Source organism: Paenibacillus sp. MDMC362 (assembly GCF_003269305.1).
GTDB lineage: Bacteria > Bacillota > Bacilli > Paenibacillales > Paenibacillaceae > Paenibacillus_AQ.
Genome location: NZ_QLYT01000037.1, coordinates 1 through 57,671, shown reverse-complemented (window position 1 = coordinate 57,671; position 57,671 = coordinate 1). Strand labels below are relative to the sequence as shown.

Genomic DNA, 57,671 nt, shown 5'->3' with positions numbered 1-57,671 from the left:
TTTTAATAGTTTGTTACAACCACCTTCATAAAAATATTTGATATATTTTGATGTGTTAAAGGTAATTAGTTCATAATTTGATAACCGATCGAAAGATGGGATAGATGAGGGGAGAAGTTGATGGAACTAATTCTGCAAGACCTGAGGAAAAGTTATGGTAAAAAGCAAGTGTTGGCCGGCGGGAGCTTTCGTTTTGAGCAGGGAAAGATATATGGGCTGCTTGGGCGAAACGGGGCCGGAAAGACGACATTGTTCAATTGTTTAAGTAGGGAGATACAGGCAGATAGCGGCAGTATAAAGTTAATGGATCGTACGTCGGAGCGCGATTTGAAAGAGGACGATGTTGGGTATGTGTACTCGCTGCCAATCTTGCCAGAGTTTTTAACAGGGTATGAGTTTATTCGCTTCTTTATCGATGTTAATGAGAATGTAATTACAAGACGGGGCGAAGATGTGGATGGGCTGTTCGATATGATGCTCATTGCGAAGGATGACCGGCATAAGCTGCTCAAGCATTATTCGCACGGCATGAAAAATAAGATCCAGATGCTGCTTTTTCTGTTGATGAAACCTCCGGTGATTTTGCTGGATGAACCGCTGACATCGTTCGATGTCATTATTGCTCTGGAAATGAAGCAATTACTTCGAGAGATGAAATCGGATCATATACTGATTTTCTCTACACATATTTTACAACTTGCGGCAGACTTGTGTGATGAATTGGTAGTCCTACATGATGGCAAGTTGTCACGGGTTTCAGCCGATCTCCTGGGTCGCCCGGATTTCGAGCAGCAGGTGATTGAACTGTTGCAGAGCGATGCCGAAGGCGAAGCTGGTGCTGCTGGAAACGGATTGGGGCAATGCCAAGATGGAACTCAGAAGGAGAAATCCGATGCTGGGCGTGTTTAATACGATTACCCGCATGTGGCAATTACAGATTGCAACGTTGGCGAACCGCATCATATTTTATACCCAGCGTTTGCCATGGCTTAAGGGTTTAATCAGTGAGCAGGCGTATGCCGCTGTACGGGCGAAGCGAACAGCCGGCGCAGTGGCGGTTGTGTTGAGGATTATTGCCGGTTTGCTGGAAAGCTTATTATACTTCGGGGTAATGATTGCGCTGCCCGTGGTCTTGTGGGCGGACGAAAGGGAGGCTGGAGAACGGCTCCAACTGTTTATGCATATGTATTTTTGCATCAGTGTATTGATGGCAGGGATAACGAGTGCGAAAATAATGGAAACAAACGAAGTGAAGTATACTGCAGTCCGACTCATGCGTATCGCGCCGACACGATTCATGCGGGCCGTGCTCGTTTACCGATACACGACTTTCTTTTTATATCAATGGATTGCACTAACAGTGATCGCGGGCATTTTTGGTATTTCGGCACTACAGGCGCTGATGCTGGTCGTTACTGTGACGATGTGGCGTGTGGGATCCGAATGGTTGCATTTGATCATGTTCCGACAGAGTAATATAGTGCTGGTGAAGAAGACGGGAATTATTGTGCTGGTGATGCTGCTAACACTGGCTGCAGCCTACTTGCCGTTGACGACAGTAGATGGAGTTCCGTTGTTCGGTGCTATGGCGTTTGGCCAGCCGTTGCTCATAGCGCTGTTGTTGTTTTTTGGCGTTTTCTCCGGCTATGTCCTGCTGAAGCAAACAGATTTTACGGCTGAGGTTCGCACGGTAACAAATCACGATGATCCGCTATTGAATATGGAACAAATGATGGCTGATGTCCAGCGAAAAGCGGTACAGGTAAATGAGAGGGACTACAGGGAGAACTCTTCGCCACCATACAGTTCAAAGGAAGGAGCAGGTCGCAAAAAAGGCTATGCTTACATGCATGAGCTTTTTATTGCACGACATAACAGTCTAATTCGCGCCCCGCTTCGAAAGCGTTTGGCAGCCATAATGGTGATTGGCGTTATGCTGGTATCTTCGGCGCTGTTATTTGCTGCTGATCATTTGGATGTCAATTCGCTCGAACGATTTCTTCCTTTATTAATTTTAGCGATGTTTCATTTGACGACGGGAATGCATTTGTGCAAGGTGTTGTTTTACCATTGCGATATAACACTGATGCGTTATCACTTCTATCGCAAGAATGCGGTGCAACATTTTCGTTTGCGGCTTGGATGGATGTTGGGGATGAATGTACGAATTGGCGCGGCTTTAGCGACTGTGCTAAGTGTGTTCGTAATGATTTTGTCTGAGGGAGAAGTTCATAGTATAATGCTACCGATCTGGCTGTTGACGCTAACTTTGGCCGTTTTCTTTACGGTGCATCATTTGCTGCTGTACTATCTGCTTCAGCCATATTCAACGGAACTGAATACGAAGAACCCTTTGTTCACTTTGCTGAACAGTCTGATTTCGGTATGCTTTATTGTGGCGATGCTGTTACGCTTAACACCCTGGACGCTGGCTAGTGTCGTTACTACATTGTCTCTTGCGTATTTGTTTAGTGCACTGCCGCTTGTCTCGAAGTTTGCTGAAAGCAGGTTTAGTGTGAAATAAGCTGAAGTCTGACATCAGATTATGCATTGGCATGGCGACAAGGATATGTAAATTGACTTACAGTACTGGTAGGCAAATCATTAGAAAAATTCTATCGTCAAACGGATCGCTCCATGCTGTGATCTGGAAGCAGGTTCTAAAAATCACTATAAAAAATAAGCTGACTTAAAACGTTAATTATAATAAGTTAGCTATTCCGGTGAAGAAGAGAGGCATTGAAATGAGATTGGATGGCATTCCAGTAAAAAAAGTCATGGACCAACTGAACATACGAAATAAGACACAAGTAAGACCTGGATGAAATGGTTATCGCAGTGGCCAGTGGAACCGGTTGGATCAGGCTGTCGGTAAACAATATAGCTACGGTAAAGGGCCTGAATATACATCAGAAGCAACAATTAAAACTGCTAAAAAAGTTCGCGGAAATGGAAAGGAGGTGTCGCCAAAGACTGTAGTGGAGTGGATGGAGTCCGTTCGAGGGGAAGTCAGTGTACTCAAGCGTGTGCATAGATCGGGATTTCTCGCTCCACTTACTATCGCTGGAAAGCCACCTACGGAAGCCCATATAAAGATCACATGGTAGAGAAGATTCGTGAGCTCTGTAGTCAGCATAAATTTCGTTACGGATGTCGGAAGATCACGGCACTGCTTCGGATGGAACGCAAGATTTGAAATGATAAAAGAGAGAGCAAAATAAATTCACATGGTTTGTGACACAAATGTCGAGGGACAAGAACATGGTCACATTGAAAGTCGCTATTAAAGCGGCTTTTTTGTTTTATAGATACAAGTTCTTGTCCCGAGTCGAGGACAAGAACTTGTAAAGTTTACCGAAAAGGACAAGAACATGAGCCGATTACCGATTAGATAAGTATCTAACTATGTTTCCATGCAATTCATTAAGCTAACTGGCAGGTTAGTAGAGCGGTTTAACAATTGTAAAAATATGTGATATAACCTTATAGGAGTGTAAAAACACAGATCGGTTAGTAGTCCGGTCGCACAGGGTTAGCCCTCGTGTCAGTGACCTTTCCCCCTCGGGATGTCCATCACACCAGTATAAAACAGAGGGGGAGTAAGTGTGTAGCTTACCGTATTGTTTGATAAAATTGTAAATACTGGATCGGTGTGATTGGGTAGGAGGAGCAGGGACGTCTAAAAGCTTGTCGTTATATTTTTGGTAACGAACCGAAGGATTCGGAGGTATTAGAGTTCGTTAACGAGAAAATGATGGAATTAATGAGCCTCACGAAGGTAGGGACGAATGCTAAACGAAGTAAAATCACACGAGTAAATCCGAAAAAACTAGCTCGCCAGGCGTCTAAGGAGATTGCCCAGAGAGGTTTAAATAACCATGCTCAGGAGGCAATAAAGCTGAACCTCGAGTCTAGGAAACTCCAACGAAAAGTGCATGATCGACAACAAATTCTTGAAGAGAATGAAAGAAAATATCAACTTAGGGTTCAAAAAGCTAAGAAGAAGCACAGGGGCAAATAGTCAAGAAACTAACGAGCGTCTCAGAGGAAGCACGTCTTTATAGACTTGCTTCTTTTTTATTGCGCGGCTTTAAGCTCCGACTTTAAATCAACTTTTCTTCTTTTCATTGGGATGTGATCACCTCCTTCCCTAGGTATCGAACGATCATGAAAATTGAAAAAATCTGAATTCGCTATATCCCAATAAATCGTAAGTTGTATTACAAAAATAATATCCGTGTTCCGTGGACTGCTAGAATATTCTTATTCCATGGCTATTCTGTTTACTTCGTTTTTTAAACTCTTTTCTTAATGTTCCACAGCTTAAACTGTACAGAAGTGAATCAGACGGTTAGTGCTACATGCCATAAATCACCAGTATAGATCTGAACTGAGTTCTCGAAAAGATTTGTCCATATAATGCTATTATAAGACCGGAAAATCGAGGTATTCTTGTCGGTCTTGAACTACAATAAAAGATGAATAATTTAAGCAGAAGTTACACTTTATGAAATCGAAGGGGTATTCACTTCCCATCAACGAAGGATTTCCGAGGAGCGTGAGAAAATGACAATCGAAAAGAACTGCCTTTATCAAGACTTCAATGCGCCTCTCGAGGACCGCGTAAACGACTTGATTGCCCAACTGACACTGGACGAGAAAATTGGGCTTATACCGCAATACCAGATCGCAATAGAGCGTCTGGGCATACAGGCATACAAGCATGGCACAGAGGCGGCACATGGCATGGCATGGCTCGGGGAAGCGACCAGCTATCCTCAGCCGATCGGTCTTGCTTGTACATGGGATATCGAGCTGCTTAAGAGAATCGGCGGCGCGATTGGTGACGAAGCTCGCGGCTTTTACAAGCGGGATCCGAATTTTAACGGCTTGACGCTGTGGGCGCCGACGGTCGACTTGGAGCGGGACCCACGGTGGGGCCGGACGGAAGAAGCGTATGGCGAGGATCCGGTTTTGGCCGGCAAACTAGCCGCTGCGCTCACGCAAGGCATTCAGGGGGACCATCCTTTTTACTTAAAGGCCGTTGCCACGCTAAAGCATTTTATCGGCAACAACAATGAAGCGGGAAGAGGCGATACATCGGTCAGCCTTGATCCACGAAACCTGCGCGAATATTACTTGAAGGCATTCGAGATCCCATTCAAAGAAGGCGGGGCCCAGTCGATGATGACGGCATACAATGCGATCAACGGAGTGCCGGCGAATCTCAGTGAGCTCGTGATCGATATCGTTAAACGCGAATGGGGAATGAACGGCTTTGTCGTTAGCGATGCTTTCGACGTAACGGGCACGATGCGGGATCATCATTACGTAGAGACGCTGAAGGAAGCGGTGGCCCGGTCGATCCGGGAAGGTGGAATCGACAGTATTACGGACGAAGCGGCAGTTGTGACGGAGGCGATCCGCGAAGCGTTGAAGGACGGGCTGTTGACAGAAAATGATCTGGATACCGCTCTTCGGAACACGTTCCGCGTTCGTTTCCGGCTTGGGGAGTTCGACCCGTCGGAACGGAATCCGTATGCCGCGATCGACGATTCGGCGATCCTCCATCCAAAGCACGCGGAGCTCGCGAGGGAGGCTGCGCAAAAAGCTGTCGTGCTGCTCAAGAACGACGGGCAGACGCTGCCGCTGCAAGCTGACAAGCTGAGCAAGGTTGCCGTCATAGGCCCGCTTGCCGATGTCGTTTATCGCGATTGGTACAGCGGCTCATTGCCTTACGCGGTTACCCCGCTGCAGGGAATTCGCGAGAGATTGGCGGCGGAGGGAACAGGCGCCGAAACGTCGTACTCCGCCGGTACGGATCGCGTGCGCATGAAGACTGTACGCAGCGGACGGTATGTTCGGCTCAGCGACGATTCAAAGGCTCCTCTCGCCGCGCGTGCGGAGAGGCCCGAAGAAGGCGACATTTTCGAGGTATCGGACTGGGGCTGGGGCAGCCATACATTAATTGCGTTGCGCAATAGCCTCTATGTGACAACGGATGATAAGAATTTGCAAGCGTCGGCTCATCGGATTTGGGAGTGGTTTACAAAGGAAGTTTTCCAGATACGACCTGTAGACCAGGACAGTTCGCTAGTTACCGTCTCGACTTGGAACGGAACGCCTGTAACGGTTGATGACAGGACAGGCGTACTGCTCGTCGGTGACGGTCGAGCGGCAGAGACCACGAACGAAATTAACGTCGGAGGCGCTGCGGAGGCGGGGAGCCCGGTTGCTGGAACGCATGCGGACACGTTCGAGTTTGAATGCGTGTCGAGCGGCGTGGACGCGGCTGTCGAATCGGCTCGCGGCGCAGATGTGGCGATCGTGTTTGTCGGCAATCATCCGCTGATCAACGGCAAAGAGACGATGGATCGGCCCGACATCACGCTGGCGGAATCGCAGGAAAAGCTGGCGCTTGCGGTTATGGAGGAGAACCCGAACACGATTGTTGTGGTCGTCGGCAGTTACCCGTTCGCCTTGAACACTTTGCAGGAGAAGGCGAAGGCGATTATCTACACGTCCCATGCGGGCCAGGAGCTCGGACGTGCTTTGGCGGACGTGCTGTTCGGCCATGTCAATCCCGCAGGCCGATTGAACATGACGTGGTACAAGTCCGTCGATCAGCTACCGCCATTCATGGATTACGACATCATTCGTGGCAGCCGAACGTATCAATATTTCGAAGGCAAACCGCTGTATCCATTCGGGCACGGACTTTCGTACAGCGACTTCCGTTACGAAGCCCTGCAGCTGTCGCCGAACTGCGCCGAGGCCGGGACAGACATGGCAGTCCAGGTTGCTTGCCGTGTGACGAACATAAGCGACTGTGAGGGTGAAGAGGTCGTACAGCTTTATGTTCGTGCAGACAAATCCCGCGTCAAGCGTCCACGCCTTCAGCTGGCGGACTTCAAACGAATCGCCTTGGCTCCGGGAGAGTCTGCAGAGGTGACGTTCCAACTGCAGCTCGAATCGCTGGCCATCTGGGATGTAACGCGTGACCGATTCTGCCTAGAAAGCGGAACGTATACAATCATGCTTGGCGCTTCATCCGCCGATTTACGGCTTGAAGGCCGCCTTACAGTTGCCGGGGAAACGATTCCGCCGCGCGATCTTAAGAGAGTGACGCGGGCCGCAAACTACGATGCGTATCAAGGCATTCATCTCGGTGAATGCATCGAAGGCGGAAGCGCCACAGCCGTAAACGGCGATAAGGGCTGGCTTGCATTCCATGATGCAGAGCTCGGTGCAGGAATCTCCGCGGTCGAGCTGCGGGCAGCCGCCACTATGGATGCTGTGGTTGAAGTTCGGTTGGATGGACCGGACGGTCCAATCGCAGGTAAATGCAAGATTCCGGCTTGCGGAGAAAAGGACTGGCAGAGCCTCACTTGCGGGCTGACAGGCGCCTCCGGCAGGCGCGACGTATACTTCATCTTGGATGGTCCCGTGTCTCTCTCAAGGTTTAGGATGATGGCCGAAAAAACATAAATAAACTCCGTATTCTTTAGCAACACATTTTAAGGAGTATGGGCGATGAATAGTGGTCAGCTTCAAAAAAACTTGCCTTATGGAACATACATTTAAACTAAATATTCCAATTGTGCCTAAAAAGGAGCCTCCGTATATGTTTTATTGACATGTAGCGTGGCTCCTTTTGTAATTTGTAACACAAAGCTAATATAAAAAAATCACTGACTTAGTCTAAAAGCTTTGGGTGAAACTCCATAGGTTTTGGAAAACTTACGAGTGAAATAATTGCTGTCGTTAAAGCCGCATTCGTATGAAATTTTTGTGATGGGGAGTCCGCTTTGCCTTAACAACATACGCGCTCGCTCCAAACGAAGTCGTTGCAGGTAAGAAATAGGAGTCGTTTGGTAATAAGATTGAAAAATCCGATTCAGATGCCGAACCGAGATATTGGATCTGGCCGCGATTTCCTCCAGAGTCAGAGGCTCAAGATAATGATCTTCAATATAGGAGATAGCAATCGCCAAATGCATCAGATTGTTGTCTGTGCCATTCTCCTGATTGTCATACTGTCTGGACAAATAGACGGCGAGTTCCATAAATCGGGAATTGAGCATTGTCTGATAGCCCTGCTTCTTGTCGTTATATTCGTTGATCATATCGCCGATTATCGATGAGACGTGTTCCATGCTTGGAATCGACAAACTAAGCCCGCTTTGAAAAGAATGAATATTGCGATAAAACGGCTCCAAAACAAAAAGTGCCTGAAAGCCGTTGGAGGTGCTTAAATCCGGACCGGCGCTTCGAAGTAATTCGGGCCGGAACATAATATTGCAAATTTTAAATTCATGTGGATTTTGGTATGCGTGGGAGGTAGCACCGTTAATGACGAATACGTTCCCCTTCTTAATAAAATAGGTTTCAGAATTAACGATATGCGTAGCGTTGCCGTTCAATACAATCACGAGTTCGGTGAAGTCATCATGTTTATGAAGTGGCGTATCCGCTTTGTGCCCGCCATATTGAATAAAAAACGGGAATTGCTCATCATTGGTAAACCAGTTCAAATAAGCGCTATCCACCATTTCGCCTTTCATTGAAGTCAACTTATTCATGGAGTTCGATATCATAGCATTTCCTCGCACGTTTGACATACAACAATACCCCTTTTCTGTAATATTTGTATGCGGTTTCATTTATATTTTAGCTGTGTGAAATGGCTGATCATACAACCAAAAATGTACTAAAAAACATGTTAAAAATCGTTATTTAAGACTTCTGGTTCCGCTTTGTATTTACAGATATGGCAATTTGATATCACGATTCAGGAAAAATGGATCATGACTAAATCATGCTATACCCATGTCTATAAATTGAAGGTTTGTATAAATTTTTTACAATATGATTTTAAAAGAGCAAAGAGGGACCACGAAGTGGATTTCGTCCCAAACGCGATGCGAATTGAATTTGACACCGCTTTCAAATGTATTCGGTGAAGTTGGAACGGCCAGGAGGGTGATAGGTGTTGAATGGATAGCTGCATTGCACATGCGGAATAGCGTAGGGGGTTCGACTTTACATCGTATCAATAACATTGCATCAAAGTGACAGCGATTACATTTCAATTATAGGGGGATGGAAATGAACAAAAAACTGGTGATGTTGCTTGTTAGTCTGATGTTGATATTTTCTTTAGCGGCTTGCAGCAGCGGAAGCAATGGCGGTAACGATCCCGAAAGCACAAATGCAACTACCGAAGAGGCATCAAACAGTCCGGCGGCGACGAAAGCTAATGAGGAGAACACTGAAGCTGGAGAAGGCGAGGGAGATTCCAAAGAAACGCCCGAGAAGGATTTCGATATGGGCGGCAGGGTTATTAAAATTGTGAATTTCTGGAGTTTGGAAATCGGGGAAGATAACCCGGATAATATCCAAAGGAAAAAGAATCTGGAGGCTTTGAAGAAAAAACATAACTTCGAGGTCGAATATGTCGTCATCGATGGCGCCGAGTACCAGAAGAAGGTGACGGCTTCGCTGCTTTCTGGCGAGCCGGTAGGCGATATCATCTCTGTAAGCAGATCGTACACCATTCCTGCACTTGCAAGTCAAGATCTGTTGTGGCCAGTTGACGAGTATACAAAAAATGACAAGGTATTCGACCCGGATGTAACAAACAGGATCATGCACTATAACGGGAAAGGTTATGGTTTTGGCGGGTATCCAGGGGGAGCGACTGGATTCTTCTACAATCGTACGTTGATGAACAATCTCGGCATGAAGCCGCTTCAAGAATATGTTGATGAAGATAACTGGAACTGGGAAACGTTCATACAAGTGGTAAAAGAGGCTAATAAAGATACGAATAACGATGGAAAGCTTGATACATGGGGATTGGCAGGTGCCGGAGTTCTGGATGCGGCGCTTGCTTCCAACGAAGCGAGCTTGACGATAGAGGATAAGCAGAATCTGGATGATCCCAAAACCGTCGAGGCTTTGAACTTCATGTCCAGACTGGCAACCGAAAGAATTGTAAGACCTTCCGAGGGCGGCGATTGGACGGAACCAAGCCAATTTTTCCGTCAAGGCAACACATTGTTGTATCATGGCGGGGTTTATGAGGCTAGTGGCTTAAAGAACGACATGAAAAACTTCGATATTGGCTTTATTCCATTCCCTAAAGGTCCGAATGGCTCTGTCTTCTATACAGCTGATACCAATCCAGGGGCTTTAGTTATTCCGAAAGCGGTTCCGAATCCTGAGCAGCTTATATATATCTGGGAGAAAATCGAAGATTACGAAACGATTTACGATTTCCCTCTCCAAGGCTGGTACGAGTCGATGTTTACCAACGAAGATGATATCAATAATGTTCGATTAGGAACGAACAGATTTTATCTTGACAATATGAATACCTTCCCGAGTTTGCCTTATTATGAGTTCGCTGACGAGATTAATAAAGGCCAATCCGTATCCACGATCATCGAGACTTTTAAAACGCCTTTCCAGGCGGCAATCGATGAAGTCTATAAGAAATAACGATTGAAAAGTGATCATACAGTCCGCATCTCTTTAACAATGTGGACTGTTTGAATTTCACTTTTACGCGGGAGGGGAGCAGAATTGAGCGTCAGACGCCAGAAATTAGTGAAATGGATATTTATTATTTTTGTTTTAGGTTTGTCCGTATGGGCTATCTACTCATCAAAGGAGAAAGGCAACGGCGATGTTCAGGCTATTGGCGATTTTGTAGCGGTAACGGATTCTGATGCAAATGACGGATATGGTGCCTATATGAAACGCTACTCGAACGCAGATCGACCGGCCGCTGAAATTCGAATCGAAGGCGAGCAATATGCTTCACTCGAAGGGGACGGCTTTGATCTTGTGGATGGATTTCAAGGCCTGGAGGGTCAAGCTGTGTTGACGCCCGAGTCGGGTACGATTAGTTGGAAGGTCCAGGTCGATCAACCGGGTCTATACAATGTTCGAATTCATTATTTTCCTATTGAGGGAAAAAGCTCGGCTATCGAGAGGGAGTTCGCGATCAATCAGGAAGTGCCTTTTAAAGACGCCGAAATCTTACTATTCGATCGATATTGGGGCAATCGCGAAAACGAAATCAAGCGGGACAATCGCGGCAACGACTTGCGCCCGAGGCAGATAGAGAAGCCGATTTGGCAAATCGCGTCCTTGGAGGACAACGAAGGTTACTATGATGAGCCCTATTTGTTTTATTTCGGCGAAGGGATTCAGACCGTTTCTATGACTTCCTTGAGGGAACCGATGGCTATCGACTATATCGAGTTATACCAGGAGCCGAAGACAAAAACCTATGAAGAACGGAAAGCCGGATATGAAGCCGAAGGAGCTGAAGCCGCCGAGGGTCAATTCATAGTGATTCAGGCTGAGGATGCGACCCTAAAATCTTCTCCAACGCTTTATCCGCTTTCCGATCGGTCAAGCCCTGCGGTCACGCCGTACAGCACTTCAAAAGTCCGGGTCAACACGATTGGGGGCCTTAACTGGAAGCTGCCGGGACAGTGGATTGAATGGGAATTCGAAGTGGAAGAGGATGGGTTGTACCAGTTTGCGCTAAAGCGTAAACAGGATCAGCTGCGGGGCGTCTATGCGACGCGCAGCATCATGATCGATGGCAAATATCCATTCCAGGAAATGAAGCGGACGCGATTCAGCTTCAACATGGAATGGCAGACAGATGTGCTGGGAGGGGACGAACCTTACCTATTCCATCTGACGAAAGGGAAACATACCATTCGGATGGCGGTTTCGCTCGGCGAGCTCGCTCCACTTATAGAGACGATCGAGTCGAGCGTGCTGGAGCTTAATGAATTGTATCGAAAAATTTTGTTAATAACCTCGAATACACCGGACCCTAACCGCGATTATCAATTGGAGAAGAGGATTCCCGGCCTAATCGATGCTTTCCGGGAACAAGCTGGCAATATCCAGGCCGTGGCGGACTATCTCGAGCAATCGACAGGGGAGAGGAGCGATAAAGTCGCTGTTCTTCATACGATGGTAAGGCAGTTGAACGAAATGGCGGAGAAGCCGGAAACAATCGCGAACCGATTGAAAACCTTCAAGGTGAATGTCGGCGGTCTTGGCACGTGGATACTGACCGTGCGCGAACAGCCGCTTACGTTGGATTATCTGATCGTCGCGTCTCCGGACAGCAAGCTCCCGAGAGCGAAAGCGACTATGCTTGAGAAGATCAAGCACGAGCTAGGCGCTTACGTCGCCTCTTATACCGAAGATTACGATAGCATCGGAAGCACGGAAGACGGCGGGCGTTCCGTCACAGTTTGGGTAACTACGGGAAGGGACCAGGCGCAAGTGATGAAAGGGCTGATTGACGACACGTTTACGCCCGACACGAACATATCGGTAAATTTAAGGCTGGTTCCGGGCGGCATCCTGCTTCCAGCTGTCTTGGCTGGCGAAGGACCTGATGTTGCCTTGCAGGCCGGCGAGGATCTCCCTGTCAATTATGCGATGAGGAACGCCGCAGCCGATTTGACTGTCTTCCCTGATTTCGAGGAAGTCGCCGCAAGGTTTCGCGGTAGCGCAATAACTCCTTACACCTATGACGGAGGGGTATATGCGCTGCCGGAGCAGCAGACCTTCCCGATGCTGTTCTACCGCAAGGATATTCTCAAAGAGGTGGGCTTGGAGCCTCCAAAGACATGGCAGGATGTGTATAACATGATCTCGGTGCTGCAGAAGCACAACATGGAGTTTTATTTGCCGATCGAATCGGCTACGAACAATGCGACTCTGGTTCCGAATGCGGCGTTCGCCATGCTGCTCTACCAGAACGGCGGCCAGTTCTACCGGGACAATGACATGAAGAGCGCACTCGACTCCGAGATTTCAATGCAGGTTTTCAAGCGCTGGACGCAATTTTATACAAACTACAAGTTTCCGCTGCAAGCGGATTTCGCTAATCGGTTCCGGACTGGAGAGATGCCTATCGGCATTGCCGATTATACAACGTACAATATGCTGACGGTTATGGCGCCGGAGATCAAAGGGTTATGGGACTTTACCATCGTACCCGGCACCGAGCGCGAAGACGGATCTTTAAGTCATGAGGTCGCCAGCCATACGACCGCGGTCATGATGCTAGATAATGCCGACGACAAGGACGCGGCATGGTCATTCATGAAGTGGTGGACAGAAAAGGATACCCAAATCGATTACGGACGAGAGCTGGAAGGGTTGCTCGGCGAGGCTGCTCGCTATCCGACAGCCAACATCGAAGCGTTGGAGCAGCTGCCATGGCCAATCAAGGATTTCAATAATCTGGAACGCCAATGGCAATGGGTGAGGGGCATACCTCAAGTGCCAGGCGGGTATTTCACCGGCAGACATCTGGATAACGCCTTCCGGAGCGTCGTGAACCAGAGTGAGAATCCGCGCGAAGCCCTCTCGGATTATATTTTGTACATGAATGATGAAATCGCACTCAAGCGGAAGGAATTCAATCTGCAGAATTAGTTAGGGGGTGGAAGCCGATGCAATCAGAAGTAAACCGTCATGCCGCGTCGAGCCTCATCCAGGCAAAGAAGCCGTCACGACTCGCCAATGTTGCCCGAGAGCTTCGAAAAAACAAGCACTACTACTTGCTGATGAGTCCGTACATGCTGATCTTCTTCACTTTTACGGTCATTCCAGTCGTCATCTCGCTGGCACTCAGTTTCTTTTATTTTAACATGCTGGAGTTTCCGAGATTCGTAGGTTGGCAGAATTACTCCCGGTTGTTCTTAGGCGACGATGTGTTCATGATCGCCCTGAAGAATACGTTCATGTTCGCAGTCGTGACCGGTCCGGTCAGTTATATTGCGTGTTTTCTCTTCGCCTGGATTATCAATGAACTGTCGCCCAAGGTCAGAGCGTTTATGACACTTGTGTTCTATGCCCCGTCCATTTCGGGCAACGTTTTCTTTATTTGGCTGATCGTATTCTCTGGAGACAGCTACGGTTATTTGAACGGGTTCCTCATGAGATTCGGTTTTATTCTCGAACCGATTCAATGGCTTTCGAACGAGCAATATATACTGCCTATTATTATCATCGTCCAGTTGTGGCTTAGCCTGGGCACCAGCTTCCTGGCTTTCATCGCAGGTCTTCAGACGATCGATCGATTGCTGATCGAAGCGGGAGCCGTAGATGGCATCAAGAACCGCTGGCAGGAGCTTTGGTTCATCACGCTGCCGTCCATGCGGCCGCAGCTGATGTTCGGAGCTGTTATGCAGATTACAGGCTCGCTTGCGGTCGCCGATATATCGATCGCGCTAGCCGGATTTCCAAGCGTTAACTATGCGGGGCATACCATCGTAACGCACTTGATGGACTTCGGCACGATCCGCTTCGAGATGGGTTACGCATCTGCTATCGCGACATTGCTCTTCTGCATTATGATCGGCGCCAATAAGTTGACGCAAAAACTGTTGCGAAAGGTAGGTGAATAAAATTGGTCATGAGGATGCTAGGTTTATTCCGGACCCCCAGGCGGCTTAACCGATCCTTTACCGTCAGTTTTTTACTGTTAGCGCTTCTTACCGTTTTTGGCGCGTTTATGGCGCTCCCGCTCATCTATGCTGTCAACAACGCATTCAAGCCGCTTGACGAACTGTTTGTTTTCCCGCCGCGGTTTCTGGTCAACAATCCGACGCTGGACAATTTCTTCGACCTGTTCGCCCTGATGGGGAACTCATGGGTACCGCTTTCCCGCTATATTGCCAATACCCTGTTTATTACGATCGTCGGGACGATTGGCCATATTCTGCTGGCGTCTGCGGCGGCCTATCCTTTGGCGAAATACCGCTTCTGGGGATCGGGGACTTTGTTCTCTATCGTCATATTGTCCCTGATGTTCTCGGGCCATGTTACCGCGATACCGAACTATATAGTCATGTCCTGGCTCGGCTGGATCAACACGCACGCCTCGGTTATCGTGCCGTCTCTCGCCTTCCCTCTCGGACTGTTCCTTATGAAGCAATTCATGGAACAGATTCCGGATGCGCTGCTGGAAGCCGCCAAAATTGATGGAGCGAACGAGTACAGGATTTATTGGAGCATCGTCATGCCGAACGTGAAGCCCGCATGGCTGACGCTTATGATTTTGCAGTTCCCCGCATTATGGGGGACAGATGGAGGCAACTTCATATATAGCGAGAACCTGAAGACGCTCCATTACACGCTTGGCCAAATCTCGGCAGGCGGTATCGCTCGCGCAGGCGTCGGAGCGGCGGTCGCCCTTCTCTTGATGATCGTTCCGATTACGCTCTTTATCATTTCTCAGAGCAGTGTCATGCAGACGATGGCTACTTCCGGGATGAAAGAGTAGAAAGGATGAGACGAGATGTTGAGCAGCATTTATAAAACAAGGACACTTGTCCTCACAACGCTCATCTGTTTGCTAAGCATTGGAATGGGAAGCGCAATCGTGCATGCCGAAGAAGCTCCAGCTTCCTATAATTATTCCTACTGGGGAGACACTGTCGCCTCGCCTGCAGCCTATCGGGCAACGGCTATCCTGAATGGCGACAGTCTGGGCGTCGGACCATTTAAGGAACCGAACGATATACACGTTACGGCAGACAAGCAAATTTATGTGCTAGACTCCGGCAATAATCGCATCGTGGTGTTGGATGCGAGTTTCAAGCTGGTTCGAATCATCGATTCCTTCGACGGGGACGGGGGGCCTGATCAGTTTATGAACCCCCAGGGCCTGTTCGTAACCGAAGACAAGCATATATACGTCGCGGATACGGGCAATAAAAGGATGGTCCACCTCAATTCGAACGGCAAGCTTGCGAAGGTGATCGAGAATCCCGAGTCCGAGCTCTTTCAGGAGAAGTTTCAGTTCCAGCCTGCTCGTGTCGTTGTCGACAAAGCCCAGCGGATTTATGTCATGGCCGTCGGCGTATTTGACGGGTTTATGGAGTTCAACGCTAGCGGCGAGTTTTCAACGTTCATCGGCGCGAACCGCGTAAGGGTCGATCCGGCTGAGCTGTTATGGAAACGGCTTTCGACACGTACCCAGCGGAGCCGGATGGTCATGTTTACGCCTACGGAATTTACGAACCTGGATATTGACGATGAAGGATTTATTTATGCGACAAACGGCGACAGGTTCGGAGATACGATTAAGAAATTAAACGCCCAGGGGAACGATATTTTGAGGCGAACGGGGTATTTCAACCCGCGCGGCGACATCGCTGCCACGTCTCAGATGGACGTTTCGAGACTGATCGACATCGATGTCGCGGACAACGAAATCTATTCGGTGCTTGATTCCAGGCGCGGACGGATATTCACATACAACGGAGATGGACATTTCATGTATGTATTCGGCGGTCTGGGCAACCGGCTGGGCGAATTCAACACGCCGTCAGCCATCGAACGTGTAGGCGATCAGTTTCTCGTTCTGGACAAGGGGCTTGGGGAAATCACTTTATTCGAAACAACGGAATACGGCCGGACTCTTAACGAAGCCGTCCGAAGCTACTACAGGGGCGATGAAGAGGCTGCATTCTCCTTATTTCAGAAGTCGATCCATATGAACGCTAACCTGGAATTCGCTTATGCCGGTATCGGCAAAGCGCTGCTTCGGCAAGGGAAATACGCAGAGGCGATGAAATATTTCAAACAAAGCAAGGATCAGCTGAACTTTTCGAAGGCATTCCTGCTTTATCGCAAAGAAGTGCTGCGCGAATACTTCCCTGCAATCATGACCGGCATTGTCTTGATCGTTCTCGGTACAATCACGTTCAGGAAACTTCGGCGATGGAAAGGAGGAAGGAAACGTGCCGCAATTGAACAGTGAACTGCTTAAACACCCATTTTATCTGATTCTCCATCCGTTTAACGGTTATTGGGATTTGAAGTATGAATGGAACAAAAAAACGAACCTGATCGTTTCTTTCTCGATCTTGTTCCTTTTGGCCGTTACCAATATCATGAGCAGCCAGTATAGCGGATTCCTCGTCAATATATACAATCCTGCGAACATGAACAGCTTGATGGAGGTACTGTATGTCCTGCTTCCGGTGTTGTTCTGGTGTGTGGCCAATTGGTCGCTCACGACCTTGATGGACGGAGAAGGGAGGTTTGTCGAAATTTTTACGTCGACCTGCTTTGCCTTCCTTCCAATGGTTATCATCCCATTCCCCTGGATTTGGTTAAGCAACGTGATCTCGATCCAGGAAACGGGCTTCTATTATTTTTCGCACAGCATCGCCCTTATCTGGTCATTGTACCTGTTGTTCGTCGGGAATATGACGGTTCATCAATTTACGCCGTCAAAAACCATAGGTACCTTACTGTTATCGGTTGTCGCCATGGGGTTTCTGGCATTCCTGTGCTTGCTTTTCTTCAGTTTGATTCAGCAGATTTTATCATTTGTATCAACGATTTATCAGGAAATTGACCTGAGAAGCTAAGGAAGGAGGCATGCGCAGTCATGAATTTAAAAAAATATGCCTTGCTGACTTCGTTGTTCCTGCTCGGAATAATGACTGCTGGGTGTGAGGGCTCCGTCTCTGATAAACAAACGGAAGCAACCCGTTCCGTTGCAGCGGAATTTGTTAAGGGAAAGGCTCTGCCCGTTTCCTTCACGGATCCTCGAGTCGCGGATATGAAAGGCGTTGCGGCGAACAATCGCCTGCAATTATTCGCGGACGATCAGTCGGGAGTTATTGCCGTCCTCGATAAAAGCAGCGGAGAAGTATGGTACAGCAACCCACCGGAGCGGGAAGCCGATAAACTGGCGACAGGAATTAACAAAGATTTATTATCCGCCCAATTGAAACTCGATTTCCATAACGCTTTCGGCCAGCTCAGCTCGGTCAACTCCTATACGGATAGTGTCATTCATAAGCAATTCAGATTCGAAAGCATTCCTAACGGCATCAGAGTGACTTATCAATTCGGAACGGACGAGAAAACGGCTGACGATATTCCAAGCAAGCTGACGAAAGAACGCCTGGAGGAGCTTAAGGGGAAAGTGGATAAAACGGGACAGCGCGCGCTGATGATTGCCTACAAAGAGGACACCGACCCTTCTGTATATGTGCGAAATCAATCATTAGCCGGGATTCAACTGACTAGGACTCTCCAGGCATTCGAAGATGCCGGTTATACGAATGAAGATTTCCAGAAAGATCTCAAGGCGTTTCAACTGGAGCAAACCAAACCCGAGCCTCGTATATTCCTTGCCTCGATTGAGTATACCTTGGATGGCGATAGTCTCGTAGTTAGGGTGCCGGCTTCCGGAATACATTACTCAGATGAATATCCGATCCACACGATATCGGTCCTTGGTTTCTTCGGCGCGGAAGGAGAGGATTCGGAGGGTTCCTTATTTGTACCTGACGGATCCGGAGCGCTCATTCATTTCAACAATGGCAAAACGAATTATTCGTCATTCGAACAAAGGATCTATGGACCCGATCTAACGATGGATAGTGCCGATGATAGCGTCTGGGAAGAAAAAGCCAGATTGCCGGTATTCGGAATGATTCGCAAGGATGAAGCCTTTCTTGGCATTATTGAAGAAGGCGATTCAGTCGCAAGCATTCATGCCGATGTAAGCGGCAGACTGAATAGCTATAATTACATTTATCCAAGCTTTTATGTGGTCAATAAGGATCAGGTCTCCCTGGACGCGAACGGTCAGGAACGTTCCTTGCCTAGGTATCAAGAGAATCCGACAAAATCGGACTTTACGATCCGTTACGCTTTCCTAAGCGGGGATGAAGCTACTTATTCCGGAATGGCGCAATACTATCAACAGTATTTGATCAAAACGCATGGACTTCCCGAACCGAAGTCCGCAAGCGATTCCATTTCCGAAGTGGATGTGCCGTTTTATTTGCAGCTGATCGGAAGCATCGCCAAAAATAAGCATGCGGCGGGAATTCCCTATAAGGCGCTCGAACCTCTGACAACTTTTGCACAAGCAGAGGATATCGTAGATCAGATGCAGAACCGCAATATTCGCCATATTAAGCTTCAGTATTCGGGTTGGTTCAACAATGGTCTTGATCATCAGGTTCCGGATCGTGTTTCGGTCGATAGAGCAGTAGGAGGGAGCAAAGCGCTTCGGGAATTTATCTCTTTCGCTCGGGACAAGGACCTTTCCTTTTTCCCAGACGTCTACATCGCAGAGGCGCGTACGAGCGATGGTTTCGATGTAAGAAAGGAAGCTTCCAGAACATTAAGGGGAGAGCCTGCCGAGATCTACCCGATTGAACCGGTCTTGAATCAGCGCGACCGCAGCAAAGCTCCGTCCTATGTTGTATCACCGCGTAATATTTTGGAGGTTGTGGATTCCATGCTGAACGAGCTCGACGACTATCGTTTCGAAGGGATATCACTGCAGGATCTGGGTAGCCGGTTGAATACCGACTATCGGACAAACCGTCAGGTTGACCGAACGGAGTCCGAAACGATATCGAAAGAGGCGCTGACCAAGATTCGCGAGCAAAATCTCGAGATTATGGCGAATGGCGGAAACGCATATGCGTTTCCATACGTTACGGATATTACGAATGCGCCGATGACGAATAGCGGCTTCAAGATTGAAGACGAAGAAATTCCATTCTATCAAATAGTCGTTCGTGGATATATCGACTATACGGGCAAGCCTTATAATTTGTCGACCTACACCGACATGAACCAGTATATATTGAAGTGTCTTGAATATGGATCCGGCGTTTACTTTAAATGGATTCACGAACCGAATGATAAAGTAAAGGATACAGATTACGATGACTTGTACGCCGTTAATTACGAGCAATGGCTGGACCAGGCTGCACAGATCTATGGGAATGTGAATGAAGTTCTGGGCAAAGTGCAGAACCAGAAAATCATTTCGCACGAGAAATTAAGCGACGGCGTCTTAAAAACCGTTTATGAGAACGGTATCTATGTCATTGTGAACTACAATCGATCAATGGTACAGGCGGATGGCCTAAACGTCGAAGCTGGAGGTTATGTAATGGGTGGTGTAAAAAAATGAAATCCATACTAAAACTTCGCCTGCTGAAAAGGTCTTACGCGGGAAAAAAGGCACAATGGGGTTTTCTTTACATTTTGCCATGGCTGCTTGGATTTATTCTCTTTTTCTTTGTACCTTTGTTTAGTTCATTGCGATTCAGCTTGAGCTCGATAACGGCTAATTCGGAAGGGATCACAGTTAAATACATTGGATTCAAAAACTACGTGGAAGCCCTAACGGTTAACACTAGCTTCAACCGTGTTTTAACCGAGTCGATCGTGAATATCCTGGTCAATATTCCGCTGATTGTCATTTTCAGTTTATTCTTGGCGGTGTTGCTGAACCAGAAATTCATCGGAAGATCTGCTGCCCGGGCGATCTTCTTCCTTCCCGTCATTCTGGCATCCGGCGTAATTATGAATCTGGAGAGCACAAGCCTGGTACAAGCGATAAGCGATGCAAGTTCAGGTGCAAAGGTCGTTCGTTCGTTGCAGAGTTTTGAATTGGAGAAGCTGATGCTACAAGCCGGGGTTAGCGAATGGATCGTCAATTACCTCACAGGTTCCGTTGACCGTATCTATCAGATTGTCAGCCAATCGGGAGTTCAAATTCTGATCTTCCTCGCGGGAATCCAGACCATCTCGCCGCAGCTGTACGAAGCCTCCAAGATGGAAGGGGCAACCGGCTACGAGGCCTTCTGGAAAATTACGTTTCCGATGGTCAGTCCGCTTATTCTGGTCAATGTGATTTATACCATTGTAGATTCGGTCTCCACCAACGAAATAACGGACTTGATTCTGGACACCGGTTTTTCCGCTTTTAATTTCGGACTTAGCTCGGCGATGGCAACGATCTACTTTCTGTCTGTTGCTCTAATCTTGTTGGTAAGCACCTATCTGATATCGAGGAAAGTTTTTTATTATGATTAGGGGGGATGTACGAGTGCGCAATTCCCGGCTGTTATCGGTAGAATCTTGGAAAAGGTGGTTGTGGTCATTCGTCCGCATTGTATTGATTGTAGGACTGTCGTTTTTGATTTTGTATCCGATCTTGCAAAAAATTTCGACAGCGATAAAAGATAAGGAAGATCTCTATTCGCCGATCGTGGTGTGGGTCCCTATCCATTTTACTTGGGATAATTTCAAGCAGGCGATCACAATTATGGATTACTGGGACACATTGGTTAATACCTTTGCGCTGTCAGCCTCAACTACAATCCTTACCGCGGCAACATGCGCTTTGGCTGGTTACGGATTTGCTCGGCTAAAATTCAAAGGAAGCAATCTGTTGTTTGCCGGAGTCATTCTGACCATATTGGTTCCGCCTTCGACGATTCTCATTCCCCTTTATCTCAATCTGAAGGATTTTACGCTAATGGGGCTAATTCCATTGCTTACAGGCAAATCCGCCAACCTGCTGAATACCTACTGGCCGTTCATATTGACAGCCTTGACAGCCAATTCGCTGAAGGCGGGACTTTATATTTTTATATTCCGACAATTTTTCAGAGGAATTCCCAAAGAGGTTGAGGAAGCCGCTTATATCGATGGCGCGGGGGTCGGGAAGACATTTTCCCGAATCATGCTGCCGAACGCGATCCCGGCGATCATCACGGTGCTGCTCTTTTCGTTCGTGTGGCAATGGAACGATAGCTTCTTTACGACAACGTATCTGGCTTCAGGCAAGGTCATGTCCGTTCAGCTGGCTGCTTTGCCATACAACCTAAACAGTCTTGTTAGCGGAGGCTCCACCCAGTCAGATCCTTTCTATTTGAGCATGGTGCAGGATACAGGTATTCTGCTCGCTATCCTGCCGCTTATTATCATTTATTTCTTTGTGCAGCGGTACTTCGTTGAAGGGATCGAGCGCACAGGCATTGTCGGCTAATCATTTTGATAACGTATTCCTATTAGGAGAGCCGGCGTGGTAATGAAAGAAATTAGCGGTGGTGGACTTGCGTCCATGTTGAAGAGCAGCATTCAGCTCAAAAGCCTGGACGGCTGGACGGCGTAAGCTCCGGGCTAAAGCTCAGTGAAGAGGAAATGCAATGGTGGCGCGATGCGAAGCTCGGTCTGTTCTTCCATTGAATGGGCCATGTTCAACGAGAAGATTCCAGGGGACGAATACGCGAAGCTAGCGGAGAGGTTCGACCCGCAGCATTGGAACCCGGAGCGAATGGCACAACTTGACAGGGAAGCAGGATGCGATATTCCGTCATGGTCACCCGCCATCACGATGGATTCGCGCTCTGGGACAGCCCTGGCAGCTACGAGCGGCCATTCGCGATTTCGTGATAGAATACACGGACATCTTCCGGAACGCCTGACTGCACGTCGGCTTGTATTAATCGCCAATGGTTGGAAGTTTCTGGGCTACTTCGAGCCAGTGAAGCTTGTAGATAATGCAGCGCTGATGAAGGAGCAATGCTACGCTCAGTTCAAGGAGCTCACCATCCGGTACGGGCAAATCGATATTTTATCGTATGACGGGGGCTGGCAGGCTCATACCGGAACGGATGCCGATGTGGCCTGGTTCTGCTGAGCCGGTGGAGGTGAACGGGATGGTTCGGCGCCATCAGCCGACATGCGTGATCAATCCACGGTCCGGATGGACCGGCGATTTTCAATGCGACGAAGGCACGCACGCTATCACCGGGAACATTCTTCCGATTGACTGGGAGAAATGTTCTTCCATCGGTATGCATTGGTCCTATGATCCAAAAGAATGGGTAATGCCGCTGGAAGAAATCATCAAAACTATGATTGACTGTTTCGTCCGCGGTGGCAATGTGCTGCTGAACGTTGCTCCCAATCCGGACGGGGAGATCCCCCTAGCCAGTCGAACGGCTCAAACAAATCGGCGTGTTTATGAAGAAAAACGGCGAAGTCATCTACGGGACGACAGCGGGGCCGATGGAGCCGGTCGATCAAATCTACGGAATGACCCGTAGAGGACATAATCTCTATTTACATGTGCAAGACATGGAGACATTCGAAAACATCGGAGTGCTGCCGCTTGAACAACGAATCGCGCGTTGCCGGCTGCTAGACGGCAGCGAGATTCCTTTCGTGCAGAACGAGCAGGGGATTGAAATTCGAGTTCCGAAGGAGAATTGGGAACCGCTCGATACTGTAGTCAGGCTGGAGATTCAAGAATAAAGCCGACCGGCAAGCAACAATACCTTGGAAATTTATATATTAAAAAATTCCGTGAACTTATTGCGTCCACGGAATTTGTTCTTTACGAAGCTCTTTCCTCGTTCATTACTTTTTTGTTGTACGGGATATTTTGATTTTTATAAGAGTGTTGATGAGGTATAATTTTGGTAGGATAATAGTTTCGACTCATTCGTAAGACTCTTGTTGTAAGCGCCACCATAGAAGTACTCTAGCATCCGAAAGGAGACCTGGAATGGGAAGCAAGTTCCTCGCCGCGGTTAGGAAAACGAACAATATCCGGCTCAAGAACAAGATGATCATTTCCATCGTGGCAGTGGTGTTCATCCCGGTTCTTCTCGTGGGCATTATCTTGACGACTTCCTACCGTCAGAGCGTACTTGATCAGGCTACACAGCAAACCATGAACAACGTGGATAAGATCAAGAAGCAAGTAATGGACATTCTTCAAATGCCGATTGAAATATCGAACAACTTGCAAGTGGACGACAGGTTATCCAATATGGTCAATTCCCGCTATGAGACCACGTTTGACCTGGTTACAGCCTATTGGGATTTTCGCTATTTCCGGGACTGCGTGCAGCTATACAAGGAAATCCAAAACATCCGCTTCTATACGGATTCTCCGATGCCGATCAGCAACTGGGAATTTCTAAGCGCAGATGAGTCTGTCAAGAATTCGGAATGGTATCAAGAGGCGTTAGACAAATCCAGTTCGTATATCGGTTGGCATTACATCACGGATGAGACGATGGAAAATCGCCCTTATCTCAGCCTCGTTCGAAGGATTGATTTTCCGCTGTACCGTTCCCACGGAGTGCTGGTCATCAATTTGGATCAGGATGAACTGAGTGGGATTCTAAGCCAGGAACCATTCGATACGATGATTTTCGATGCGAAGGGCTTAATTGTCTCTGCCAAAAACCCGCAGTGGGTCGGGCGGAATATCGACAACATGGATTTCGCCAAGGATCTGATCGATAAACCGAATGGCGCCTACGAATTTAATTATGAGGGAAAACCCTCGAAGATCGTGGTGGAAGAGGTGGTTCCGCCATATAGCCGGAACGGGCTCAAAGTCGTTTCGGTTTTTACGATCGACAGTATCGTTTCCGACGCAAACCAGGTCAGCAGGCTGGGGTTTACCATCATTGTGGCCAGTTTGTCCATCGCGATCGTTCTAATTTACTTCACCTCCTCCTATTTGTCCCACAGACTGCTTCTGCTTAATAAGGTGTTGAACAAAGTCTCCATGGGTAATCTGAACGTGGAGTCGGATGTGGATGGAAACGATGAGATTGGCGCGTTATCCAAACAGTTCAACCATATGCTTGCCAGCATCCGTAGCCTGATGGAAGAGGTGAGAGAGTCCCACGTGCAAAAAAACTTGCTGGAACTGCGGCAGCGCGACATCAAGCTGAAGATGATGGCGAGCCAAATCAACCCGCACTTTCTGTTCAATGCGCTGGAGTCCATTCGAATGAAAGCGTTTGTAAAGGGAGATGCGGAAATTTCCAATGTCGTGCATCTCTTGGGGAAACTAATGAGGCGCAGCATTGAAGTCGGAGATCGCAAGATCACGCTTGAGGAAGAGTTTGATATTGTGCGCTGCTATTTGGAACTTCAGAAATTCCGTTTCGACGACGAACGTTTGACTTACAAACTCCATCTGGATCATTCAGCAAAGAAAGTGGAGATTCCGCCGCTCATCGTTCAACCTCTAGTAGAAAATGCTGTATTGCACGGTATGGAGGATGTTGAAGAAAAGGGACTTGTAATCATAGATGCGCGTGTGGTGTCGGACCGGGTTGTGATTACGGTGGAGGACAACGGGTGCGGTATACCGGAAGACAAAATGCAGGCAATCGAGCGATCATTCCAGAATATGGAGGATGCCGAGGAGCATCGGATAGGACTCCGAAACGTGCATCAGCGGCTTATTCTTTCTTACGGAGAAAGCTTCGGGCTAAAGTTGGAATGCCCGCCGGGATCAGGTACGCGCATAACATTTTCCATACCGTTGGGAGGAAATTTGCATGTATAAAGTGCTAGTGGTCGACGATGAACCGGCAATCCGGCAGGGGCTTCTGAAAATTGTCGATTGGGAAACGCTTGGTTTCCGCGTAGTAGGAGACGTTTCAAACGGAAGAAAAGCGGTTGCCCTCCATCATGAGCTATCTCCCGAATTGATCGTCATTGATATTCGGATGCCGCGGATGGATGGACTTCAAGCGATCCGCGAAATTCGCAAGACGGATGGGGATTGCCAATTTCTTATTCTGAGTGGATACTCCGATTTTGCCTACGCCAAGCAAGCCATCAAGATGAATGTGAGCGGTTATGTGCTCAAGCCGATCGATGTAGAGGAGTTAAGGGAGGAGCTGCTACGCATCAGATCCAAACTGGACCGGCTGTCAGGTCGCGCAAATTTGTCCGAATTCCATGCTGATGCGCTGCGGGAGGAACTTATCCTTAAGTTGATCGCGGCTGATCCGGCTGACGCTCCGGAACTGGCAAGCGAACTAGTACCCTTAACCAGCTTCGCAGGGAAATCCAAACAGATTCTATTGGTTGAGGCTGAGGAAATCTCTCAAGCAGGGCTTGTGTATCTAGAGTCGGTCAAGACGAGATGGTTGGAAGCCGCGGAGACAGAGGGCTTCGGATACGGGTTTCAAACCGGCCCGTATATTGGATTCCTATTGAAGGAAGATCTGAACCGGCACGAAACCAAAAACGAATGGACCCAGCTTTTGAAAGACGCCTGCGGGCTTAAGCTGGGCTTCACTGCCGCTGCTGGACGGATTGTCTATGAGCTTGCGGATACCCGTCAATCGTACGAGGATGCCTTGGGATTATTGAAAAACCGTTTCCTGCTTGCCGAAGGGCAGATCCACATGGTGACGGAACCTGTCTTGAGCCATATTGCGACGGAGTCGTACAGACATGCTCCTCCGGATTTGGAGGCGCTCTCAACCAAGCTTTTCTATATGCTGGATCTCGGCAGACGCGAGGGGGTGGCGGAGACGCTTGAGGAAGCGGGAAGGGCACTCGTGGCTTACGATTCTTCCGAAACTGCGATCAAGACCGGCCTGGCCAAAATGTTGTCCGTCGCGCTAAGCAAGCTGGCTGCTCTCCATCAAAGCGTCGATATCCAAGAATATGCGCCCCTACTGGCCGAGCTTTATCAGCACACGCATTACGATAGGGTGATGAGCGCCGCTCATTCCCAGCTCGCCGAACTGGCGGGAAGGCTGGGGGGGAAGGGAAGCCTGCCCGTTGTCAAGCAAGTGATGGATTTTATCCAAAGGCATTACCAAGAAAATCTAAAGCTGGAGATGATGGCGGAGATGTACAATTACAACAAAGGATATTTGGGCAGAATGTTCAAGCAGCATACGGGCGACTCATTCCATACCTTCTTGGATAAAGTCCGTATTCAGCAAGCGATCCGGTTCCTCAGGGAAGGACACAAGGTTTATGAGGTCTCAGAGCTCGTAGGTTACCCCAATGTGGATTATTTCCATAGCAAATTCAAGAAATATGTAGGCGCTTCCCCCTCTTCGATCAAAGGCTCTCCTTCCCAGATCGAGAAATTTTCATTGGAAACATCATAGATTTAAAGTAGAGGGCGGGATATCATGAAAGCCAGCAAAAGAAAAGTGGCAAGCCTTTTAATGATCGGAGCACTTCTGGCAGCTATCGGCTGCAGAGAAGGAACGGACTCCGATAGTTCAGACTCGGTGGACGCATCGCCGAACAAAGATCTAACACCCATGACGATCACTTACGCAGCAGGCGACAATAACCCGCTTTGGGACGACATGCAAAGCGAGGTCGGCAAGCTCATCACAGAAAAAACCGGCATCTCGATGAGAGCTCAATTTCCGTTGAGCGGGAGTGATACGGATATGTTCGCGCTAATGGTGGCAAACAACGAATATCCGGACATGGTTTCGGCAAAAGGCAGCGTAGGCAAGCTGAAGGACGCTGGCGCATTGATCGATTTGACGCCACTCATAGAAGAGCATGCGCCGAACATCAAGAAGGTCTATGGTGAATACATGAAGCGTTTGGTCTGGAGCAATGACGATCATGGTATATATGTCTTGCCGTCAGCACCGATAAACCAAACCTACTTCAAAGCAGGAACAGGCTTCGAGCTGCAGCACGCCGTATTAAAGGAGCTGAACTATCCACAGATCAGGACGGTGCAGGATTTCGAGAATGCTCTCAAAGCTTATTATGATAAACATAAAACTACGGCCGACGGTCAACCGATCATTCCCTTGTCCCTGAACGGAGGGGGATGGCAATTTTTGATTAGTGTCACCAACCCGGCCGTCGCAACGACTGGCGTACCGGATGAAGGCGAATTTTATATCGATCCGGATACTTATAACGCGAAGCTCCATTACTTGCGCCCGGAAGAGAAGGAATACTTTCGATGGCTGAACCATATGCACGACATCGGCCTGCTGGACCCGGAGAGCTTCGTTCAGAAGCATGACCAGTACACGGCGAAGATTGCCAGCGGGCGCGTTCTAGGACTCATCGATAGGGATTGGGACTTCGCAGGTGAAGTAGCTGCATTGAAAAAGGAAGGCAAGTTTGATCAAACCTATGCCCACTTCCCGGTTACCTTGAATGAAACCTACAAGAGATATGACTACCAGAGCCCCGGATACTTGGCGGGAACCGGCATCTCAATCACGAAGAGTGCCAGAGACCCTGTTCGCATCATCCAGTTTCTCGATTTTCTGGCGTCCGATGAAGGGCAAGTACTGACCAACTGGGGAATCGAAGGCAAGCATTATAAAGTAGAAAACGGCAAACGTGTTATTCCGGAAGACATTCTGATTAGGAAAGTCAATGACAACTGGAACTTTAGAGAAACGACCGGCGTTGATATGTACCGATTTGGACCGAGCTACGGCGATGGTGTTAAGGATCCAACAGGCAACTATTACACCACCGTCTTCCCGGAACAAATCGAGAAGGAATACACGCAGGCAGACAGGGAGACACTGGCTGCTTACAACATCAAAAGCTACAGGGATCTGTGGCCGAACGAGGAAGAATTCCCGGTTAGACCCTGGGGATCGGCATGGAATATCAACATGGTGACCAGCTCTGAAGCGCATGCCATCTTCCAAAAATGCCAAGACATTGTGAGAAGGCGCATTACTCAAGCGATTCTGACAGAGCCTGAACAATTCGACGCCATTTGGGACGAGTTCATGAAGGAGCTGGAGAGGGCAGGCGTCGAGAAGCTGAACGAAGAGTTTACCAAGCTGGTGAAGGACCGCGTGAAGCTTTGGAATGAATAAGTTGTATCTTTTTAGCGGTCGGGCGGACAATTTTCTGCCCGGCTGCTTTTCACATAGCGTGTGTTTCATTGAGTTCAAATAGCATCGGGGTACGTTGCAGTGTGTTTTTGAACAGGTACAAAAACCATCAAATCGGCAATTTGATAAAACGAGAACTTGAACACTCATCAACGTGATATTAGAGTCGAAAGTGAAAAGGCTTTTTTCAGTATTTCAGCGATGACGCGATGAATTGAAGGACCGAACGTGTTTCGCTTGGAAAGCTATTATTGACTTATCTTAGACTAATGGAGAGGACAAGGTCTTTTCCGCTCTGATAATCTTATGACATGGGAGCGAAACGGCCTCATTCTCGACAAGGCCGGCAGACGTGAGGATGACGGAACGATCGGCCTTCACGCAGATGTGGTCGTGCAAGGAGAAGAAGGGTAAATCTTTTATTTTACTCATCCCGGGCGTGTGAATGGGCATCATGAAGATTCGAACAGTTATGAAGCGCGACGCTCCTCCATTCAGGTGGCCAAGCTGGAGGTTGTGGACGGGGTGCTGATCTGTGACCGCGACAAGGATTTTGAGTTGAATCTTGGAGCGGATGATCGATAGAATTGAGGGAACATTCTCTAAGCTCGATTCCGGTATTTTTATGGGGAGAAAACAAGTCTATCCCATTGCAAAGATATATATTCTAGTTTGCTATTGCAAGCAGTTTTCTTTGCGCCTCCTGTACTTTTGTGCAGGGGGCGGTTTGAGGATAACTAGGCGTATGCCTAATACCATTATGTTCATCCGTCAATTCCGTTCGCTGCAGGCCGCCGATACTAACCATTCAAATTCTAATAGTTCTGTGAGCAAAAAAGCGCCATCAACCATTCGTTTCTGTGAAATCGAAGCTTGAGGGTGTTTTTTTATTTTTCTCAGATTGTAACCACATGTTATGAAAGCGCTTGAAAGGATTTATTTTGATATGATTTTAGGTTTACTTTATCGGGTGCAATGGAATGATCTCTATCGCTTATGATAAGTACAAATAAGAGAGGGTAAGCAATTACGTGCAAAGTGAAAGCTTACGAAGCTAGGAGGAGCACAAATGAAACCGTTAACAGAAGGTACCCCGAAAGAAAGGTCGACGCTAAAAAGGAACCGGTTCTGGTTCAAAGCATTCCAGCAGCGTTACTTGTACATGATGTCGCTTCCATTCGTAATATGGATTTTTATTTTCAGTTATGTACCTGTATGGGGCTGGCTTACCGCTTTTCAAAATTACAAACCGAAAGATTCTATTCTAGATCAGAAATGGGTCGGCTTTGAGAATTTCATTGAATTATTCCAAGATGAAAGATTTTATATTGTTTTGCGAAATACGCTGGCCATGAGTACGATGGGACTACTTGTAGGCTTCACGGTTCCTGTTATATTCGCATTAATGTTAAACGAGATGAAAGGTCAGTTTTTTAAACGGTCAGTTCAAACGATTTCGTATTTGCCTCACTTTGTTTCATGGGTTGTCGTAGCCGGACTCGTATATAAGATGCTTTCGACAGACGGCGGAGCGGTGAACCAATTGCTCATGTGGCTTAATATTATCGACCAGCCTATTCAATTTATGGCTAAAGGCAATTTGTTCTGGGGAATTGTAACCGCTTCAGATTTATGGAAGGAAATGGGCTGGAACTCGATTATTTTCCTGGCAGCGATGGCTGGCATCGATCCCGAACTTTACGAAGCGTCAACGGTTGACGGCGCAGGCAGATTCCGCAAGATGTGGCATATTACGCTGCCTGGTATTCGTTCAACCTTCATGGTCCTTTTCATCTTGTCGATTGGACACTTAATCAGTATTGGCTTCGAGAAGCAGTTCTTGCTTGGCAACCCTCTGGTCTCTGATTATTCAGAGGTATTCGATCTGTATGCGCTTAAGTACGGTATTCAAATGAGCCGATATTCGTACGGTACGGCAATCGGTATATTCAATTCCGTAGTCAGCATCCTGTTAGTATTTATCGCGAACGGAATATACAAGAGAGTCACCAAAGAAACAGTTATATAGGAGGTGCGGCATATGCAAGGAGTTGTTCAAAAAAATATTGGCGATAAAATATTTGAAATATTCAACTATGTATTCATGGTGATGGTAGCTGTTGTAACTTTATATCCGTTTTTAAATGTACTCGCAATTTCATTTAACGATTCGGTGGATACCGTACGAGGCGGTCTGACGATTTACCCGCGAGAATTTACCTTAAAAAACTATGAAACGATTTTCGGCTTTGAGGGCTTGGTAACCGGCTTTAAGAACTCCGTCATCCGGACGGTAGTTGGTACGGTAATCGGGGTTGTGGCAGCGTCCATGGTGGCTTACACGTTAAGCCGTCCTGATTTTCAGGCCAGAAGATGGATGTCGATTGTGTTCGCTCTCACGATGTATTTCTCAGGCGGTCTCATTCCGGGTTTCCTACTGATGAAATACTTAGGCTTGATCGGAACTTTTTCCGTTTATATCATTCCTGCACTGCTTAGCGTTTGGAACGTGTTCGTTATCCGCTCCTATATCGACGGACTTCCATTTGCCCTTCAAGAATCTGCGAAAATTGACGGCGCGAATGATTGGACTATATATTGGAGAATTATTCTTCCGCTTTGTCAACCTGTATTGGCGACAATCGCATTGTTCATTGCTGTCGGACACTGGAATTCCTGGTTTGATACGTACTTATTCAATAACAGGAGTCCGGAAAATACGACGCTTCAGTTCGAGCTAATGAAGGTGCTGTTATCTACGCAGACGGGCAGCGATTACCGCGACCCGAACGCACAGCAAGCGATGGCGGCGGTATCGCCTGAATCCATTAAGATGGCGATTACGATCGTCGTTACCGTACCCATCTTGCTCGTATACCCATTCCTTCAAAAGTATTTTGTCAAAGGAATGACACTTGGCGCAGTAAAAAGCTAATCTAATTTTGGTAATAGCAGGTTTCCTGTTATATACATGCAAATTACTCAGATGAAAAAAGGGAGGTTTTAACGAAATGAAAAGAAAGATCCAAGTGGCACTTAGTCTGATGTTGGCCCTCGTGTTCGTATTCGTCACAGCATGCGGCAATTCGAATAATGAAGGCGAGAATAATACTAAGACGCCAGAAACAACGAATGAGACGGCAGCTGAGCCCATTACGATTCGCTTGGCTGCCGCTAACAACCCGAACTGGGATGACATGCAATCCGATGTCGGCAAATTTATTAAAGAAAAAACAGGCATTACAATTAAAGCAGAATTCCCTGTCGGCGGTTCCGACACTGACATGTTCGCACTTATGGTAGCAAACGATGAGTATCCGGATCTGGTTATGCCATCCGGCAGCGCGGGCAAATTGGTTGATGCAGGCGCTTTGATCGACCTTCGTCCATTGATCGAAGAGCATGGTCCTAACCTTAAAAAGGTTTACGGCGAATACTTTAACCGTCTTCGTTGGAGCGCGGATGATGACGCGATTTATATACTTCCGTCACTTGCCGCAGTTGGCCATACGTACTTTGATGCGGGCGGCGGTTTCCAATTGCAGCACCAAGTGCTTGAAGCAGCCGGCTACCCGGAAATCAAAACCGTTAAGGATTACGAAGCTGCAATCAAAGCATATATTGAGAAAAACCCAAAAACGGCAGATGGCCAACCGAATATCGGTTTGTCACTTAACGGTGGAGAATGGCAAATTCTGATTTCCGTTACAAACCCTGCGTTCTACGCAACTGGAGCACCGGACGACGGTGAGATGTTCATTAATCAAGATACGTATGAAGCTATTATGCACTACCAACGCCCTGAAGAAAGAGAATATTTCCGATGGCTGAACCACATGAACGATATCGGCTTGCTAGACCCGGAAAGCTTCATTCAAAAATACGATCAATATAAAGCAAAAATCGCTTCCGGCCGCGTTCTGGGTCTTATCGACCAACAATGGGATTACGCTCAAGCTGAGAACGCTTTGAAAGCTGAAGGCAAATTCTCGTCGACCTATGCTCGTTTCCCTGTAACATTGAACGAAACGTACCAGGATCATTCCTTCCAAGGTACGGGTTACCTTGCTGGCTGGGGTACTGGTATTACGAAAGATGCTCAAGATCCGGTTCGTTTGATCAAATTCCTGGATTACCTTGCTTCCGATGAAGGCCAGGTGCTTATTAACTGGGGTATTGAAGGCAAGCATTACAATGTGGTAGACGGCAAACGCGTCATTCCTGCCGATGTGCAAGAGCAAAAATCAAACGATAACAACACATTTGTGAAAACAACGGGTATCGGCAACTACAACCTATCCGCACGTTACGGTGACGGCGTGAAGGATCCGTCCGGGAACTACTACACGACGACATTCCCTGAGCAGATCCAATCCGCCTACTCGGAAGAAGACAAAAAGACGCTGGCGGCTTACGGCGCAACGACTTACAAGGATCTGTGGCCTTCTGATGATGCATTCCCTGAACGCAAATACGGCGCGGCATGGAATCTTCAGTTCGAGACGGGCTCCCAGGCGAACGTTATTTTCCAAAAAACGCAGGATATTATGAAGAAACGCATACCGGAAGCGATTTTGGCCAAGCCGGAAGATTTCGATAAGATCTATGATCAGTTCCTTAAGGACCTGGAAGACGCAGGCGTTGAGAAGCTGAATGAAGAATTTACAAAGATGGTGAAGGCCCGCGTTGAGCTTTGGTCGAAATAAATGCAAGGCGGATAAGCTCCCATTGAAGTATTTGGGCATATGCTGTAGGTAAAGAAAGGATTGCCTCTGACTGGCTTACTGGTCTCGGGGAATCCTTTTTTTGCTGGAATGATGCTCTCTGCAATTAGAACTTGAAATACAAATGGCTAAATCATGCTATTCAATGACTTGAAAATCAAGGTGCAAGCCTATGCCGTGTTTTATAATCCGAATTGTAAGACTTCGGTATTATCAAACTTTAGACAGATTAGGAGTTGTAACATGGAAACGTGCATCATCGCGAAGTATAGCAACCCGATAATTTCAGGCTTTTATCCCGACCCGAGCATCTGCCGAGTCGAAGATGATTATTATTTGGTCACTAGCTCATTTGGCTATTTCCCTGGAGTTCCGATATTTCATAGCAAGGATCTTGTCAGTTGGCGCCAGATCGGACATTGCCTCACTACCGAGCAGCAATTGCCGCTGGCTAACGCCTGGTTATCGGGAGGGATTTACGCCCCGACGATCCGCTATCACGACGGCTGGTTCTATATGGTCACGACGAATGTGAGCGGGGTCGGCAACTTCTATGTTCGTAGCCAACTGCCGGAAGGTCCTTGGTCCGAGATGATACCTGTCGCTCAGGGTGGCATCGATCCCTCTCTATTATTCGATGAAGGTGGCAGCGTATACTTTCAATCCACTTGTTCCGGCAGTGAAGGCAATGGCATTTATCAATGCGAGATTGACATATCGACCGGGCAAAAGTTGACGGAGAGCCGCCTGATCTGGAGGGGAACGGGCGGAGCGCATCCGGAAGCGCCTCATCTTTATAAGATCAATGAGCTTTATTACTTGTTGATTGCCGAAGGCGGGACGGAATACGGTCATATGGTGACGATAGCGAGAAGCGACGCTCCATATGGACCTTACGAACCATGCCCCCATAACCCGATACTAACTCATAGAAGTCGGAGCAGCAGCATTCATGCAACAGGCCATGCAGATCTGGTACAGGCCCATGACGGCAGCTGGTGGGCGGTTTTCTTGGGCATTAGACCGGTCTCCTATCCTTATCGGCATCATTTGGGCAGGGAAACGTTCCTGGCGCCCGTATCATGGACGGCTGACGGCTGGCCCATCATCGGTAATGGGGGAAGCGTCGAGAGCGTCATGGATGCTCCGCAGCTGACGGAGGTCCGGTGGCAGACGAACCCAACCCGAGATGATTTTGATGATTCAACCTTAAGCTTCGATTGGATGTTCCTACGGAATCCGGATCCGTCATGCTGGTCGCTAAGCGAATCTCCGGGGAATCTTGTATTGCGAGGAAACAAGACGTCGCTGGGCGATTCCGGCGCTCCAGCCTTTGTAGGTCGTCGTTTGCGCCACTGGTCAAGCAACATCTCCGCCTTGCTGAATTTTGAACCGCAGCACGAAGGCGAGGAAGCCGGACTTACCGTATTTATGAACGATAGCTATCATTACGATCTGGCTGTAAAGCGCCAAGAAGGGCGCAAGGTGATCGTATTCCGGCGTACCGTAGGATCCTTGAGTGCGGAGCACACGATGGAGTGTTCAGAGGGCCCTGTCATTCTTAAGGTTGAAGCGCAGCCGGAGTGGTTCCGCTTCAAGCTTCAGCAGGATTCATCCGACGTTCTTGATGTGGGATCCGGAGAATCGCATCTGCTTTCAACAGAGGTAGCGGGCGGATTTACGGGAGTCATCATTGCGATGTACGCCGTCTGCGAATCGGGTCAAGGTTCTCCGGCATGCTTTGATTGGTTCGAATATGAGCCGTTGAACGAATGAGGCACAGCTAAAGAATAATCAAGCTCGATCCGCGAGTGACCCATGAACGTATTCATGGGTCTTCTCGGCTAAACTCGATAGGAAGAAGAAGAGATGACCATGGATATTAGAAAAGGGGACTTAGGGTACGGTACCTATCGGAATCCGGTGCTAGCCGGAGACTATGCCGATCCTTCCGTATTGCGAGTAGGCAACGACTATTACATGACGCATTCCAGCTTTACATTCGCCCCAAGGCTCTTGATCTGGCATTCGAAGGATTTGGTCAACTGGCGTCCGGTTGGCAAGGCGCTGGATCGTTATATCGGGGATGTCTGGGCGCCGGATTTCATTGTGTATGAGGGTACGTATTATATCTATGTGCCTGTGGACGGGAAGATCGTGGCGCTGACGGCGCCGGCACCCGAAGGACCATGGAGCGAGCCTGTTCAGTTAGGTTTAGAAGCGATTGATCCAGGGCACGTGGTCGACCAAGAAGGCAATCGGTATTTGCATACCGGCGCTGGTTACATGACCAAGCTTTCCAAAGACGGTCTTTCGATTGAAGGGGAAACCGTTCATGTCTATGACGGATGGGAGTTTCCGGATGAATGGGTGGTGGAAGAAGGGATCTATGGCATCCTTCGCGGATGGCCTGCGCCGTGTATTCCATTCAATGGAAAAAGTGTTCATATGCGAATGCGCAATGTAGAGCACAAGATCATCTATTACTATAGTCATGACGGCAGCACATGGCGGAAGTTTCCGCATTCGTTCGAAGCATCAGGCTTTCATCACAATGCGCTGGGTGGCTACCTCGCCTTGCGGATCGGATTGGACGCATGCGGGGAAGGGAAGGTTATGTTCAAAAACTTCCAATACCGGACTCTTTAATTTGTATTCGAAAGCGGCGGACAACAAGGTACCGGGCCGCTTCCTTAAGCCCTGGTGCCTTATTCTTTTTGTCAAAAATACCAAATTTAACTAGACTAAATCATGCTATACCATGTCCAAAAAATCAAGGTTCACTATTCAACCTGTTGATAAAGTAGTGATGTAAGAAAACATGTGAGAAGAGGAGGCGGCGTGGTTATTTAAATGAAAACGTTTTCATTCTTCAACTTTCAACAAGGGCAAGTGGCATGAAACCAAAAAGAAAACATTGAAGAAGGAGATTAGCTTGATGAAAACAAGGAAAATTTCGCGTGGCTTCACCCAAAAAATGATTTCCTTATGTAAGTCCGCTTCACTTCTGGTCATGGCCGCCGCATTGACGGTAAGCATGGGCCCTTCCTTGGCGCCCCCCGACAAGGCATTCGCAGCGGATTTGACTGGAAGCACATCGGCGACCGTACAATCGGACACTGTGCCGGTGACAACGCAAGCCTATGATTGGGGCAGGGTGAAGATCGTCGGCGGCGGATTTATTCCGGGCATTATTTTCAACGAGAAGGAGAAGGATCTCATCTATGCCCGCACGGACATGGGGGGCGCGTATCGCTGGGACTCGGCGACCAAGACATGGATTCAGCTGCTGGAATGGGTGAGTCTGGAAGACTGGAACCTGTCGGGCGTGGAGAGTATAGCTACCGACCCTGTCGATCCGGACCGCGTCTATATTGCAGCCGGCACCTACTCGAACGACTGGGTGCAGTCGAACGGCTACATTCTTCGTTCGCAGGACCGCGGGCAAACGTGGGAGAAGACGGAAATGCCGTTCAAATTCGGCGGCAACATGCCCGGCCGTTCCATGGGCGAACGTCTGGCTGTCGACCCGAACGATAACCGGATCCTCTACCTGGGAGCCCGCAACGTGAACGGATTGTGGAAGAGCGAGGACTATGGGGCTACATGGCATAAGGTGAGCAGCTTCACTCCGGTCGGCGACGTAAATGATGACTACGGCGGCAATGTCGGCCCCGTATGGGTCACCTTCGATCCTTCGACAGGCTCTGCGGGCCATGCGACGCAGACGATTTATGTCGGCTTGGCGGACACGCAGACGAGCATTTACAAGTCGGTCGACGGCGGCGCCACCTGGGAGCCGGTAGCGGGCCAGCCGAAGCAGGGCTTCCTGCCCCACCACGGAACGCTGGGTTCCAACGGTATGCTCTACGTATCGTACAACTCGACGATTGGACCGTACCTCGGCGGCAATGGCGCGATATGGAAGCTGGACACGAAGACGGGGGAGTGGACGGATATCAGCCCGGGCGGAGCCGGCAATACGAGCAATCCGTACGGCGGTCTTGCCGTCGACGCTCAGCATCCCGATACGCTGATGGTCGCCACGATGAACAAATGGTGGCCGGAGGAATCGATTTACCGCAGTACAGACGGCGGGGAAACGTGGAATTCGTTGTGGGAGTTCACCTCACATCCGAAGCGGGACAACCGGTACACGATCGATTATTCGATTTCGCCATGGCTCGATTGGGGCATTCAGCGCGACCCGGAGACCGACCCGGAAACCTCGCCGAAGCTGGGCTGGATGATCGGCGACCTGGAGATCGATCCGTTTAACTCCGACCGGATCTTGTACGGTACCGGAGCGACGCTGTTCGGCTCCGAGAACATGACCGATCTCGACAAGGGCGAGAAAATCCGGATCTCCGTCATGGCGAACGGGATTGAAGAAACGGCGATTCTGGGGTTGATCAGTCCTCCATCCGGGGCGCCGTTGATCAGCGCGATGGGCGATATCGGAGGGTTCCGTCATGAAGACCTGAATAAGGCGCCGCACATGATCAGGAATCCTTATATCGGAACAAGCAACGATCTGGACTACGCGGAGACGAATCCGAACTTGATCGTGCGAGTCGGCAATGCATCGAACCAAGAACCGCGGATGGGCGTATCGACAGACAACGGCGTCACCTGGGAGCCGGCGGCCAATGCTTGGCAGGCGGAGAACGGCGACGACACGAGCGGAGGATGGGTCGCGGTCAGCGCGAACGGCGATACGATCGTATGGGCTCCGAATGGCAACGCCGTCCGGCCGGTAAGCTTCTCTACCGACCTTGGCCAGACGTGGACGGCATCGATAGGCATCCCACAAGGCGCGATGGTCTCTTCGGACCGTGTCAATCCGGACAAATTCTACGGGTTCCATGAAGGGAAGTTCTATGTCAGCACGGACGGCGGCGCCAACTTCACGCCTTCGGCTGCTTCTGGACTGCCCAATAATCTGAATGGCAAATTCAAGGCTTCTCCTTCGGTCGAAGGCGATATTTGGCTTGCCAGCTCGGATGGACTATTCCGTTCGACGGATTCAGGAGCGAGCTTCGAGAAGGTAGTCGGCGTCGACGAAGCGGTATCCGTCGGTTTCGGCAAAGAAGCGCCAGGCAAAACGTATAAAACGATCTATGCCGGTATGAGAGTGAACGGCGACAAGTTCGGGTTCTACCGTTCGGAGGACGAAGGAGCGAGCTGGATCCGCATTAATGACGATCAGCATCAATTCGCGAATGCAAGAGGGACGATTACCGGTGATGGACAAGTGTACGGCCGGGTCTATATCGGAACGAACGGTATGGGCATCGTACGCGGCGATATTAAACAGGGGGCGACGGTGCAAACGCCTATGCAGTCCTATGTCAACGAGATGCAGCCCGGATATAATCTGGGGAATTCCCTGGATGCGAGAGGCTCGGATGAAACGTCTTGGGGCAATCCGGTTGTCACCCAGGCATTTATTCAACAAATTGCCGACCAGGGCTTCAAAAGCATCCGGATTCCCGTGACCTGGTATCAGCACACGGGACCTGCACCATCCTATACGGTTGATCCTGAATGGATGAGCCGGGTGCAGCAAATTGTCGACTGGTCGCTCGATGCCGGCCTGTACGTCATGATCAACATGCACCACGACTCGGTGGAATGGGTCTACACGATGGACACGAACCATGACCAAGTCGTAGCCGAATACACGGCGGTCTGGACGCAAATCGCCAACACTTTCAAGAATTATTCCAACAAGCTGATGTTTGAAAGCATCAACGAGCCGTATTTCGGCAACAACCTTGCAGACACAACGCAAATGTCGCTGCTCGATGAATTGAATACGGCCTTCTTCAACATTGTAAGAGAGTCCGGTGGCAATAACGGGGTTCGTCCGCTTGTACTTCCGACGCTGGTGACGAATGCCGGCCAAGTATATGTGGATTCGCTTGCAGCCACGATAGAACAGTTGAACGACCCGAACATAATCGCTACCGTTCATTTTTACGGCTTGTGGCATTTCTCAGTAAACATCGCAGGCTACACAACGTTTGATGCCAAAGTAAAAAACGATATCGATACAACGGTTAACAATGTCTATAATACGTTCGTATCGAAGGGCATTCCCGTTGTCGTAGGCGAATATGGAATACTCGGCTACGGTAAGGGAGAGGAAACTGTAGAGCGCGGAGAGATGCTCAAGTATTTCGAACACTTCCTCCATGCTACGCAGTCGAAGAGCATTGCGACGATGTTTTGGGATTACGGCCCATACGTTAACCGGATAACCTATGAGTGGAGTGACCCGGAGCTATTCAAAATTATTATGCATAGCTTGACTGGCCGCACTTCGACGACGTCTTTCGATCGGATCTTCATCAAGAGCGGGGAGACGGTCAGCGACCAATCGGTCACCTTGAACCTGAACGGCAACAGCTTTGTCTCGCTGAAGAATGGCGATCAAACGCTCGAACCCGGCACAGACTATACGGTGGACGGGGACGTATTAACGCTCAAAGCAAGCTATCTTTCAAGTCTCGCTACAGGCGCATTAGGCCAGAAAGCGGTATTGTCGGCCTATTTCAGCGCGGGTCCTGCGTGGAAGCTGTACGTTAATTATTATGATACAGCGAGGTTGTCAAGCGTTTCCGGCACGATAACCTCCCAAGGCTTTGATATTCCTACAGCCTTCAACGGCGATCGAATCGCTACGATGGAGGCTAAATACGCCGATGGCGGCAATGCCGGTCCGCATGATTGGACTTCGTACAAGGAAATTTATGATGCCTACAACCCGGACTACGCCAATGAAAGAATTAGGCTTACATCGAGATTCTTCTCGGAAACGAATGACGGAGTCGTGAATCTGACGTTCCACTTCTGGAGCGGCAAGGTGGTCACATACACGATTACCAAGAACGGCACAAGCATAACTGGCACAGGAAACGGCAATTCGGCTCCATCCGCCTCGATCACCTCGTATGAGGATGGGCAGGCGATCAATCTGAACAGTCCGCAGCTTAACTGGACGTTCCTTGACTCCGACGATGCGGATGTTCAGGCAGTTTATCAGGTTCAAGCCTCCGGCAACGGCTTCGAGACGGTTGATGTGGACAGCGGCGAAATGGCGGGCGCATCCGGTTCATATACCTTGAATGGATTGGCGGACGGAAATTGGTCGATCCGGGTTCGCTTGAAGGACAATGGGGGCGCCTGGTCGGAATGGGCGTACAGAAGCTTGATCATTGATACGGCTGCTCCAACCCTGAAAGTTGTCCTGGATAAGGAAACCTTGTGGCCGGCCAACAACAAGCTGGTTAAAGTAACGGCAACTGTTGAAACGGATGTTGAGCTGTCTCAGGTGGAACTGGTGTCCATTACGCCGAGTGCAGCCGTCGACCGCTACGAAACCATGGTACAAGGAGCCGATTTCGGCACATTCGATACGGAATTCAAGCTGCTGGCCAAAAAAGCAAAAGGAAAAGAGCCTCTCGTTTATATGATTGCTTATAAAGCGATAGATCAAGCAGGGAATGTTACGGAAGCATCCGCCACCGTTACGGTTCCGCATGATCAAGGGAAAAAATAAACCTCTTCAGGGACTAGATACCTCCGACCGTAATGGTTCGGAGGTATTTCAGGTGTAATGTCTATATCATGCTATTTCATGTCTATCAAATCAAGGCCTACTATTAGTCGTATGTTATTATCGTTGTAATGTAGTACTCAATCGAGGAGGAGTCATAATGGGAAACGTGAGCATTCGATTCGACCGATTCCCCGGAGGGCTTAGCAAGGCGATCGTGTTTAGTTTTGACGATGGCCGCGATCAAGACAGGAGGCTGGTGCAGGCGTTTAACCGGTATGGACTCAAAGGAACGTTTCATCTGAATTCCGGCAAATTCGGCCAGGAAGGATACATCCGTGCCGAAGAAGCGGCGGACTTATATCGCGGCCACGAGATTTCGGCCCATACCGTCACGCATCCATTCCTGGAACAGTCCCCGGACGACCAGATTGCGGAGGAGCTGATCGATGACCGCCGAAATCTGGAGGCAATTGTGGGATACCCTGTACGCGGCATGAGTTATCCGTTCGGCACCTACAACGACCGCGTTGTTCGCTCGCTGCCGGCGCTCGGCATCGAATATGCCCGAACCGTCCAGAGCCACGGAGGCTTCCACATGCCGGATGATCCACTGAGATGGCATCCGACCTGTCACCACAAGGACATGTTGGAGAAAATCGAACAGTTGCTGGCTTCTGATAGCTGGTTTAGCCGCATGGAGCTATTGTTCATTTGGGGCCACAGCTACGAATTCGACCACGATGATAACTGGGAGCTGATGGACAGGGCAGGCGAACTGCTTGTCGGCGAGGAATCGATCTGGAAAGCGTCGATGACGGACATCGTATCCTATCAGAATGCGCTCAAAGCTCTCCGTTTCTCGATTGATCGAAGAATGGTTCATAATCCGAATGCCCTTGAGGTTTGGGTTAGCGCAGATGGCGAAGCCGTCCGTATTGCGCCAGGCGAAACGAAAAGGCTGCGATAGCAAGTAATACTTCGTAAAGCCGATCGGCAGGACCGTGTTTTTATAATGACACGCTTTGGTTGGAATCGTCCGGCAGCGGGGGCGGAGATCAAATTTAGAGGCACGGAGGAGCAAATTACGATGAAGGCGACCAGGTTGCGTTAGGGCAGACGGAGCAAGCAGTTGCAGCTTATTCGAATGAAACCGGCGATACGAATAATTAGGCTATGAAGTTTGACGTTCAATCGTCGGTAGACGGTGTAGGTGCAGAATGACCAATACCAAAACTGCAAACAAGCTGGTTGCTAATATTAAAGCAGTGATGGGATGGTAGGTTCGGCACTCGGTACATTTTTCAAGAAGTTTAGAAAAGGTAAGATGACAATAAGGTACCGGGTTGCTTCCTTGCGAAGCCCTGGTGTCTTTTTCATTTTTCGACTGGACTAGATTTAGCCGTCAATCCCAAGATGGTTCCAATTCCATAGCTTCTCTGGCTGACCTAATCATACGAAATAGCCCCCACCTAGCCTAGCAATGGGAGCTATTTGACGCTTACGTTCGCTACATCTTCCACACTCGTTGTTTTGCGTTTCTTAGGGTTTTATTTAGTTAATCGGAACCAACTGCCATTGCTGATTAAAGTTATACTGATTGCCTAGTGACCATTGACCAACTGGTGCACTATCATTAGTAGACCAACCGAATACTTCAAGATACTTGCCGCTTGCAGCATTTTTAAATTCGAAATAACCACCGCCTATATTAATCATTTGCCAATGTTGATTATAGCCGCCAAGACCAGAATGTGCCCATTGTTGAGCTGTAGCTCCGTCAGAATTAGACCAACCCCCGATTTCCAGTACCTTGCCGCTATTACGATTTATGAGTTCATAATTGTTAAGTCCGACATTTAGCAATTCCCATTGCTGATTGTAGCCTCCAGTAAACGTATACTGATTAACAGCAGCGCCATCATCATTTGAGGAGCCATTTACATCCAGAACCTTGCCGCTATGGCGGTTGACGATCCTATAATAATTACCTATTCCGCTCATGATGCCATCGATGATTCCTTGCTGTGTTATTGTTAGGTTATGTCTGTTAATCAAACCCAAATTGGCTCCATTATCCCACCATACAGGAACTAAGCTATACTTTTTCGCAGTTGAGACAACTGCTTTTGTCCAAATTGCACGATAGGTATTGTTGGACGAGTCATACGCCGACTTATCTATTGCACCGTATTCTCCGATGACTACAGCATAACCTTGTTTTACGAACTTATCGTACATGGATTTGAATTGTGACTCCATGTGGGCTTCCTGTCCCCCAGAGTCTTTTTTGGCAGGATCGGCTGTTGCTCCCCATTGGGTAGCGCCTTCGTTTTCTACTAGGCAGAAGAAGTAAGGATCGTAATAATGTACAGAAATCATGATTCTCTTTTCGGAGCTAGGAACTGTACTTGATCTGTTATAGTCTGTTGGAAGCACAAAACCAGTATAGCCATTGTTGCCTGCCGTGTAATCAATGTTCGTATTCCAACCTGGAATCAACAGCCATCTTGCCGCATTGTTTCCGCCGGTCAGTCTCACGGTGTCCACAAAGATTTGATTCAATGTATTAATGTTCGAATAAATCGTGAGGTCAGGCTGTGCCCCGCCATATGTCACTCCATCGAATACTTCGTTCATCGATTCGAAGATCAAATGCTCGTTGTAATCGACGAATGTGTTGGCAATCTGCTGCCAAACCTTTCTGAATTTGTCACGAATCGTATTTTGATCGCTTGCATTCGGCAACAGCCAATTATCTGAAGGAGAATTGGGGGTAGTAGAGTGGGCGCCATCATGGTGAATATTGAGAATGACAAACAGGCCCTCGCTGTAGGCATAATCGACAACTTCTTTCACTCTGGCCAGATACGCAGAATCAATGGTGTAATTCGGAGCAGGACCGATTTTTTTCATATACGTAACCGGGATCCGAATGGATTTAAACCCTGCTGCTTTTACCTTTTGGACTAACGCTTTTGTGATGAAGGGATTACCCCAAGCTGTTTCGCTAGGTACACCGTTAATATTAGCATCTAGTGCGTTCCCTAAATTCCATCCAGCACCCATTGCTGAAGTAATTTGAGTGGCGTTATATTGTGTGAAATCCCAAGTCATATTAGCCGCAGACACTACGGAACCCAAGCTTGTAAAGACGGTTGTAAACATAAAAACAAATGCGATCATTAATAACTTGCAGGACTTGAACGTAGACATCAAATGACACCTCTTCTCTTCATATAGTTGGAAACGAATAACACTTTCGCTAATCACCTCCTCATTCGCTTCTACAGAACGCTCTAGCAACCGCTATTAGTAAGCGCTTACATTTCTGTAATTCAAATTATATTCGAGATCAGTTAGAACCTACCTTGATTATAAAGCCATCTTTTAGCATTTTATAGACTTCATTCGCCGAGCGCCTAAACGAGATGACGCAGCTGCAGGAACAATGCCCGCGAGAGCGTCAAATGAAGCGTGAACTTCGAATAGCCCCCAACACAAATTCGATAATTATAGCACCAAAGTGATCGTATTACAGACGAATACCAGCATTCATTCATTAGGCACTCCGTTATTGGATCGGAACAGCTCCTTCCATTCGTTCAAGAGGCTATATAATGCTAATCCATGACCTGAAAATCATGGTTCACAATGAAAAAGTGTTCTATATTTTAATGTGAAAGTATTGGGATATAGGGGGGATATGAAATAAGAATGGGTGTTGACTATTATCCGGAGCACTGGGATCGCTCGATGTGAGAGCAGGATGCAAGGCTGATGCGGGAGACGGGAGTCAGCCTGATTGGCGTTGCCGAATTCGCTTGGTCTCGTCTGGAGCCGGAGGAAGGTCGGTATGCGTTCGGCTGGCTTGATGATGCAATCGATGTCTTCTAGAAATATGGGATCCAGGTCGTTATCGGCACGCCGTCCTGCACGCCTCCCAATTGGCTCGTGGAGCGCTTTCCTGATGTGCTTCCCCCGGACGGCTATGCTGAATCCGCAGTATCCGGGCATTCGCGGACATCGCTGCTACAACAGTCCGTCCATACGTATCTAATCGACGAGAATCGTGGAGAAGCTGGCTTCTCATTATGCCAACCACCCGGCGGTGATCGATTGGCAAATCGATAATGAGTTCGGCCTGAACGAGTGTCATTGCGAGCAATGCAATATCCGGTTCCGCGAAATGGCTGTCGAAGAAGTACGCTACATTGGAAGCCTTGAATTTGGATTGGGGCACGGTTGTCTGGAGCGGCGAATATAGCTCTTAGGAGCAAATCACAACACCGCTAGGCGGCGCCAAATTCAGGAATCCGTCTTATTTGCTCGACTGGAATCGGTTTGAAACCGATTCCGTCGTGGAATTTCAACGATTGCAAGTAAATATTCTGCGAAAATATTGCCCAAACCATTTTGCCACGCATAATATTTGGAGCTATCCGATTTCCTCGATTATTATAAGTTTTGCGAGGAACTGGACTTTGCTTCCCTCGATTATTACCCAAGCACGAGCCCGGAGAAATCGGTATCGCGCGGATACGGCGGCGCGTTAACGCTCGATTTAACCCGGGGGATCAAGAGGCAAAATTTTTGGATCATGGAAACGATAAGCGGCCCTCCCGGATGCTGGTTTCCGATGTGGCGGACCCCGCAGCCCGGGTTTATCCGGGCCTTCGCGTGGCAATGTATAGCCCGCCGCGCCGACACGCTCGTTCATTTCCGGTGGCGAAGCGCTCCGTATGGCGCCGAACAATTCTGGCATGGATTAATCGACCATAGCAATGTTCCCGGCAGGCGATTCGAGGAATATCGGATATTATGCGATGAAGTGAACCGGCTTTCTCCTCTATTGGCGGGATCAGAAGTGCTTGGGGAGGCTGCCGTTCTTCATTCGCATGATTTGTACAATGCGTTCGAGATTCAGTCTCAGGCAGAAGGCATGAATTATTTCGACAATTTGAAGCTTTATCACCGGGCTCAGACCAAATCGGGCATTCTGACGGATGTCGTGAATACAACGGACGATCTGGACAAGTACCGCCTTATTGTTGCGCCGTCGCTCTATTTGCTGGATGAAAAACTGGCGGACAAGCTGAAGAATTGCGTGAAGAACGGAGCTACCTTAATCCTGACGAATCGTACCGGCGTCAAAAATAGGAGCAACGTATGCTGGATGCATCCGCTGCCTGCTCATCTAGCCGAGGCAGCGGGCGTTACCGTAGCGGAATATGATCCCATCGGCTATGACGTTCATACGATCCGCATGCAGGACGGAAAGGCGTATTCGTGCAGTCAATGGTGCGATGTCCTCGAGCCTGCGGGAGCTGAGACGGTTGCTTGGTCGATTTACCGGTTTGCTGGAGGGCGTGCAAATTTCGATTTGCTGGAAAGGAAACGCCAATTATTTGTTCCTGTTGAATCTGACGCCAAAGCAGCAGACGGTCGAGCTGAAGGGCACGTATAGGAGCCATCTGCAAAGATGAGCGTCGGTCCCGAAGTAAGCTTGGACCCCTATGCGGTTGAAATCGTCGAATTAGGTGAAGAGTTCGGAGGAAAATCCATTGCTGCGACTATTTAGAACGAATGAAATACGCGATGTGCAAGAGCTGGAAGGGGATTGGGATTTTCAACCGATTACCGATAAGGAGGGGCTGCCGTCCCGTTATCAATACCGGATGCCTGTGCCCGGGTGCTGGGAGATGCATCCACAGTTTGCGACCTATCAGGGGAAAGGCGTATACCGGCGTATCGTAGAAATATCGCGGAAAGGCGCGATTCGGCTTGTATTCAAAGGCGTGAGTCATACGGCAGACGTCTTCTTTGACGGAGTTCCGGCAGGGCGACATTATAATGCGTACACGCCGTTCGCCGTCGTTATTTCGGATGTCGAGCCGGGAACGCATGAGATTGCGGTGATTGTGGACAATTCGTTCGGCGAATCGTCCGCGCTTCATGTTCCGAACGATTATTATACGTATGGCGGCTTGATCCGGCCTGCGGCGATCGAGCTGCTGCAAGAAGAGTTGTTCATAGAACGAATTGCGTTTACGCCGATTCGTTCCGCTGAAGGCTGGAAGGGCGCGATTAGCCTCTATGTACGAAATATCGGGCAACGAGCCCGCCAAGCACGGCTGCAGCTCAGTCTGGCAGGCCGGGACATTGACGCAGGCGTGGCAAGCGTGATGCCGGGCGAAACCGTCGAGCTTTCGATGACGGAACCGTTCCCCGGCGTTAATCCGTGGTCGGCGGGTGATCCAACGCTTTACTTGCTGAAGGCGCTTCTGTATGTAGATGGGCAGGATGCTCCCGTGGACGATTTGATCGAGCGGGTCGGCTTTCGAACGGTGACAACGGAGAACGGCCGTATCCAGGTTAACGGCGAGGACGTTGTTCTGAAGGGCTTCAACCGGCATGAGGATCATGCGCTGGCAGGAGCCGCCATTCCTTACCCGCTTATGGTGCACGACATGGAATTGATGCTGGACATGGGGGCCAACACCGTACGGACCAGCCACTATCCGAACGATGAACGGTTTCTTGATTTGTGCGATGAGCGGGGATTGTTCGTATGGGAAGAAAATCATGCGCGCGGCCTTAGTCTGGAGCAGATGAAGCATCCTTTGTTCGCCAAGCAATGCGAGGATTGCAACCGGGAGATGGTGGAGAACCATTTCAACCATCCGAGCATCATCATCTGGGCGATTCTGAACGAATGCGCAAGCGATACGCCGGAAGGCCGGGAGATGTATCGGACGCAGCTCGAGCAGATCCGGGCAATGGATTCGTCAAGGCCGCTAAGCTTCGCTTCGCATCATCGCGATCGCGAGCTTTGCTTCGATCTTGCGGATATCGTCTCGTTCAACTTGTATCCGCTCTGGTACGGAGACGAGGATCCGCTGGAGCTTGTCAAGCAGGCGAGGATCTGGGCGGATGAGGCCGGCGGACTCGGGAAGCCGATGATCATGAGCGAATTCGGGGGAGACGGCTATTACGGTTATCGCGACCCGAGCCGGGTGAAAGGAACGGAGGAGCGCCATGCCGATATTATCGAAAGCAATTTGGCGGCGTATACGTCCGTCCCGTTCTTGTCCGGCATGCTGATCTGGCAATTTTGCGATTGCAGGGTAACGGAAGGGACGGGATGGCTGCTGACCCGCGCGGGAACGCAGAACAGCAAGGGAATCGTCGACCGGTATCGAAGACCGAAGCTGGCTTATTCCGTCGTGAAGAAGTATTTTGCAGGAAAGCAATCGCACTGATGGCAAGGAACCTTGGAGTGATCCAGGGTTCCTTTTTGATTTGGAGATGGTTTGACCGTACTTTAAAGGAAGGACAAATAATTTTTTCGATTTGAAGCGCGAAAGTCCCCTGCCGAGACGTTGAAGTACTTCTTGAAAGCGTTGCAAAATGGTTCCAATGAGGAAAAACCGACATGCTGCGCGATTTCACTCACGGACATGGTCGTTGTATGAAGAAGATGCGCGGCAGCCGTCATTCTTGCCTTTGTCAGCATCTGCGTAAACGACATGCCAAAATAACGATGAATGATTCTCTCCGTCTGTCTCACGCTTAGGCCAAGCTTTTGTGCAAGTGTCCGAACGGTTATGTCGCGAAAGCTTGATAGAAAGCTGTTTTCAATAATAACGACTCTCTCGTCATCCAACGTTTTTAGCGGCATGACGGAAGTTGTCGGATAGTTGTTCGAATAGTTCCTGACGAGCTTGATTACGAGCTGTTCCATTATATTCTGAACAGTCGCATGCCAGCCGATATAGCGGTCGGAGGTTTCGCGGGATAGCTGTTCGAACAACTCCAGCAAATTCTGTTTGTCCTGGCCGAACCAGAAGCTCGTTTGAACGAATTGGTCTGCGATTAAGGCAAGATCCGGATCATCGCTGCCGGTATTGGACAACACTTCAAAGCATATGCAATATTCTGCCATGGGGTCGGAGAGATCCGTTATTTGCTCATGCGCGATATCCGGACCGGTCATGTATAGCGTGCCGGGAATGATCGGATATTGAAGACCATTTGCTACGAGGATTCCCCGGCCCCGGGGAATATAATGTAGCTCGTAGCTTTTCATGCTGTGGCTGTGTTCGACAAAGGATTGATGGAAGTACCCGAATCGGACATACAGAACGTTTAATAATAGACCGCCTAAAGAAAGCTTGACATTCATATTTTCAATACTTACTTTTGGGAGCTCCATTGGGCATTCCCCTCATTCGATATCGTTGGTATAGTTCATTCTTTATCATAATAAAGCTGTCTCAGTGTTAACACAAGGACATCCTCTGGTTGTCTAATTGTTGCTGCAAGATTGCGACATCTTGCTGTTCATGATGTCGTTTTGAACGATTCATGAACCTGCTTCCGCCAATTATAATAGGGTCCATAGTGATTATTTTCGGACAGGGGAGTAAAGAAATGGCTAAAGCGGCGGAAGCGAAACGAATGTACGATAAAGGAAATTATGCCCGAACCTACACAGAGGTGCCGGCAACGGATCCCGGACATGCATGGCGGGAAGGGATGGTTAGCGGAAACGGCGAGAACGGTTACATCATGTCAGGATCGCCGTATAATGACAGCATTATTTTTCAATATATGTGGTTCAACTTTCCGTCCTGTGATCCCAGGGAGATCCCGGAAGAATTGACGGGACAGCTTGCCGACGCGAGACGGAATGTATTTCAGCTGAACGACCAATGGAAGATTACCCACGCGGACGGCAGAACAAGGCGGAGAACCTTCTTCTACGGCTATCACCCGGGTCATCAGCTCAGACTTAACATGACGAATAAAGGCACCGTAACCGAGTATGAGCGATGGACGAATTATGAGACGGCCGAGACAGGTGTCCGTTTCACCGACGAATTCGGCGAGTGGATTCGAACTTCATTTACGTCCAGAGAAGATAATGTCTCGATTATGAAGATTGAACGATCCTCAGCCGGCGCCAAGATTAACATGACGGTTTCTATCGATGACATTTCGAGCTTGTACAAAGCCGGGGGAGGGATGACGGAGCTCCAATACAGAAAGCTGGTGGACCCGAATGCCGACTATATCGCACAGATCGCCAATTATCCGTCTTATCCGGGCAGCGAGCTGATTGACGGAGGATACGCAGGTCTTACGCAGGTTATTGTCGTTAATGGAGGCAAGAAGCAGGTACAACTCGCTGACACGAATGAACCGATGAATGTCGGCGCGGTACAGAACCCGGCCATTCAAGTGGTGGAAGCCGACGCTGTCTATCTCATCACGCAATCGAACAGATCATTCGATATGGGGAAGATTGAAGATTTTGCCGGAATGACGCAATACGCACTAGTTAATGAACTTTTCGAAAATACGAATGCTGCAGCCGAGAAATATCAAGATCTTTCTGGTCGTTTCGATTATGACGCCGCCCTTGCGCCGCATGCCGAGAAACATGCTGCGGAATTTAACGCCGTACGTTTTACGCTTGAAGGCGACGAGGATTTCAAAGGCGCGGACAACGAGGCGCTTATCCACGCGCAGAAGGAATCGAAATCCAGAATCAATCACGCTTTTATGGAGCAGGTTTACAATCAGGGGCGATATGCCTTGATCTGCTGCAGCGGTTCAAGCGCGCCGCGGCTATACGGAATGTGGACCGGAGAGTGGAACCCCGGCTGGCGCGCGATCTATACGCTCGACGCCAACGTGAATTTGCAGGTTTCTCCTATGAACACGGGTCACCTCACATTCGCGCAGCTTGGATATATCGCATTCTTCCTACGCAACACCTCGGATTTCGAATACAATGCGCGAATGTCTTATGGGATGCATGATGCGATTCAGGTATCGGTCAACTCGGACGGCGACCGCGGCATGCAAGTGGAATACGACAATGACTATCCTTTCCAATATTGGAATGCCGGGGCAAGCTGGTGCCTGCTTCCTATCTTCGAGTATTGGCAATGCTACGGCAACCGGCAAATTCCGATTCAACCCAACATGAGAATACATGATCTGAAGAAGATTCTCAGCGTAAGGGACGGGGGACTGACGGATGAGGAATTCACGCAATTGATCGGCAGGGGATATCTGGATTTGGAGCAGGATATTTTGCTGCCGCTTCTTACGAAGCAGGCTAATTTCTGGGAACAGCTATGTACGCCGGAATACTATACGGATCTAAGCGGCAATGCGAGTTATGAGAGAGGCAAAACAGCGCTGAAGCCAGGCGAAAAATATTTGTTGATCCCTACCTATTCGCCGGAGAATCACCCGATCGGCTACAACAGCACGATTACGGCTAATGCCACCATGGATATTTCAGCGGCGCGGGATGGACTTCATATGGTCATCGCCATAGAGAAAGCGATAAAGCGCGAAGGATATGAGGCAGCCGTTGCCAAATGGGAGGCTCTGCTGGAGCTGCTGCCGGATTATAAGGTGGACAAGGACGGCGCGCTTCGTGAATGGGCGATGAATGAATATACGGAAAACAACGATCACCGCCATTTGAGCCATCTCTACCCGGCATGGCCTGCGTATGAAACGCAGAACAATATGGAATTAAGGAAGGCTGCAATTATCGCTTTAGAGAACAGGAATAAATACAATACATCGGACGCGACAGCGGGTCACGGCTGGATGCATAAGGCATTAGTCTGCGCCAGATTAAAGGACGGCGACGGTGTTGTCTCTTCCCTTCTGCCGATGATGACGGATTCCGGCTATTACAAATCCTTGATGACAGACCATGACACAAACAGAAGAAGCGACTGCTATTGTACGGATACTTTATTCGGTACGATGGGAGCCGTGAATGAAGCGCTGCTTTTCTCGAATACCGGGGAAATCGAGGTTCTTCCGGCGCTGCCTTCCGAATGGAAATCGGGATCGATCGACGGACTGATGACAAGGGCCGGGATAGAGGTCAAAGAGTTGTTTTGGGACACCAACATCGTATCCTTTACCTTGCAATCCGTGACAGACCATAACGAAATGAAAGTAAAAGCCGGCCTTCAATGGATAAAAGGAATGGTAAACGGAGAGGAAGCAACGGCAAATGACGATGAATCCGGCAAATATCTTAGCTTAACGCTGAATGCCGGCATAGACGTTAGAGTTGAATTGATGTTGTCCGATCGATAAGATGGCCAAAATATAATAGAGCGAGAGCTTACATCCATATTGAAAAACAAAGCCGGCTGCGCGGATAACGACAGCTGGCTTTGCTTTTAGACTTTGGATTAACCATTTAGCTCAATCGCCAGGCAGTTGACGTAAGGCGTCGGAGGTCTGTCTGGCAGTGAAACGATCAGAGCTCCGTACGACTGTTCGAACGGAACTTCACCTGCTCCAAGCAAACGGACGGATTTCACTTGATCTGCGGGAGTCAACGAACGAATGACGGCGCGATGATCCTCCGGCCACTGCATTTGGAAAGCGTACAGCGTATTTCCCTTTTGCGTGAAACGGAAGTCGCCAGAGTTCCAGGCTACCCTGTCTTCCGTGAAATGGTCGATGACGACGCGGGAAAGACCTTCGCCCGATACACGGAACGGCCTAGTGCCGTATACGCCTTCCTCGCAAACCCGAATCCATTTGGCCATCTCTTGCAGGATATGCTTGCATTCGTCATCAATCGTACCGTCCGGCTTCTGCGGAATATTGAGGAGGAGGTTGCCGTTCTTAGCGATGATATCGATCAGAATTTCGATGACGTGCCCCGGTTTCTTGTATTCGGTTTTTACATGGTAGAACCAATCCCCGACACAAGTATCGGTCTGCCACGGCTCAGGCTTGATGTCAGGCTCCTGGCTGCGCTCGATGTCGAGGATCCCGATACGGTACACGTCCTGCCTGCGATCTTTCTGGTTATAAATCGCACGATTCACCCCGTCATTTGCCGCTGCGCTCATATTGTACAGATGCGCGACCGCATGCAGTCCGGCTGCGAAGAGAGGATCATCCAAGGAGGCGTCCGTTTTATCCCATGCGCTGGCAAACGGCAGCCCGCCGTCGGAGTACAGCAGATCCGGCTGGTACAGATCGATGATTTCCTTCGTCACGTCGAACCAGCGCTGATGCCACCAAGCATTCTCCGTATACCAAGGCCTTGGCTCGGACGACAGATTATTCGGATCGTAATGCTCGCGATTCGGCAAATACAAATCTTCGTAAGCAGGGTCGTTTCCGTCGTAAGGGATGCCCGCATAAGGGCCTTCTTTATCTTGTCCCTTGTTGAATTTAAACCAGCTGAACGTCGCTCCCATATGCTCGGTCAATCCGAAAGGCAGCCCACGGCGGGAAGCGGCGGCTTTCCATAGCGCTACAATATCTTTTTTCGGTCCCATGTTGACCGAGTTCCAGCGGTGGATTTTCGAATCGTAGTTAAAGAAGTTGTCGTGGTGCATCGCCTGCGCAACGAAATATTTGGCGCCGGCAGCTACGTACAAATCCATCAGCGATTCTGGATCGAAGTTTTCCGCTTTCCACAGCTGAACGATATCTTTGTAGCCGAATTTCGACGGATGTCCGTAATGGCGAATATGGTACCGGTATTGCTCGGAACCTTCGACATACATGTTTCGGGCGTACCAGTCCCCGTACATCGGCACCGATTGTGCGCCCCAGTGCGACCATATTCCCAGCTTCGCGTCGCGGAACCAATCCGGACACTCGAATTTCCCTAGCGATTCAAATGTGGGTTCGAAAGGACCCTTGGCGATTTGAGCTTTAACCATAAATGGCTGGCCTCCTATTAGGTGATAAAAGCCATATTCTAGCAAACTATTTCAAGTAAATCCTAACTTCCTCTAGTCTTAATTATTACCTATTCACCGAATAGCCTGAGGGTTGTTCTGATTAAGCGATGTCATTTCTATTTTAGCTATTCAACGTTCCTAATCATACAGCAAAAAATGAACTTAATTTCATATCGAAATTCGTTGTTGCAGCTATTTGCTGCGTTCCGCCAGAGATCTGAATTTACACAATATCGGCGTTCATTGTAATGCCGATTAATGGACATCTCTCGCTTTCGAGTCGTCCGACTCGTCAGATAATTTATATAGCAATATGTGATAGAAAACCTTGCTCGCTCCTTGTCGCCCGAGATACGAGGTTTAGTCAAAAACCACGTCTGCTGCATGCACATCGGTGCTGCCAATCCTGGTATGGGTTGTTCCAGTAAATGATGAAATGCAACAATGGTGGATTCTTAGATCATGAGGTTCAGGAGTTTCTAAGCTTTCATTAGTGAAAGGCATTTTTAACAAAGTGCATCTGATTCCTGTAACATGGATAGATCACTGTCCTTATTTGGGTGAAATCTAGAATGGTTTGCTCCGTGGAAGAATGACTTTAAAGCGGTGACAGTTGAGGCCGATCAAATTCGTCACTTCCTTACTGGCCTTTCACCGAACGATCAGGACACTTGCGATTGAAGGCGTTCAGACCTCTTGACGAGGGTGTCTTTTTCTCAGGCAGGCTATCCCAACGATACCTCTTGACGAAAGGGCTACAGGTCGAAACCAAGCTTGATGTGTCAGGAATGACTGATGGACTTCAGGCCGGTTTGACACATTTTAATGGAGAATCCGATGGGTTTGGGCACACAGTTGAGATACTACGAAGTCACTTTTCATCCCATGGATTTTGAAATTGTTACGATGGAGCCAGGCGGTACGATTACGGGCGTTTGAACAGGCATAACAGATATTGTTTTCTAATTGAATCAACGTCCGTACATTGTGGGCGTGTGTGGCAATACACATATATAAACACTATCGTCATGATAGTATTTTCCATTTTAATTGGAACAACCATATAGTATCTTTTTTAAATGAATATATGGAATAAAATGTATTCTAACAATTCAATTGAATAAATTTCGTTAGTATGTTTGAATGTAAGCAAATATGATAAGAGCCCAAATCGCGAGAGCCATCCAGAAAGGTGATTTATATATGGAAATTCTACTTGTAGACGATGAACCGCTTGCCTTGGAAAATGTATACGAAATTATTCCATGGGAGCAGTATGGATTTCAAGTCATAGCCAAAACAACAAGTAGTTTGAAAGCGCTTGAATTACAAGAACTTGATAACATTCCCGATATAATTTTATTAAGGGGGTCACAAAATTGATTAGACGACTGTTAATTAAACTGATGAACCATTAGTGTCGAGGGACATTAACATAGGCTCATTGAAAGTCGCTATTATAGCGGCTTTTTGTTTTATCGGTACAAGTTCTTGTCCCAAGTCAAGGACAAGAACTTGTACCGATTGCCGAAAAGGACAAGAATATGAGCCGATTACCGATTAGATATATAATTAAAATGATGCAGCTATTTCATTAAGCTAACGGGCAGGATAGTTTAATAAACTCACGAATACTCTACATATGGAATTATTTACAAAGTTCGTAGATAAGACGTTATATGAAAGATCGGCCCTAATACCTTTTTGTAAGCCGAGTCGTTCGACCCGTCCATGGGTCTGAGGTTTTTTTGTTGTATTTTTTTACCACAGATGATAGTGTAATGTATAAAGCCAACTAAATTAGTTGGAATTATAACTTGGAGGGATGACTTTGTCCAGAATTGCAAAGAATCTCACAGAACTTATAGGTAATACTCCATTATTAGAGCTAGCTAATTTTACAAGAAAACACCAAGTTAAATCGAAAATCATTGCAAAATTGGAATACTTCAATCCTGCAGGCAGTGTAAAGGACAGAATTGGATTTGCAATGATTAAAGACGCTGAAGAAAGAGGTTTGATAAATCAGAAATCAGTAATCATTGAACCTACAAGCGGGAATACAGGTGTAGGGCTAGCCTTCGCAGCTGCAGCATTAGGATACAGATTGATCATCACTCTTCCTGAAAGTTTCAGTGTCGAACGTCGAAAATTATTGATTGCTCTAGGAGCGGAACTTGTTCTAACACCTGCTCCTGAAGGAATGTCAGGAGCAATAAAGAAGGCTGAAGAAATAGCGGCAACTATTCCAGATTCATTTATACCTCAACAATTTAAGAATCCGGCAAATCCAGAAATACATAAAAAGACGACAGCAGAAGAAATTTGGAGAGATACTGAAGGTAAAGTAGATATCTTTATTTGTGGTGTTGGAACAGGAGGAACAATATCTGGAGTAGGTGAAATACTTAAACAAAGAAAACCTACAGTAAAGATTGTCGCAATAGAGCCTTCCGACTCTCCAGTGCTTTCAGGAGGCAATAAGGGAGTTCATAAAATTCAAGGAATCGGCGCTGGCTTTGTTCCTGATAACTTTAATAGATCAGTTGTTGATGAAATTATACAAGTAAGAAATGAAGATGCATTCGAAACTGCTCGCTTTCTGGCTAGATCTGAGGGATTATTAGTTGGTATTTCATCTGGTGCTGCGGCATATGTTGCACTACAAGTTGCAATGAGACCGGAAAACGAAGACAAGAACATAGTAGTACTTCTTCCAGATACAGGTGAACGGTATTTATCGACTGCTCTTTATCCAGAAGTATAAGAAAAGTGAGTGAGCAGCTACATAATAGTGTAGCTGCTTAGCTTTTTTATGAACCGACATCGTGTCTTTATTCGAAGAAGAGGGCCGATCCATCAAATAACATCATATTCACGCTTCGGGGCATTCGCCCCTCGGTCCGGCCGGAGTTAGATGTGGATTCGATGAGGCATTTCAGTAGTAGAGAAGTATAATCAGCCGGACACATCCGCACCGACTAAGCGCATCGCGCCCGGCGACTTCGTCGCCTTAAGTCGGTGGGACGTCGTGAATACATTAACGTTATCGGAAATCCTTGCAAGATTATAAACCATAGGAGCTGAGGGCGTGGACATAAAAGTCAGAATGGCAAAAAAAGATGACCCATTTGAGTTGTCTGAATTGTTCGTTGAGTTTATTGGAACGAGATCTAACATTAAAAAGATCCAATATCAGTTAGACCTATTACATAAGCAACCAAACTACTATGTTGCAGTAGCATGTTTAGAGGAAAAGGTAGTTGGAACAGCCATGGGCATTGTTTGTCCAGATATTGTAGGTGAGTGTCAGCCATACTTGCTTGTAGAAAATGTAGTTGTTTCATCTGTGTACCAGGGAAGTGGAATTGGTAAGAAACTCATGAATGCACTCGAGGATTTTGCTATGGAAAAACTATGCTCTTATATAATCTTAGCTTCTAGTAAAAATCGTGAACAAGCCCATAGATTTTATGAATCAATTGGATATGAGGGCACTAAGCTTGGATTTATTAAACGAATCTGATTTGTTAAAATACTAAAGTGCTCTCAGCAATTTCGAAGATGGTAAGGACATCTGATAACAACTCATTCACGTATCGGTCCCCCCGATGTGGAAGCAGGGGAGCATACTCAGGGGAAAACCCTGCACTGGCTAAGTCTTCGACCCGGTAGGCCGATCGTTGCGCTCGATCGACCGGCTGCTTAAGCCAGTGAGGGTTCGTGAATGCATTAACGTTAGACGAAATTATTGTATGATAAACATCTACATGTAACCAAATACAATCAGCAATAATATGAACAATAAATATAATGAATTTATGAAGGAGACTAACAATGAAAGATCCTAGAATTGAACAACTCGCTAAAAATCTTATTCAATATTCGGTGAAGCTACAACGAGGGGAAAAAATATTAATTGAGGTTGATGGTTTGGAAATTCCCTTGGCCAAAGAATTGGTAAGACAAGCTTATCTCGTCGGTGGAGTTCCATTTCTATTAATAAATAATCATGAGATATTAAGAGAGATATTAATCGGCTGTACTGAGGAACAATTAATAGCAATGGCATCTTACGACCTAAATCGAGTAAACGATATGCAAGCCTATATACTTA

Annotated in this window: 40 protein-coding genes and 2 pseudogenes; 38 read left to right on the top strand and 4 right to left on the bottom strand. The window is 48.2% G+C overall.

All coding sequences use genetic code 11. From position 1 onward, the window contains the following. Positions 1-120 precede the first annotated feature (120 nt). The 5 genes from DP091_RS19045 (at position 121) to DP091_RS19025 (ending at position 7,488) form a co-directional block, all read left to right on the top strand. A complete protein-coding gene (locus DP091_RS19045) occupies positions 121-909 on the top strand; it encodes an ABC transporter ATP-binding protein (protein WP_113059777.1) in 789 nt (262 codons plus the stop codon). Next, positions 836-2,524, top strand: coding sequence for a hypothetical protein (locus DP091_RS19040; RefSeq protein ID WP_181469866.1), 1,689 nt, complete (start codon positions 836-838; stop codon positions 2,522-2,524). The genes DP091_RS19045 and DP091_RS19040 overlap by 74 nt, the downstream gene beginning before the upstream one ends. Before the next feature lie 576 nt (positions 2,525-3,100). After that, positions 3,101-3,196, top strand: a complete 96-nt coding sequence (locus DP091_RS32380) for an IS3 family transposase (protein WP_113059775.1) — start codon at positions 3,101-3,103, stop codon at positions 3,194-3,196. A gap of 501 nt (positions 3,197-3,697) precedes the next feature. Further along, on the top strand, positions 3,698-4,021 hold the full coding sequence (locus tag DP091_RS32375) for a DUF2992 family protein (protein WP_113059774.1): 324 nt from the start codon (positions 3,698-3,700) through the stop codon (positions 4,019-4,021). Positions 4,022-4,566: 545 nt separating this feature from the next. Beyond that, on the top strand, positions 4,567-7,488 hold the full coding sequence (locus tag DP091_RS19025) for a glycoside hydrolase family 3 protein (RefSeq protein WP_113059773.1): 2,922 nt from the start codon (positions 4,567-4,569) through the stop codon (positions 7,486-7,488). 200 nt (positions 7,489-7,688) lie between these two features. On the opposite strand, the gene DP091_RS19020 is transcribed toward DP091_RS19025, so the two are convergent. Next, positions 7,689-8,549 (bottom strand): helix-turn-helix domain-containing protein, encoded by an 861-nt coding sequence (locus tag DP091_RS19020; RefSeq protein ID WP_113059782.1) that lies wholly within the window; start codon positions 8,547-8,549, stop codon positions 7,689-7,691. A 559-nt stretch (positions 8,550-9,108) separates the two neighbouring features. On the opposite strand from DP091_RS19020, the gene DP091_RS19015 reads away from it, so the two are divergent. The 23 genes from DP091_RS19015 to DP091_RS18915 all read left to right on the top strand — a co-directional run bounded on the left by DP091_RS19015 (position 9,109) and on the right by DP091_RS18915 (position 41,769). Then, a complete protein-coding gene (locus DP091_RS19015; RefSeq protein ID WP_113059772.1) occupies positions 9,109-10,503 on the top strand; it encodes an ABC transporter substrate-binding protein in 1,395 nt (464 codons plus the stop codon). 84 nt (positions 10,504-10,587) lie between these two features. Continuing rightward, on the top strand, positions 10,588-13,485 hold the full coding sequence (locus DP091_RS19010; protein WP_181469865.1) for an extracellular solute-binding protein: 2,898 nt from the start codon (positions 10,588-10,590) through the stop codon (positions 13,483-13,485). A 17-nt stretch (positions 13,486-13,502) separates the two neighbouring features. After that, a complete protein-coding gene (locus tag DP091_RS19005) occupies positions 13,503-14,459 on the top strand; it encodes a carbohydrate ABC transporter permease (RefSeq protein WP_113059771.1) in 957 nt (318 codons plus the stop codon). A gap of 8 nt (positions 14,460-14,467) precedes the next feature. Beyond that, the gene (locus tag DP091_RS19000; protein WP_113059780.1) at positions 14,468-15,337 is read left to right on the top strand and encodes a carbohydrate ABC transporter permease; all 870 of its coding nucleotides are present in this window, start codon (positions 14,468-14,470) and stop codon (positions 15,335-15,337) included. Positions 15,338-15,352: 15 nt separating this feature from the next. Continuing rightward, positions 15,353-16,819, top strand: coding sequence for a hypothetical protein (locus tag DP091_RS18995; protein WP_113059770.1), 1,467 nt, complete (start codon positions 15,353-15,355; stop codon positions 16,817-16,819). After that, entirely contained in the window at positions 16,800-17,435 is a 636-nt protein-coding gene (locus DP091_RS18990) for a Yip1 family protein (protein WP_113059769.1), read from the top strand. Before DP091_RS18995 ends, DP091_RS18990 begins: the two co-directional genes overlap by 20 nt. A 20-nt stretch (positions 17,436-17,455) precedes the next feature. Continuing rightward, a complete protein-coding gene (locus DP091_RS18985) occupies positions 17,456-20,014 on the top strand; it encodes a DUF5696 domain-containing protein (RefSeq protein ID WP_113059768.1) in 2,559 nt (852 codons plus the stop codon). Beyond that, a complete protein-coding gene (locus tag DP091_RS18980; RefSeq protein WP_113059767.1) occupies positions 20,011-20,922 on the top strand; it encodes a carbohydrate ABC transporter permease in 912 nt (303 codons plus the stop codon). The genes DP091_RS18985 and DP091_RS18980 overlap by 4 nt, the downstream gene beginning before the upstream one ends. A gap of 13 nt (positions 20,923-20,935) precedes the next feature. Next, on the top strand, positions 20,936-21,880 hold the full coding sequence (locus tag DP091_RS18975; RefSeq protein WP_113059766.1) for a carbohydrate ABC transporter permease: 945 nt from the start codon (positions 20,936-20,938) through the stop codon (positions 21,878-21,880). Between the two features lie 144 nt (positions 21,881-22,024). Continuing rightward, positions 22,025-22,534, top strand: a complete 510-nt coding sequence (locus tag DP091_RS32470; RefSeq protein ID WP_258394614.1) for an alpha-amylase family protein — start codon at positions 22,025-22,027, stop codon at positions 22,532-22,534. Positions 22,535-22,553: 19 nt separating this feature from the next. Beyond that, entirely contained in the window at positions 22,554-22,943 is a 390-nt protein-coding gene (locus tag DP091_RS18965) for an alpha-L-fucosidase (protein WP_181469863.1), read from the top strand. Positions 22,944-22,974: 31 nt separating this feature from the next. After that, positions 22,975-23,151, top strand: a complete 177-nt coding sequence (locus DP091_RS31405; RefSeq protein WP_181469862.1) for a hypothetical protein — start codon at positions 22,975-22,977, stop codon at positions 23,149-23,151. Positions 23,152-23,404: 253 nt separating this feature from the next. Continuing rightward, on the top strand, positions 23,405-25,213 hold the full coding sequence (locus DP091_RS18960; RefSeq protein ID WP_113059763.1) for a sensor histidine kinase: 1,809 nt from the start codon (positions 23,405-23,407) through the stop codon (positions 25,211-25,213). Then, on the top strand, positions 25,206-26,783 hold the full coding sequence (locus tag DP091_RS18955) for a response regulator (protein WP_113059762.1): 1,578 nt from the start codon (positions 25,206-25,208) through the stop codon (positions 26,781-26,783). Before DP091_RS18960 ends, DP091_RS18955 begins: the two co-directional genes overlap by 8 nt. Before the next feature lie 24 nt (positions 26,784-26,807). Continuing rightward, entirely contained in the window at positions 26,808-28,496 is a 1,689-nt protein-coding gene (locus DP091_RS18950; protein ID WP_113059761.1) for an ABC transporter substrate-binding protein, read from the top strand. Between the two features lie 459 nt (positions 28,497-28,955). After that, on the top strand, positions 28,956-29,099 hold the full coding sequence (locus DP091_RS31400; protein WP_181469861.1) for a hypothetical protein: 144 nt from the start codon (positions 28,956-28,958) through the stop codon (positions 29,097-29,099). 484 nt (positions 29,100-29,583) lie between these two features. Continuing rightward, positions 29,584-30,543, top strand: a complete 960-nt coding sequence (locus tag DP091_RS18945; RefSeq protein WP_113059760.1) for an ABC transporter permease — start codon at positions 29,584-29,586, stop codon at positions 30,541-30,543. A 12-nt stretch (positions 30,544-30,555) separates the two neighbouring features. Beyond that, positions 30,556-31,449 (top strand): carbohydrate ABC transporter permease, encoded by an 894-nt coding sequence (locus DP091_RS18940; RefSeq protein ID WP_113059759.1) that lies wholly within the window; start codon positions 30,556-30,558, stop codon positions 31,447-31,449. A 76-nt stretch (positions 31,450-31,525) separates the two neighbouring features. Further along, positions 31,526-33,220, top strand: a complete 1,695-nt coding sequence (locus DP091_RS18935; RefSeq protein WP_113059758.1) for an ABC transporter substrate-binding protein — start codon at positions 31,526-31,528, stop codon at positions 33,218-33,220. A gap of 261 nt (positions 33,221-33,481) precedes the next feature. Further along, on the top strand, positions 33,482-35,014 hold the full coding sequence (locus DP091_RS18930; protein WP_113059757.1) for a glycoside hydrolase family 43 protein: 1,533 nt from the start codon (positions 33,482-33,484) through the stop codon (positions 35,012-35,014). A gap of 93 nt (positions 35,015-35,107) precedes the next feature. Next, a complete protein-coding gene (locus DP091_RS18925) occupies positions 35,108-35,887 on the top strand; it encodes a family 43 glycosylhydrolase (protein ID WP_113059756.1) in 780 nt (259 codons plus the stop codon). A gap of 328 nt (positions 35,888-36,215) precedes the next feature. Beyond that, a complete protein-coding gene (locus DP091_RS18920) occupies positions 36,216-40,802 on the top strand; it encodes a cellulase family glycosylhydrolase (protein ID WP_373456934.1) in 4,587 nt (1,528 codons plus the stop codon). A 157-nt stretch (positions 40,803-40,959) separates the two neighbouring features. Further along, the gene (locus DP091_RS18915) at positions 40,960-41,769 is read left to right on the top strand and encodes a polysaccharide deacetylase family protein (RefSeq protein ID WP_113059755.1); all 810 of its coding nucleotides are present in this window, start codon (positions 40,960-40,962) and stop codon (positions 41,767-41,769) included. A gap of 584 nt (positions 41,770-42,353) precedes the next feature. Here the strand turns inward: DP091_RS18915 and DP091_RS18910 are convergent. Next, positions 42,354-44,015, bottom strand: coding sequence for a cellulase family glycosylhydrolase (locus DP091_RS18910; RefSeq protein WP_113059754.1), 1,662 nt, complete (start codon positions 44,013-44,015; stop codon positions 42,354-42,356). Positions 44,016-44,579: 564 nt separating this feature from the next. Here DP091_RS18910 and DP091_RS31930 point away from each other — a divergent pair. The 5 genes and pseudogenes from DP091_RS31930 to DP091_RS18880 all read left to right on the top strand — a co-directional run bounded on the left by DP091_RS31930 (position 44,580) and on the right by DP091_RS18880 (position 48,061). After that, positions 44,580-44,933 (top strand): annotated as a pseudogene (locus DP091_RS31930) (beta-galactosidase). Continuing rightward, positions 44,872-45,066 (top strand): beta-galactosidase, encoded by a 195-nt coding sequence (locus DP091_RS32360; protein WP_181469860.1) that lies wholly within the window; start codon positions 44,872-44,874, stop codon positions 45,064-45,066. The pseudogene DP091_RS31930 and the gene DP091_RS32360 overlap by 62 nt, the downstream one beginning before the upstream one ends. A gap of 13 nt (positions 45,067-45,079) precedes the next feature. After that, positions 45,080-45,579: pseudogene (locus DP091_RS32355) on the top strand (beta-galactosidase); the annotation flags it as partial. A gap of 51 nt (positions 45,580-45,630) precedes the next feature. Then, the gene (locus DP091_RS32350) at positions 45,631-46,266 is read left to right on the top strand and encodes a beta-galactosidase trimerization domain-containing protein (RefSeq protein ID WP_373456933.1); all 636 of its coding nucleotides are present in this window, start codon (positions 45,631-45,633) and stop codon (positions 46,264-46,266) included. A gap of 97 nt (positions 46,267-46,363) precedes the next feature. Continuing rightward, positions 46,364-48,061 carry a glycoside hydrolase family 2 protein gene (locus tag DP091_RS18880; protein ID WP_113059748.1) on the top strand — a complete coding sequence of 566 codons (1,698 nt, stop codon included), beginning with the start codon at positions 46,364-46,366 and terminating at the stop codon, positions 48,059-48,061. A gap of 62 nt (positions 48,062-48,123) precedes the next feature. On the opposite strand, the gene DP091_RS18875 is transcribed toward DP091_RS18880, so the two are convergent. Beyond that, positions 48,124-49,014 carry an AraC family transcriptional regulator gene (locus tag DP091_RS18875; protein WP_113059747.1) on the bottom strand — a complete coding sequence of 297 codons (891 nt, stop codon included), beginning with the start codon at positions 49,012-49,014 and terminating at the stop codon, positions 48,124-48,126. A 218-nt stretch (positions 49,015-49,232) separates the two neighbouring features. On the opposite strand from DP091_RS18875, the gene DP091_RS18870 reads away from it, so the two are divergent. Then, positions 49,233-51,938, top strand: coding sequence for a glycosyl hydrolase family 95 catalytic domain-containing protein (locus tag DP091_RS18870; RefSeq protein WP_113059746.1), 2,706 nt, complete (start codon positions 49,233-49,235; stop codon positions 51,936-51,938). Between the two features lie 98 nt (positions 51,939-52,036). Here the strand turns inward: DP091_RS18870 and DP091_RS18865 are convergent, their stop codons facing one another. Continuing rightward, on the bottom strand, positions 52,037-53,533 hold the full coding sequence (locus tag DP091_RS18865; protein WP_113059745.1) for an alpha-L-fucosidase: 1,497 nt from the start codon (positions 53,531-53,533) through the stop codon (positions 52,037-52,039). Between the two features lie 1,224 nt (positions 53,534-54,757). On the opposite strand from DP091_RS18865, the gene DP091_RS18860 reads away from it, so the two are divergent. The 4 genes from DP091_RS18860 to DP091_RS18845 all read left to right on the top strand — a co-directional run. Further along, the gene (locus DP091_RS18860; protein ID WP_181469858.1) at positions 54,758-54,937 is read left to right on the top strand and encodes a response regulator; all 180 of its coding nucleotides are present in this window, start codon (positions 54,758-54,760) and stop codon (positions 54,935-54,937) included. A gap of 448 nt (positions 54,938-55,385) precedes the next feature. Further along, a complete protein-coding gene (gene cysK / locus DP091_RS18855) occupies positions 55,386-56,321 on the top strand; it encodes a cysteine synthase A (RefSeq protein ID WP_113059743.1) in 936 nt (311 codons plus the stop codon). A gap of 324 nt (positions 56,322-56,645) precedes the next feature. Further along, positions 56,646-57,080: a GNAT family N-acetyltransferase gene (locus tag DP091_RS18850; RefSeq protein WP_113059742.1), complete on the top strand. Its 435-nt coding sequence runs from the start codon at positions 56,646-56,648 to the stop codon at positions 57,078-57,080. Between the two features lie 311 nt (positions 57,081-57,391). Next, a partial coding sequence (locus tag DP091_RS18845) for an aminopeptidase (RefSeq protein WP_181469857.1) occupies positions 57,392-57,671 on the top strand: 280 nt, incomplete at its 3' end.

What these genes read in the sequence shown, in the direction of transcription:
- DP091_RS19045 (WP_113059777.1), top strand. Translation starts at nt 121, where the DNA reads ATGGAACTAATTCTGCAAGACCTGAGGAAAAGTTATGGTAAAAAGCAA.
- DP091_RS32380 (WP_113059775.1), top strand. Translation starts at nt 3,101, where the DNA reads ATGGTAGAGAAGATTCGTGAGCTCTGTAGTCAGCATAAATTTCGTTAC.
- DP091_RS19025 (WP_113059773.1), top strand. Translation starts at nt 4,567, where the DNA reads ATGACAATCGAAAAGAACTGCCTTTATCAAGACTTCAATGCGCCTCTC.
- DP091_RS19015 (WP_113059772.1), top strand. Translation starts at nt 9,109, where the DNA reads ATGAACAAAAAACTGGTGATGTTGCTTGTTAGTCTGATGTTGATATTT.
- DP091_RS19005 (WP_113059771.1), top strand. Translation starts at nt 13,503, where the DNA reads ATGCAATCAGAAGTAAACCGTCATGCCGCGTCGAGCCTCATCCAGGCA.
- DP091_RS19000 (WP_113059780.1), top strand. Translation starts at nt 14,468, where the DNA reads ATGAGGATGCTAGGTTTATTCCGGACCCCCAGGCGGCTTAACCGATCC.
- DP091_RS18995 (WP_113059770.1), top strand. Translation starts at nt 15,353, where the DNA reads ATGTTGAGCAGCATTTATAAAACAAGGACACTTGTCCTCACAACGCTC.
- DP091_RS18985 (WP_113059768.1), top strand. Translation starts at nt 17,456, where the DNA reads ATGAATTTAAAAAAATATGCCTTGCTGACTTCGTTGTTCCTGCTCGGA.
- DP091_RS18980 (WP_113059767.1), top strand. Translation starts at nt 20,011, where the DNA reads ATGAAATCCATACTAAAACTTCGCCTGCTGAAAAGGTCTTACGCGGGA.
- DP091_RS18965 (WP_181469863.1), top strand. Translation starts at nt 22,554, where the DNA reads ATGGTTCGGCGCCATCAGCCGACATGCGTGATCAATCCACGGTCCGGA.
- DP091_RS31405 (WP_181469862.1), top strand. Translation starts at nt 22,975, where the DNA reads ATGGAGACATTCGAAAACATCGGAGTGCTGCCGCTTGAACAACGAATC.
- DP091_RS18960 (WP_113059763.1), top strand. Translation starts at nt 23,405, where the DNA reads ATGGGAAGCAAGTTCCTCGCCGCGGTTAGGAAAACGAACAATATCCGG.
- DP091_RS18955 (WP_113059762.1), top strand. Translation starts at nt 25,206, where the DNA reads ATGTATAAAGTGCTAGTGGTCGACGATGAACCGGCAATCCGGCAGGGG.
- DP091_RS18950 (WP_113059761.1), top strand. Translation starts at nt 26,808, where the DNA reads ATGAAAGCCAGCAAAAGAAAAGTGGCAAGCCTTTTAATGATCGGAGCA.
- DP091_RS18945 (WP_113059760.1), top strand. Translation starts at nt 29,584, where the DNA reads ATGAAACCGTTAACAGAAGGTACCCCGAAAGAAAGGTCGACGCTAAAA.
- DP091_RS18940 (WP_113059759.1), top strand. Translation starts at nt 30,556, where the DNA reads ATGCAAGGAGTTGTTCAAAAAAATATTGGCGATAAAATATTTGAAATA.
- DP091_RS18935 (WP_113059758.1), top strand. Translation starts at nt 31,526, where the DNA reads ATGAAAAGAAAGATCCAAGTGGCACTTAGTCTGATGTTGGCCCTCGTG.
- DP091_RS18930 (WP_113059757.1), top strand. Translation starts at nt 33,482, where the DNA reads ATGGAAACGTGCATCATCGCGAAGTATAGCAACCCGATAATTTCAGGC.
- DP091_RS18925 (WP_113059756.1), top strand. Translation starts at nt 35,108, where the DNA reads ATGACCATGGATATTAGAAAAGGGGACTTAGGGTACGGTACCTATCGG.
- DP091_RS18920 (WP_373456934.1), top strand. Translation starts at nt 36,216, where the DNA reads ATGATTTCCTTATGTAAGTCCGCTTCACTTCTGGTCATGGCCGCCGCA.
- DP091_RS18915 (WP_113059755.1), top strand. Translation starts at nt 40,960, where the DNA reads ATGGGAAACGTGAGCATTCGATTCGACCGATTCCCCGGAGGGCTTAGC.
- DP091_RS18910 (WP_113059754.1), bottom strand. Translation starts at nt 44,015, where the DNA reads ATGTCTACGTTCAAGTCCTGCAAGTTATTAATGATCGCATTTGTTTTT.
- DP091_RS18875 (WP_113059747.1), bottom strand. Translation starts at nt 49,014, where the DNA reads ATGGAGCTCCCAAAAGTAAGTATTGAAAATATGAATGTCAAGCTTTCT.
- DP091_RS18870 (WP_113059746.1), top strand. Translation starts at nt 49,233, where the DNA reads ATGGCTAAAGCGGCGGAAGCGAAACGAATGTACGATAAAGGAAATTAT.
- DP091_RS18865 (WP_113059745.1), bottom strand. Translation starts at nt 53,533, where the DNA reads ATGGTTAAAGCTCAAATCGCCAAGGGTCCTTTCGAACCCACATTTGAA.
- DP091_RS18860 (WP_181469858.1), top strand. Translation starts at nt 54,758, where the DNA reads ATGGAAATTCTACTTGTAGACGATGAACCGCTTGCCTTGGAAAATGTA.